Origin of the sequence: Sphaerotilus montanus (assembly GCF_013410775.1) — a bacterium.
Classification (GTDB): Bacteria; Pseudomonadota; Gammaproteobacteria; order Burkholderiales; family Burkholderiaceae_C; genus Sphaerotilus; species Sphaerotilus montanus.
Genome location: NZ_JACCFH010000001.1, coordinates 1,301,759 through 1,357,225, shown reverse-complemented (window position 1 = coordinate 1,357,225; position 55,467 = coordinate 1,301,759). Strand labels below are relative to the sequence as shown.

52 protein-coding genes and 2 pseudogenes (2 of these 54 only partly in view) are annotated in these 55,467 nt (G+C 67.6%); 27 read left to right on the top strand and 27 right to left on the bottom strand.

The features are described 5' to 3' along the window. Window positions 1-173, bottom strand: the beginning of a protein-coding gene (locus BDD16_RS23270) for a sensor histidine kinase (RefSeq protein ID WP_179633103.1). Its footprint begins 1,780 nt before the window's first position; the window shows 173 of its 1,953 coding nt (coding positions 1-173); it begins with the start codon at window positions 171-173; its stop codon lies beyond the left edge, outside the window. 120 nt (window positions 174-293) lie between these two features. Here BDD16_RS23270 and BDD16_RS05975 point away from each other — a divergent pair, with 120 nt between their 5' ends. The 4 genes from BDD16_RS05975 to BDD16_RS05960 are packed head-to-tail and all read left to right on the top strand — an operon-like array spanning window position 294 to window position 5,618. Next, complete coding sequence (locus BDD16_RS05975; protein ID WP_179633102.1) at window positions 294-1,322, top strand: PhoH family protein; 1,029 nt, start codon at window positions 294-296, stop codon at window positions 1,320-1,322. 13 nt (window positions 1,323-1,335) lie between these two features. Next, complete coding sequence (gene ybeY, locus BDD16_RS05970; protein WP_179633101.1) at window positions 1,336-1,806, top strand: rRNA maturation RNase YbeY; 471 nt, start codon at window positions 1,336-1,338, stop codon at window positions 1,804-1,806. Further along, window positions 1,803-3,872: a prolyl oligopeptidase family serine peptidase gene (locus BDD16_RS05965; protein ID WP_179633100.1), complete on the top strand. Its 2,070-nt coding sequence runs from the start codon at window positions 1,803-1,805 to the stop codon at window positions 3,870-3,872. Before ybeY ends, BDD16_RS05965 begins: the two co-directional genes overlap by 4 nt. Before the next feature lie 27 nt (window positions 3,873-3,899). Continuing rightward, window positions 3,900-5,618, top strand: coding sequence for an ABC1 kinase family protein (locus BDD16_RS05960; protein ID WP_179633099.1), 1,719 nt, complete (start codon window positions 3,900-3,902; stop codon window positions 5,616-5,618). Between the two features lie 5 nt (window positions 5,619-5,623). Here the strand turns inward: BDD16_RS05960 and BDD16_RS05955 are convergent, their stop codons facing one another. The 3 genes from BDD16_RS05955 to BDD16_RS05945 form a co-directional block, all read right to left on the bottom strand. Continuing rightward, window positions 5,624-6,748, bottom strand: a complete 1,125-nt coding sequence (locus BDD16_RS05955; protein WP_179633098.1) for a porin — start codon at window positions 6,746-6,748, stop codon at window positions 5,624-5,626. 90 nt (window positions 6,749-6,838) lie between these two features. Continuing rightward, window positions 6,839-7,813, bottom strand: a complete 975-nt coding sequence (locus BDD16_RS05950) for a Bug family tripartite tricarboxylate transporter substrate binding protein (protein WP_179633097.1) — start codon at window positions 7,811-7,813, stop codon at window positions 6,839-6,841. A gap of 73 nt (window positions 7,814-7,886) precedes the next feature. Then, complete coding sequence (locus BDD16_RS05945; protein WP_179633096.1) at window positions 7,887-8,822, bottom strand: dihydrodipicolinate synthase family protein; 936 nt, start codon at window positions 8,820-8,822, stop codon at window positions 7,887-7,889. 143 nt (window positions 8,823-8,965) lie between these two features. Between BDD16_RS05945 and BDD16_RS05940 the strand changes: the two genes are divergently transcribed. Next, entirely contained in the window at window positions 8,966-9,880 is a 915-nt protein-coding gene (locus tag BDD16_RS05940; protein WP_179633095.1) for a LysR family transcriptional regulator, read from the top strand. Between the two features lie 31 nt (window positions 9,881-9,911). Here the strand turns inward: BDD16_RS05940 and BDD16_RS05935 are convergent, their stop codons facing one another. The 3 genes from BDD16_RS05935 to BDD16_RS05925 all read right to left on the bottom strand — a co-directional run bounded on the left by BDD16_RS05935 (window position 9,912) and on the right by BDD16_RS05925 (window position 12,418). After that, on the bottom strand, window positions 9,912-11,672 hold the full coding sequence (locus tag BDD16_RS05935) for a putative bifunctional diguanylate cyclase/phosphodiesterase (protein ID WP_179633094.1): 1,761 nt from the start codon (window positions 11,670-11,672) through the stop codon (window positions 9,912-9,914). 68 nt (window positions 11,673-11,740) lie between these two features. Next, on the bottom strand, window positions 11,741-11,995 hold the full coding sequence (locus tag BDD16_RS05930; protein ID WP_179633093.1) for an ATP-binding protein: 255 nt from the start codon (window positions 11,993-11,995) through the stop codon (window positions 11,741-11,743). Window positions 11,996-12,007: 12 nt separating this feature from the next. Beyond that, a complete protein-coding gene (locus BDD16_RS05925; RefSeq protein WP_179633092.1) occupies window positions 12,008-12,418 on the bottom strand; it encodes a winged helix-turn-helix transcriptional regulator in 411 nt (136 codons plus the stop codon). A 133-nt stretch (window positions 12,419-12,551) separates the two neighbouring features. Here BDD16_RS05925 and BDD16_RS05920 point away from each other — a divergent pair, with 133 nt between their 5' ends. Next, complete coding sequence (locus tag BDD16_RS05920) at window positions 12,552-13,403, top strand: SDR family oxidoreductase (protein ID WP_179633091.1); 852 nt, start codon at window positions 12,552-12,554, stop codon at window positions 13,401-13,403. Between the two features lie 114 nt (window positions 13,404-13,517). Next, entirely contained in the window at window positions 13,518-13,901 is a 384-nt protein-coding gene (locus BDD16_RS05915; RefSeq protein WP_179633090.1) for a VOC family protein, read from the top strand. 243 nt (window positions 13,902-14,144) lie between these two features. On the opposite strand, the gene BDD16_RS05910 is transcribed toward BDD16_RS05915, so the two are convergent. Beyond that, window positions 14,145-16,571, bottom strand: coding sequence for a two-component system response regulator (locus BDD16_RS05910; protein ID WP_179633089.1), 2,427 nt, complete (start codon window positions 16,569-16,571; stop codon window positions 14,145-14,147). Beyond that, complete coding sequence (locus tag BDD16_RS05905) at window positions 16,568-17,995, bottom strand: sensor histidine kinase (RefSeq protein WP_179633088.1); 1,428 nt, start codon at window positions 17,993-17,995, stop codon at window positions 16,568-16,570. The genes BDD16_RS05910 and BDD16_RS05905 overlap by 4 nt, the downstream gene beginning before the upstream one ends. A 27-nt stretch (window positions 17,996-18,022) precedes the next feature. On the opposite strand from BDD16_RS05905, the gene BDD16_RS05900 reads away from it, so the two are divergent. After that, complete coding sequence (locus BDD16_RS05900) at window positions 18,023-18,334, top strand: hypothetical protein (RefSeq protein WP_179633087.1); 312 nt, start codon at window positions 18,023-18,025, stop codon at window positions 18,332-18,334. Here BDD16_RS05900 and BDD16_RS05895 read toward each other — a convergent pair. Then, the gene (locus tag BDD16_RS05895; RefSeq protein WP_179633086.1) at window positions 18,267-18,617 is read right to left on the bottom strand and encodes a nucleotidyltransferase family protein; all 351 of its coding nucleotides are present in this window, start codon (window positions 18,615-18,617) and stop codon (window positions 18,267-18,269) included. The two genes, BDD16_RS05900 and BDD16_RS05895, sit on opposite strands and share 68 nt — an antisense overlap. Next, entirely contained in the window at window positions 18,614-19,042 is a 429-nt protein-coding gene (locus tag BDD16_RS05890; RefSeq protein ID WP_179633085.1) for a nucleotidyltransferase substrate binding protein, read from the bottom strand. Before BDD16_RS05890 ends, BDD16_RS05895 begins: the two co-directional genes overlap by 4 nt. Before the next feature lie 188 nt (window positions 19,043-19,230). On the opposite strand from BDD16_RS05890, the gene BDD16_RS23265 reads away from it, so the two are divergent. Both BDD16_RS23265 and BDD16_RS05880 read left to right on the top strand, forming a co-directional pair. Further along, window positions 19,231-21,156 (top strand): DEAD/DEAH box helicase, encoded by a 1,926-nt coding sequence (locus BDD16_RS23265; protein WP_218897712.1) that lies wholly within the window; start codon window positions 19,231-19,233, stop codon window positions 21,154-21,156. 238 nt (window positions 21,157-21,394) lie between these two features. Further along, window positions 21,395-22,072 (top strand): hypothetical protein, encoded by a 678-nt coding sequence (locus tag BDD16_RS05880; protein WP_179633084.1) that lies wholly within the window; start codon window positions 21,395-21,397, stop codon window positions 22,070-22,072. Window positions 22,073-22,195: 123 nt separating this feature from the next. On the opposite strand, the gene BDD16_RS05875 is transcribed toward BDD16_RS05880, so the two are convergent. Continuing rightward, the gene (locus BDD16_RS05875) at window positions 22,196-23,275 is read right to left on the bottom strand and encodes an IS5 family transposase (RefSeq protein WP_179632624.1); all 1,080 of its coding nucleotides are present in this window, start codon (window positions 23,273-23,275) and stop codon (window positions 22,196-22,198) included. A 138-nt stretch (window positions 23,276-23,413) separates the two neighbouring features. Here BDD16_RS05875 and BDD16_RS05870 point away from each other — a divergent pair, with 138 nt between their 5' ends. After that, window positions 23,414-24,292: a DUF3037 domain-containing protein gene (locus BDD16_RS05870; RefSeq protein ID WP_179633083.1), complete on the top strand. Its 879-nt coding sequence runs from the start codon at window positions 23,414-23,416 to the stop codon at window positions 24,290-24,292. Window positions 24,293-24,425: 133 nt separating this feature from the next. Here the strand turns inward: BDD16_RS05870 and BDD16_RS05865 are convergent. The 7 genes and pseudogenes from BDD16_RS05865 to BDD16_RS23385 all read right to left on the bottom strand — a co-directional run. Continuing rightward, a pseudogene (locus BDD16_RS05865) lies at window positions 24,426-24,643 on the bottom strand (hypothetical protein); the annotation flags it as partial. A 2-nt stretch (window positions 24,644-24,645) separates the two neighbouring features. Continuing rightward, complete coding sequence (locus tag BDD16_RS05860) at window positions 24,646-25,494, bottom strand: DUF3037 domain-containing protein (protein WP_179633082.1); 849 nt, start codon at window positions 25,492-25,494, stop codon at window positions 24,646-24,648. 10 nt (window positions 25,495-25,504) lie between these two features. Then, window positions 25,505-26,236, bottom strand: coding sequence for a HipA family kinase (locus tag BDD16_RS05855; protein WP_179633081.1), 732 nt, complete (start codon window positions 26,234-26,236; stop codon window positions 25,505-25,507). Window positions 26,237-26,250: 14 nt separating this feature from the next. Continuing rightward, window positions 26,251-28,803 (bottom strand): DNA topoisomerase (ATP-hydrolyzing) subunit B, encoded by a 2,553-nt coding sequence (gyrB, locus tag BDD16_RS05850; RefSeq protein ID WP_218897711.1) that lies wholly within the window; start codon window positions 28,801-28,803, stop codon window positions 26,251-26,253. A 148-nt stretch (window positions 28,804-28,951) separates the two neighbouring features. Next, window positions 28,952-30,100 (bottom strand): DNA polymerase III subunit beta, encoded by a 1,149-nt coding sequence (dnaN, locus tag BDD16_RS05845; RefSeq protein WP_179633080.1) that lies wholly within the window; start codon window positions 30,098-30,100, stop codon window positions 28,952-28,954. A gap of 14 nt (window positions 30,101-30,114) precedes the next feature. Further along, window positions 30,115-31,590: a chromosomal replication initiator protein DnaA gene (gene dnaA / locus BDD16_RS05840; protein ID WP_375139094.1), complete on the bottom strand. Its 1,476-nt coding sequence runs from the start codon at window positions 31,588-31,590 to the stop codon at window positions 30,115-30,117. 315 nt (window positions 31,591-31,905) lie between these two features. Further along, window positions 31,906-32,100 (bottom strand): annotated as a pseudogene (locus BDD16_RS23385) (DnaA N-terminal domain-containing protein); the annotation flags it as partial. Window positions 32,101-32,351: 251 nt separating this feature from the next. On the opposite strand from BDD16_RS23385, the gene rpmH reads away from it, so the two are divergent. The 6 genes from rpmH (at window position 32,352) to BDD16_RS05810 (ending at window position 37,366) form a co-directional block, all read left to right on the top strand. After that, the gene (gene rpmH / locus BDD16_RS05835) at window positions 32,352-32,486 is read left to right on the top strand and encodes a 50S ribosomal protein L34 (RefSeq protein ID WP_179633078.1); all 135 of its coding nucleotides are present in this window, start codon (window positions 32,352-32,354) and stop codon (window positions 32,484-32,486) included. Window positions 32,487-32,536: 50 nt separating this feature from the next. Continuing rightward, window positions 32,537-33,022, top strand: coding sequence for a ribonuclease P protein component (locus tag BDD16_RS05830; protein ID WP_179633077.1), 486 nt, complete (start codon window positions 32,537-32,539; stop codon window positions 33,020-33,022). 40 nt (window positions 33,023-33,062) lie between these two features. Further along, complete coding sequence (gene yidD / locus BDD16_RS05825; protein ID WP_179633076.1) at window positions 33,063-33,365, top strand: membrane protein insertion efficiency factor YidD; 303 nt, start codon at window positions 33,063-33,065, stop codon at window positions 33,363-33,365. Window positions 33,366-33,370: 5 nt separating this feature from the next. Next, window positions 33,371-35,041, top strand: a complete 1,671-nt coding sequence (yidC, locus tag BDD16_RS05820) for a membrane protein insertase YidC (protein ID WP_179636020.1) — start codon at window positions 33,371-33,373, stop codon at window positions 35,039-35,041. 332 nt (window positions 35,042-35,373) lie between these two features. After that, complete coding sequence (gene mnmE / locus BDD16_RS05815; RefSeq protein ID WP_179633075.1) at window positions 35,374-36,789, top strand: tRNA uridine-5-carboxymethylaminomethyl(34) synthesis GTPase MnmE; 1,416 nt, start codon at window positions 35,374-35,376, stop codon at window positions 36,787-36,789. Between the two features lie 109 nt (window positions 36,790-36,898). Then, complete coding sequence (locus tag BDD16_RS05810; protein ID WP_179633074.1) at window positions 36,899-37,366, top strand: cyclic nucleotide-binding domain-containing protein; 468 nt, start codon at window positions 36,899-36,901, stop codon at window positions 37,364-37,366. A 9-nt stretch (window positions 37,367-37,375) separates the two neighbouring features. Here BDD16_RS05810 and BDD16_RS05805 read toward each other — a convergent pair whose 3' ends face one another. After that, window positions 37,376-39,376 carry a monovalent cation:proton antiporter family protein gene (locus tag BDD16_RS05805; RefSeq protein WP_179633073.1) on the bottom strand — a complete coding sequence of 667 codons (2,001 nt, stop codon included), beginning with the start codon at window positions 39,374-39,376 and terminating at the stop codon, window positions 37,376-37,378. Window positions 39,377-39,403: 27 nt separating this feature from the next. On the opposite strand from BDD16_RS05805, the gene BDD16_RS05800 reads away from it, so the two are divergent. The 4 genes from BDD16_RS05800 to BDD16_RS05785 are packed head-to-tail and all read left to right on the top strand — an operon-like array spanning window position 39,404 to window position 42,531. Further along, window positions 39,404-40,429, top strand: coding sequence for a KpsF/GutQ family sugar-phosphate isomerase (locus BDD16_RS05800; RefSeq protein ID WP_179633072.1), 1,026 nt, complete (start codon window positions 39,404-39,406; stop codon window positions 40,427-40,429). 2 nt (window positions 40,430-40,431) lie between these two features. Next, window positions 40,432-41,031 carry a KdsC family phosphatase gene (locus BDD16_RS05795; protein WP_179633071.1) on the top strand — a complete coding sequence of 200 codons (600 nt, stop codon included), beginning with the start codon at window positions 40,432-40,434 and terminating at the stop codon, window positions 41,029-41,031. Window positions 41,032-41,041: 10 nt separating this feature from the next. Then, window positions 41,042-41,725, top strand: coding sequence for an LPS export ABC transporter periplasmic protein LptC (lptC, locus tag BDD16_RS05790; protein WP_179633070.1), 684 nt, complete (start codon window positions 41,042-41,044; stop codon window positions 41,723-41,725). After that, window positions 41,722-42,531, top strand: coding sequence for an SDR family oxidoreductase (locus BDD16_RS05785; protein WP_179633069.1), 810 nt, complete (start codon window positions 41,722-41,724; stop codon window positions 42,529-42,531). The genes lptC and BDD16_RS05785 overlap by 4 nt, the downstream gene beginning before the upstream one ends. Before the next feature lie 112 nt (window positions 42,532-42,643). On the opposite strand, the gene BDD16_RS05780 is transcribed toward BDD16_RS05785, so the two are convergent. After that, window positions 42,644-43,144, bottom strand: coding sequence for an RNA recognition motif domain-containing protein (locus tag BDD16_RS05780; RefSeq protein ID WP_179633068.1), 501 nt, complete (start codon window positions 43,142-43,144; stop codon window positions 42,644-42,646). Between the two features lie 260 nt (window positions 43,145-43,404). Between BDD16_RS05780 and BDD16_RS05775 the strand changes: the two genes are divergently transcribed. The 3 genes from BDD16_RS05775 to BDD16_RS05765 all read left to right on the top strand — a co-directional run bounded on the left by BDD16_RS05775 (window position 43,405) and on the right by BDD16_RS05765 (window position 46,903). Beyond that, the gene (locus BDD16_RS05775) at window positions 43,405-44,046 is read left to right on the top strand and encodes a MarC family protein (protein WP_179633067.1); all 642 of its coding nucleotides are present in this window, start codon (window positions 43,405-43,407) and stop codon (window positions 44,044-44,046) included. 90 nt (window positions 44,047-44,136) lie between these two features. Continuing rightward, complete coding sequence (locus tag BDD16_RS05770) at window positions 44,137-45,798, top strand: GMC family oxidoreductase (protein WP_179633066.1); 1,662 nt, start codon at window positions 44,137-44,139, stop codon at window positions 45,796-45,798. A gap of 346 nt (window positions 45,799-46,144) precedes the next feature. Beyond that, entirely contained in the window at window positions 46,145-46,903 is a 759-nt protein-coding gene (locus tag BDD16_RS05765; RefSeq protein ID WP_179633065.1) for a sulfite exporter TauE/SafE family protein, read from the top strand. Between the two features lie 7 nt (window positions 46,904-46,910). Here the strand turns inward: BDD16_RS05765 and BDD16_RS05760 are convergent, their stop codons facing one another. The 5 genes from BDD16_RS05760 to BDD16_RS05740 form a co-directional block, all read right to left on the bottom strand. After that, window positions 46,911-47,693, bottom strand: a complete 783-nt coding sequence (locus tag BDD16_RS05760; protein ID WP_179633064.1) for an MBL fold metallo-hydrolase — start codon at window positions 47,691-47,693, stop codon at window positions 46,911-46,913. Window positions 47,694-47,849: 156 nt separating this feature from the next. Then, entirely contained in the window at window positions 47,850-48,533 is a 684-nt protein-coding gene (locus BDD16_RS05755; protein ID WP_179633063.1) for an FHA domain-containing protein, read from the bottom strand. Between the two features lie 44 nt (window positions 48,534-48,577). Then, entirely contained in the window at window positions 48,578-49,360 is a 783-nt protein-coding gene (locus BDD16_RS05750; protein WP_179633062.1) for a Stp1/IreP family PP2C-type Ser/Thr phosphatase, read from the bottom strand. Window positions 49,361-49,387: 27 nt separating this feature from the next. Further along, a complete protein-coding gene (locus BDD16_RS05745) occupies window positions 49,388-52,030 on the bottom strand; it encodes a CHASE2 domain-containing serine/threonine-protein kinase (protein ID WP_179633061.1) in 2,643 nt (880 codons plus the stop codon). Window positions 52,031-52,105: 75 nt separating this feature from the next. Next, window positions 52,106-52,840, bottom strand: a complete 735-nt coding sequence (locus tag BDD16_RS05740) for a TerC family protein (protein WP_179633060.1) — start codon at window positions 52,838-52,840, stop codon at window positions 52,106-52,108. Between the two features lie 252 nt (window positions 52,841-53,092). Here BDD16_RS05740 and BDD16_RS05735 point away from each other — a divergent pair, with 252 nt between their 5' ends. Then, entirely contained in the window at window positions 53,093-53,452 is a 360-nt protein-coding gene (locus BDD16_RS05735; RefSeq protein WP_179633059.1) for an SWIB/MDM2 domain-containing protein, read from the top strand. A 48-nt stretch (window positions 53,453-53,500) separates the two neighbouring features. Here BDD16_RS05735 and argC read toward each other — a convergent pair whose 3' ends face one another. After that, entirely contained in the window at window positions 53,501-54,442 is a 942-nt protein-coding gene (argC, locus tag BDD16_RS05730; protein ID WP_179633058.1) for an N-acetyl-gamma-glutamyl-phosphate reductase, read from the bottom strand. Window positions 54,443-54,482: 40 nt separating this feature from the next. On the opposite strand from argC, the gene BDD16_RS05725 reads away from it, so the two are divergent. Together BDD16_RS05725 and BDD16_RS05720 are read left to right on the top strand one after the other, a co-directional pair. Continuing rightward, window positions 54,483-55,085 carry an RBBP9/YdeN family alpha/beta hydrolase gene (locus BDD16_RS05725; RefSeq protein WP_246332476.1) on the top strand — a complete coding sequence of 201 codons (603 nt, stop codon included), beginning with the start codon at window positions 54,483-54,485 and terminating at the stop codon, window positions 55,083-55,085. Between the two features lie 30 nt (window positions 55,086-55,115). Next, a protein-coding gene (locus BDD16_RS05720) for a ParB/RepB/Spo0J family partition protein (protein ID WP_179633057.1) crosses the window boundary here: on the top strand, window positions 55,116-55,467 show its 5' portion. 563 nt of this gene lie beyond the right edge of the window; only the first 352 of its 915 coding nucleotides appear in the window; its start codon is at window positions 55,116-55,118; the stop codon falls past the right edge of the window.

Genomic DNA, 55,467 nt, shown 5'->3' with positions numbered 1-55,467 from the left:
CCGATCTCGACCATCCACAGACCGATCAGGATCAGTGCCACCACCATCAGCCCCCAGCGTGCAGGGTGCAGGGCCAGCAGCAGCGGACGACCGCGGTCGGAGCCGATGGACCGGAGCTGTGTCAGCCAGCCGGGCGATGGTGCGGGAGTCGCTGGCGCGGGAGGCGTGGCCACTGAAATGGTGAAATCCGGAAGAATTGAACCCAAGCTTTTGATTCTGCCGGACCACAGGCACCCCGGACGGGCGGCGACAATCACGCTCCCGGCCCTTGCCTCATAGTTCACATTCATCCCGTGATCCTGCGCCACGCTTTCATCCCCCAGGACAACCGCCGGCTCGCGCATGTCTGCGGAGCACTGGACGAGCACCTCCGCACGATCGAGGCCGCCTTCGACGTCAGCATCCGCCGGCGCAACGAATCGTTCCGGGTCGAGGGCGCGCGCCGCGCCGCCGAGCGGGCGGTGGCCTTGCTGCAGCAGCTCTACGACCGCGCTGCCGAGGCGATCGAGCCGGCCGAGCTGCAGCTCGCGCTGGTCCAGGCACTGCGGGACGATGCACCGGCGCTGCGGGTGGTCCACGCCGGCGAGCCGCTGGCGGGCGCCGAGGTGGCTGCCGAACCCGAGATCGTGCTGCGCACCCGCCGCAGCGAACTCGCCGGCCGCACCCGCAACCAGACCACCTACCTGCACAACATCCTCGGCCACGACATCACCTTCGGCCTCGGTCCGGCGGGGACGGGCAAGACCTTCCTCGCGGTGGCCTGCGCGGTCGATGCGCTGGAGCGCGGCACGGTGCAGCGCATCATCCTCACGCGGCCGGCGGTCGAAGCGGGCGAGCGGCTCGGCTTCCTGCCCGGCGACCTGGCGCAGAAGGTGGACCCGTACCTGCGCCCGCTCTACGACGCGCTCTACGACCTGATGGGCATGGACCGCGTCGGCAAGGCCTTCGAGAAAGGCCAGATCGAGGTCGCCCCGCTGGCCTTCATGCGCGGGCGCACGCTCAACCACGCCTTCGTCATCCTCGACGAGGCGCAGAACACCACGCCCGAGCAGATGAAGATGTTCCTCACCCGCATCGGCTTCGGCTCGCGCTGCGTGGTGACGGGCGACACCAGCCAGGTCGATCTGCCGAAGGGGCAGGTCAGCGGGCTGGCCGATGCGGCGCGCATCCTGCGCAAGGTGCGCGGCATCGCGATGACCCGCTTCACCTCCGCCGACGTCGTGCGTCACCCGCTGGTGGCGCGCATCGTCGAGGCCTACGATGCCGCACGGCCCACCGCCGCGGCCGACGACTTCCATCCGGACTTCCACCCCGAACGCTGAGCGCCGACCCACCATGCCCGCTGCCCGCCCCGACCTGAGCCTGTCCCTGCAATTCGCCGACCCACGGCACCGCGCGGTGCTGCCGCGGCACAAGGTGGCGCGCTTTGTCCGCGCGGCGCTGGAGCTGCCCGGCGAGATCACGGTCCGCATCGTCGATGCCGAGGAGGGCCGGCGCCTGAACCTCGATTTCCGCCAGAAGGACTACGCCACCAACGTGCTGACCTTCGACTACAGCGCCGAGCCGGTGGTGTCGGCGGACCTGGTGCTGTGCGCGCCGGTGGTCGAGGCCGAAGCCGCCGCGAACGGCAAGGACCTGCTCGCCCACTACGCCCACCTGCTCGTCCACGGCACGCTGCACGCCCAGGGCTATGACCACGAGGACGACGAGGAAGCCGCCGAGTACATGGAGGAACGTGAACGCGAGATCATGGCGTCCCTCGGATTTGCCGACCCCTACGCCGAAAGCACCGAAAGCACCCCATGACGGAACCGCTGGACCCGAACCTCTGGCTCGAAGACGTGCAGGGCGAGGCTGCGCTCGACTGGGTGCGTGCCCACAACGCCCGCTCGCAGGCCGAACTCTGCGCCCGCCCCGAATACGCCGACTTCAAGCCCCGGCTGCTGGCGCTGCTGAACAGCCGCGAGCGCATTCCCTACGTCAGCCGCGTCGGCCCGCACTTCTACAACTTCTGGCAGGACGCCGAGCACGTGCGCGGCCTGTGGCGCCGCACCACGCTGGAGAGCTACCGGCAAGCCGAACCCGAGTGGGACACCGTGCTCGACCTCGACGCGCTGGGCGCGGTCGAAGGCGAGAACTGGGTCTGGCACGGCAGCGACACGCTCTCGCCCGCCGTGCCCGGCGGCGAGTGGCGGCGCTGTCTGATCTCGCTGTCCCGCGGTGGGGCGGACGCGACCGTGGTGCGCGAGTTCGATCTGGTCGACAAGCGCTTCCTTGACGCGGACGACGGCGGCTTCACGCTGCCCGAGGCCAAGAGCAGCGCGGGCTGGCTGGACGCCGACACGCTCGTCGTCGGCACGGACTTCGGTCCCGGCTCGCTCACCGATTCCGGCTACCCGCGGGTCATCAAGCGCTGGCGCCGCGGCACGCCCTTGCGCGAGGCGGTCACGATCCACGAAGGCGAAGCGAGCGATGTCTCCGCCTGGGTCAGCGTGGACGACACGCCGGGCTTCGAGCGTGTCATCCACGGCCGCTCGGTCGATTTCTACACCACCGAGATGTGGCTGGTCGGCGCAGACGGCGCGCTGCAGCACCTCGACAAGCCGGCCGACGCCAGCCTCGGCTTCCACGAACACTGGGCGGTGATGGAGCTGCGCAGCGATCTGGTGCAGGGCGACACCACGCACCCGGCCGGCGCGCTGCTGGTCGCGCAGGCGGACGACCTGCTCGCCGGCCACCCGCAGTGGACCGCGCTGTTCACCCCGACGCCGACCCGCTCGCTCGGTGGCAGCACGTGGACCCGCGGCCATGTGCTGCTGAACGTGCTCGATCAGGTGGCGAACCGGGTCGAGGAGCTGCGGCTGGTCGATGGCCAGTGGCAGCGCCGCGCCGTGCCGCTGCCCGGCCCGGGCACGCTCGGCATCGCTGCGCTGCACGATCCGCACATCCCGGACGACCCGCTCGCCGAGCATTACTGGGTCACGTATGCCGACTTCCTGACGCCTGACTCGCTGATGCTGGCCCGCGCCGGCACCGATGCCGTCGAGGTACTCAAGCAGCGTCCGCGCTACTTCGACAGCGCCGGCATGACCGCCGAACAGCGCTTCGCCACCAGCGCCGACGGCACGCAGGTGCCGTACTTCATCGTCCGCCCCAAGGGCGGCCGCGACGACGGCGACAACCCGACGCTGCTCTACGGCTACGGCGGCTTCGAGGTGTCGATGCAGCCGTGGTACTCGGGTGGCTTCGGGCTGGCGTGGTACGAGCGGGGCGGCGTGCTGGTGGTCGCGAACATCCGCGGCGGCGGCGAGTTCGGTCCGTCCTGGCACCAGGCCGCGGTGGGCGAACACAAGCAGCGCAGCTACGACGACTTCATCGCGGTGGCCGAAGACCTCGTGCGCACCCAGGTCACGCGCCCCGAGCGGCTCGGCATCATGGGCGGCAGCAACGGCGGCCTGCTGGTCGGTGCGGCGATGACGCAGCGGCCCGACCTGTTCGGCGCCGTCGTCTGCCAGGTGCCGCTGCTGGACATGCAGCGCTACCACCGGCTGCTGGCGGGGGCCTCGTGGATGGCGGAATACGGCGACCCGGACCAGCCCGAACAGTGGGCGTGGATCAAGCAATTCAGCCCGTACCAGAACGTGCGCGCCGACGTGCGTTACCCGCGGGCACTGTTCACCACCTCGACCCGCGACGACCGCGTCCACCCCGGCCACGCCCGCAAGATGGTGGCGAAGCTGGAGGCGCTGGGCCACCCGGTGCTCTATTACGAGAACATCGAAGGCGGCCACGGCGGTGCGGCCGACAACACGCAGCGCGCGCACCTGCAGGCACTGGAGTTCGCCTACCTCTGGGCGCAGCTCGGCGCCTGAGCCGTCCCGGCATTCCGCACCGCACCGATGCCGTTCACCACGTTCACCGCCGCCCGCGACCTGGGCCGCCTGAAGGAGATCGCCGCGGTCTTCATCCGCCACGGCCTGGGCGATCTGGTGCGCCGGCTGGGCTGGGCCGACCGGCTCGCGCGCGCCGGCCACGTGCTGCACCTGGACCACGCCGCCGAGCTGGTGCAGCTGGAGGCGCCGGTGCAGCTGCGGCTCGCGCTGGAAGAGCTGGGGCCGACCTTCGTCAAGCTCGGCCAGATCCTCGCCGGCCGCGCCGACCTGTTCGGCCCTGCCTGGATCGCCGAGTTCGAGAAGCTGCACAGCCAGGCGCCGACCGTCGACTACGCCCTGCTGCGCGACCAGCTCACCGAGGACCTCGGCGCTCCGCCCGAGCAGGTCTTCGCCCGCTTCGACACCGTGCCGCTGGCGGCGGCGTCGATCGCGCAGGTCCACGCCGCCGAACTGCACGACGGCACCCCCGTCATCGTCAAGGTGCGCCGCCCCGGCATCCGGCCGGTGATCGAGGCCGATCTGCGCCTGCTGGAGCGGCTGGCGCTGCTGGCCGAGGACGAGTGGCCCGAGCTGCGCCCCTACCAGCCGGTCGGGCTGGTGCGGCAGCTGGGCCGCTCGCTGCGCCGCGAACTCGATCTCTCCAGCGAGTGCCACAGCGCCGAGCGCATCGCCGCCAACTTCGCCGACCGGCCGCACATCGTCGTGCCGCGCGTCTACTGGGACTGGACCCGCGAGCGCGTCAACGTGCAGGAGCGCATCGTCGGCATTCCCGGCAACGACCTGGCGCAGCTGGACGCCGCCGGCCTCGACCGGATGGTGCTGGCGCAGCGCGGCGCCCACGCCGTGCTGAAGATGATCATCGACGATGGCTTCTTCCACGCCGATCCGCACCCCGGCAACGTCTTCTACCTGCCCGGCAACCGGCTGGCCTTCATCGACTTCGGCATGGTCGGCCGGCTCAGCGACACGCGGCGCGACCAGCTGCTGTCGCTGATGCTGGGCCTCGTGCAGCGCGACCCCGCCGCGGTCACCGACGTGCTGATGGCGTGGACGCAGGACGCCTCGACCGGCACCGCGCCCGACCTGGAAGCGCTGCAGCAGGACGTCGTCACCTTCGTCGACCAGTACCGCGGCACGGCGCTCGCCAAGCTCAGCCTGGGCGGCATGCTGGGCGACGTGACCACCATCCTGCGCGACTACCGGCTGGCGCTGCCGGCGGATCTGGCGCTGCTGATCAAGACCTTCATCACCCTCGAAGGCCTGGGCCGCATGCTGGCGCCCGAGTTCCACATGGCCACCGAGGCCCAGCCGCTGCTGGAGGCGGCGCTGCGGGCGCGCTACGAACCCAAGGCCCTCGCGCAGCGCGGCTGGGCCTCGGCACTGCACGCGGCCCAGCTGCTCACCGGCCTGCCGCGCGAGATCACGCGGCTGCTGCGGCTGACCAAGCGCACCGGGGTGCAGGTGCATGTCGAGGTGCGCCATCTGGAGCAGGTCGCCGACCAGCTTGACCGCGCCGCGAGCCGGCTGACGGTGGCGCTGGTGGTGGCCGCGCTGATCATCGGCTCGTCGATCGTGATGACGGTGCAGGGCGGGCCGTCCCTGCTGGGGCTCCCGGCCTTCGGGCTGCTGGGGTTTCTGGCGGCGGGGGGCGGGGCGCTGTGGCTGGCGTGGTCGGTGCTGCGCAGTGGGCGGGCGTCGCGGCATCTGGGCCGCAGCGACGTGTAGAGCCACTAGAAATTGTGGCGAACGCCAAACTCGAAGGCCGTCGAGGCTTTGCCGCCGAAGTAGTTCGTGGCCGTCGACAGCCCGCTGGTCGCCACTCCGCCAGGGACCGAGAACGCTGCACCGGCCTGGTTGGACAGCCGCGCCACATGCCCATAGAGCGCCGTGCGCTTCGACAGGTTGTGGACGTAGCCGGCACCCCAGAGACTGGCATCGTTGGCGTTCAACGCCGCGGTGGCACCGCTTTGGTCGGCATGGACGTAGCTCAGCTTGATCGTGCCCGCGCCGACCGGAATCTGGACGCCCAGCAGCGTATTGGTCGTCGTGTCCGACACGTAGCTCCACTTGCGCTGCGCGACGCTGACCCGCGCAGGTCCGAAGTTGTATGACGCACCCCAGGCCTGATCGGTGAAGGATCGACCTGCATTGGCATTGCGCGTCTGGTATCGGGCCAGTGCCACGTCGACCGTCTTGTTGGTCCATCCGAGTCGGCCGCCCGCGCCCCGCGTGGCACCGGAGCCAGCGGTGCCACCCTCGCCCGCGCTGACCATCAGCGCGCCGTAGACGCCGCCGAGGGTGTTTGGCAGAAAGTATTCGACCGCATTGTTGACACGCAGCGTCGGGTTGGCCGCTGCGGCCGCGGCGCTGGCACCGAAGGCCTGGCCCAGCGCGCGCGACACGAAGACGTTGCGGAAGGAGTTCGCGCTGGCAATCCCCAGCGTGGTGAACGGATCGAATCCGGACCACACCAGATGCGTCGGTGCCCAGTCACGCCCGAGGCGCATCTCGCCGTAGCGCTGGTGGCCCAGCTCGACTGTCGAGCGCCGATCCCAGAAGGGGGCATTGGCTGTTCCGGTATTGGCTCCGATCGTGGCGTCCAGAAAGAAGCCGGCATGGAGCCCGTTGCCCAGGTCTTCCCGCCCACGCACGACCAGCTTGCTGGTGAGGTTGGAGCCACTGACCTGTGAACGCAGGGTGCCGAGGTCGCCGTTCTTCACCTGGCGCAAGGCGAGATCCATGGTTCCAGCGATCGTGACCTGGGAGGTCTGTGCCTGCGTGGTCGGTGCCGCCAACAGGAGGGCGGCGCTGGCGGCCGTGAGGGCGACGCCTGCATGGTGGGCAAGGTGGTGCATGAACATGTCTCCGGAATGCCGGCGCTGCGGCCGGCTTGTGTTGGTTCGACTGGATCGGCCCCGCCGCGCGCGGGCGGCCGGGCCGCGCCTTCACTCAGGCTTGAAGCCGGCCGACCGCAGCAGTTCGGCGCCTTCGGCGACTTCGGCTGCGATGTGACTCCGGAACTGGCCGGGCGTCTCGGTGACCGGCTCGAAACCCAGGTTGGCGAGCTGACCAGACCTTGCCAGCTCGGCCGTGGCGGCGTTGATCGCCACATTCAGGGCGGCGATCCGGTCGGGCGGTGTGTCCTTCGGCGCCCAGACGCCGTACCACGACTCGAAGACGAAGTCCGACAGGCCGCTCTCTCGAAACGTCGGCAGGTCCGGTGCCAGGGAGCTCCGCTTCGCCGAGGAGACGGCCACGCCCTTCACCTTGCCGGTCCTGGCCATCTGCTGAAGCGCGATCATGGAGTCGAGCAGCAGATCCGTGTGACCGCCGGCCACGTCCATCAGCGCTGGCTGCGTGCCCTTGTACGGCACGACCGTGAAGTTCACCTGTGCCTGCCTGGCCAGCTTCAGCGTCGCCAGGTGGCTTGGCGCGCCGGAGGCTGGAATGCCTGCGGTCCATTTGCCGGGCTCCTTCTTGACCGCCGACACGATCTCGTCGAGTCCTTTCTGCGGTTTGCTGGGGGACATCACCAGCATCAGCGGCGCGGTGCCGGTGCGCGCGACGGGCGCGAAGTCGGTCTGCGGGTCATAGGGCGGCTTGCTCAGCACCTGCTTCGCGAGCACGTGGGTGGCGGCCGAGAAGAGCAGCGTGTAGCCATCGCTGGTCGACGTCTGCACGAACTTGCCGCCGATCGTGCCGCTGGCACCGGCCTTGTTCTCGACGACCACGGTCATGCCCAGTTGCTTGCGCAGCTGCTCGCCCAGCAGGCGGGCGGCTGCGTCGACCCCGCCGCCGGCCGCAAACGGCACGACGATCAAGAGCCGCTTGTCACGCTCTGGAAAGGTGCCCATCGTCTGCGCGAAAGCTGGCAGGCTGGCAGCGAGCACGCCAGCCACCAGAAGATGGATGAGTCGCATGGTGTCTCCTTTGAATCCCGACGGATGGCGGGACGGCGCGTCAAGGCGCCGTCCCCGAGGCAGCCCTGCAGCCTCAGACGACGCGGTCCAGGCCAGCCAGGCCCATGGCGTCGGCGATCTCCCGCTCGGCACCTTCGGCCAGCGGCAGCAGCGGCGAACGCACCGTCGCGTGGTCGAGGATGCCACGCGCCACCAGGGCCCACTTCAGCGCCACCGAGCCTTCCATGTGCGAGCCGCGGTGGTACACGTTGGCCGTCACCGGCAGCAGCCGGTCGTGCAGTTCCCGTGCTTTCTTGTAGTCCTTGGCCTTGCCGGCGGCGATCATCTCGACCAGCAGTTCCGGCGCGATGCAGCCGTAGCCGACCAGTGCGCCGTCCACGTCGAACATCGTGTGCAGCAGGTACTCGTCGTGGCAGGTCAGGATCTGCAGATCCGGGCGTTCCTGGCGAATGACCGGAATCTCGCGGTCCCAGCGCTTCATGTTCCGCACGCCGTTCTTCATCGCGAAGACGCCGGGTTGCGCGGCGATGTCGAGCTGGGTCTGCAGGTCGTAGGTGCACTTCGTGGCGTCGGGGTACTGGAACAGGATCAGCGGCAGGCCGCTGGCCTCGTGGATCGCCTTGTACTTGTCCTGCGGCGCGCCCTTCTGGTAGCCGAAGCGCAGCCAGCCGTGCGAGGGGTAGACCAGACCGGCCTTGGCCCCCGCCTTGACGGCGCGCTTGGCTTCCTCGGCCGCGACCTGCGTGCCTTCCAGCGTGATGCCGGCAATGATGGGAATGCTGTCACCGACCGATTCCCGGAACGCTTCGATGACCTTGAACTGCTCGTCGCGTTCGAGGAAGGTGCCTTCGCCGGCGTGGCCGAGCACGGTCAGGCTCTTGACGCCAGGCACGCTGGCGAGCCAGCGACCCAGGCGCTGGATCGCGGCGTAGTCGACGGCGCCGTCGCGTGTGAAGGGGGTGATGGGCGCAGGGTTCAGGCCGCGCATGTCGAAACCGGGCTTGCTCATGGGTATCTCCTTGAAGAACGTGCGGTGTGGGGCGAGTTGTTGGGCGAGTGAGTGCACTGTAGGCACCGATGTCTTCTGCCGGTAGATAGACTTCACATCATTCAGACTTGCCTATTTTGGCAACTCGATCAGGGGGAACCCGGATGAACATCACAACGGTGAAGCTGTTCCTGGAAGTGGCCGAGGCCGGCAGCCTGAGCAAGGTGGCGGCACGGCGGCAGACCGTGCAGTCGCACGTGAGCCGGCAGATCACGGACTTCGAGCAGCAGTGCGGCGGCCGTCTCTTCCGCCGCACCGGCCGCGGCGTCGAACTCACGGAGCAGGGCGCACGCGCCGCCAGCCGGCTGCGCGCGTGGTTGCAGGCCACCGAGCAGCTGGAGCAGGAACTGCGGGAAGAGGCGGGCCAGCTGATGGGGGAGGTGCGTCTGGGCATCATCCCGTCGGCGGCGCATCCGCTGGTCACCCACCTGTTCACGCACCTGCGGGCTGCGCACCCGGCGATACGGCTGAACGTCGCCGAAGCACAGGGGTCCGAACTCGACGCGATGCTGGACAGCGGGGCAGTGGACCTGGCCGTGCTCTTCCGCTACAGCAAGCCGACCGGCAGCGACGAACGGCAACTGTGCGTGGCCCACACCTTCCTGGTGGCCGCTCCCGGCGATGTGCTGACGCAGGCGCCGACGGTGAACTTCTCCACGCTCAAGGGCTTGGCGCTGGTGCTGCCCCGTCGGCCGAGCCACTGGCGCAATGCGCTGGACGAGACGGCCCGAGGGCTGGGCTTCCGGCTGGAGCCGGTGGCTGAAGCCGATTCGCTCACCGTGCAGAAGGAGCTCGTGGCGCGGACCCCCGGCCTGTACTCCGTGCTCGGGCCCTATTCGATCGCGAGCGACTTGAAGGCTGGACGGGTGCAGGCCAGTCGGCTGGTTCGGCCGGAACTGTGCCGTCACGTGGCGCTGTCGTTTCCCAGGCAAGGCAAGCTGTCACCGGCTTGCCGAGTGGTGGCCCTGACACTGGAGCGCCTGGTGGAGTCGTGGGGGGACCAGTTGACCGAGCCCTGAGCCTGGCTCCCGAGGCCGCTCCTGGTGGGCGTCAACGCTCGGACACGGTGCTGGTGCCAGCGCTGATGCTCGCCGCGGGCACGGCCCGCGCGACCACCCAGGCCTCCAGCGCCTCGGCGTCCATCGGCCGGGCGAACCGGTAGCCCTGCAGGGCGTTGCAGCCGAGTGATTTCAGGTAGGCCTGCTGCTGCGGGGTCTCGATGCCCTCGGCGATCGTGCGGTAGCCCAGCGCGTGGGCCATGCCGATGATGGCGCGGATGATGACCTCGCTCTTCTGGTTCTCGCCGATGGCCATCACCAGCGAGCGGTCGATCTTCAGGTCGTCCATCGGCACCCGCGACAGCTGCGACAGGTTGGAGAAGCCGACGCCGAAGTCGTCGATGGCGATGCGGATGCCGGCCTCGCGCAGCGTGCTCAGGCGTTCCTCGACCTCGGCGGTGGCGGACATCGCGATCGACTCGGTGATCTCGACCGACAGCAGCGTGGCGGGAACCTGCGCCTGCCGGAGCGTGGCGAGCAGCTGGGGCACGAACTGGGGACTGGCGAACTGCGAGGGCGAGACATTCACCGCGACCGGGCGCCGGATGCCCGCCTCAAGCCAGAGGCGGCACTGCGCCACCGCCAGCGCGATCACCTGCTGGCCGAGCGCGCCCATCAGGCCTGCCTGCTCCGCCACGTCGATGAAGGCGGCCGGCGCCAGCAGGCCGCGCTGCGGATGCTGCCAGCGCACCAGTGCCTCGACGCCGGTCAGCGCCAGGGTGCTGGCATCGACCTTGGGCTGGTAGTGCAGCAGCAGCTCGCCGCGCTGCAGCGCCAGCCGCAGCGCCGACTCGGTGTCGGTGCGCGCAAGCAGGGCCTCCCGGATGTCCTGGTCGAAAAACACCAGCCGCTCGCGCTGGTCGCGCCTGGCGCAATGCATCGCCAGGTCGGCGAAGGTGAGCAGATCGGCCGCGCTGCCCGTGTCCTCCGGGGTCAGCGCGATGCCGACGCGCGGATGGGCGATCACGTCCTGCGTCCCGATGCGGAACGGCTCCTGGAAGGTGCTGACCAGACGCTCGCCGAGCGCGCGCAGCGCGGCGCGGTCGGTCATGCCGGGCAGGATGGCGACGAACTCGTCGCCGGTGAATCGGGCGAGCACCAGGTCTTCCGGCAGGCGGTCACAGGGACTGCCGAAGGTGTCGGTGCAGGGGTCGAGCGTCTGCAGCGTCCGGCCGAAGCCTTGTTCCAGGATGCGCTGCGCGGCCTGCCGCAGCAGCTCGTCGCCGCCCTGGTGGCCGAGCCGGTCGTTGATGTGCTTGAAGCCGTCCAGACCGATGAAGAAGATCGCCGCCTCGAAGCGCCCCTGCCGCTGCGGCGCCAGCGCATGGCCGAGCAGGTGGTCGATGACGCTGCGGTTGGGCAGCCCGGTGACCGCGTCGGTGTAGGCCAGGGTGTTGATGCGCAGCAGGTTGGCGTTCATGCGCTGCGTCATCTTGCGGAAGCTGCTGGCCAGTCCGCCGACCTCGCAGGCGCAGTCCACCGTCACCGGGCTGTCGAGCGTGCCCGTGGCGATGGCCTCCGTGCTGTCCCGCAGCGACTCGATCGAGCGGGTGAACTTGCTGGCCATCCAGAAGGTGATCGAGGCGACGGCGCAGGTCAGCAGCAGCAACGAGGACAGGCCGGTCTGCGTCAGGCCGTCCGCGTGGCCGATCAGGTGTTCGCGCAGCAGCACGCCGACGATGGTCAGCACGGCGCTGGCCAGTGCGAACCGCCAGCGGATGCTGTTGAGTCCCTGTCCGTATGGCGTGTCCATGTCTCCCGAACCAGATCGTGTGCAGCACCCGCTGCCCGTGGCGTCCAGCCCGTGCCGGTCGCCGCAATTCAAGGGGAATATCGGTCCAGTTCGCGCGTGCTTGAGCTGGAATCCGGTGGCTGCACCTTGTGCATCCGGATCGCGCCGAAGGGACAGCGCACCGCGCACTGCGCGCAGCCGGTGCAGCCCCCGGTGTCGTCCAGCACCGAGCGTTTTTTCCACTGCACCACCTGCAGCGACAGCACATGCGGCGGACAGACCGCGATGCACCAGCCGCAGCCGGTGCAGCGGGCCGGATCGATCCGGGGCAGGGCGATCGGCACGGGGCGCGCGGTCTAGGCCTCGGCCCGCGCCGCCCGGGTCTGGAGGATGGTGGACAGGTTGTGCTCGATCCAGTCGGCCAGCGTCTGCACCTGGCCCGCGATCTCGGTGCCCATGGGCGTGAGGCTGTACTCGACATGCGGCGGCACGACGGGGAAGGACGTGCGCAGCACAAAGCCGTCGCTCTCCAGCGCCTGCAGCGTCTGCGCCAGCATCTTCTCGCTGACGCCGCCGATCTTGCGGCGCAGTTCGCTGAAGCGGTGCGTGCCGTCGAGCAGCGCCACCAGGATCAGCACGCCCCAGCGGCTCGTCACGTGCTGCAGCACCTCGCGTGACGGGCAGGCCTCGGCAAAGAGGTTGCCGCGCCGCAGCTGCTCCTGCAGGGAGAGGGTCGGCGCGGGGGCAGGAGAGGAGGGCGCGTGCATGCGGGAACTGTACGGCGCCCGCGTGCGCCCCGCCAGCCTGGTTGTGGATTGTTTACTTACTTTTTGGTGTGTACTTACTTTTGGTAAGTGTTCTGGCTAAGCTGGCGGCTCGTTCTATTCAGGAGTTCTCGCCATGATCGTCGTCACCGGAGCCTCGGGCCAACTCGGCCGCCTCGTCATCCAGTCGCTGCTGAAGACCGTGCCCGCCGCGGGCATCGTCGCCGCCGTGCGCCAGCCCGCTGCGGTCGCGGACCTCGCCGCGCTCGGCGTGCAGGTCCGCCAGGCCGACTACGCGCAGCCCGCCACGCTCGACGCCACCTTCCAGGGCGCCACCAAGGTGCTGCTGATCTCGTCCAGCGCGCTGGGCGAGCGTGTCGCGCAGCACGGCAACGTCATCGACGCCGCCCGCCGCGCCGGCGTCGCGCTGCTGGCCTACACCAGCCTGCTGCACGCCGACACCTCGCCGCTCGGCCTCGCCGCCGAGCACACCGCGACCGAAGCGCTGCTGCGCGCGTCGGGCGTGCCGCATGTGCTGCTGCGCAACGGCTGGTACACCGAAAACTACCTCGCCAGCCTGCCCGCCGTGCTGCAACACGGCGCGGTGATCGGCAGCGCGGGCGAGGGCCGCATCGCCTCCGCCGCGCGCGCCGACTATGCCGACGCCGCCGCCGCGGTGCTGACCCGCGACGACCAGGCCGGACAGGTCCATGAACTGGCGGGCGACACGTCGTACACGCTGGCCGAGTTCGCCGCCGAGGTGGGCCGCCAGACGGGGCGCGCGATTCCGTACGTCAACCTGCCGGAAGCGGATTACCGCGGCGCGCTGCTGGGCGCGGGTCTGCCGGAGCCGTTGGCGCACCTGCTGGCGGACTCGGACGTGGGCGCGTCCAAGGGCGGGCTGTTCGACGACGGCCACCGGCTGAGCGCACTGATCGGGCGGCCGACCACGGCGCTGGCGGCGATGGTGGAAGCGGCGTTGCGCTGAGCTGGGGCTGGGCGAGCGGGTGGATCCTCGCTGTCGCGAGGATGACGGGGTGGGGGGTGGGGGCGGTGCTAGGCTGGTCTGGCAACCATTGCAACAGGACCACAGGAGACCCCCATGTTTTCGCACATCATGCTCGGCACCAACGACCTCGACCGGTCCAAGGCGTTCTACGACGCCGTGCTCGGCACGCTCGACGTGCCTCCCGGCGGTGTCGACCGCTACCGCATCTTCTGGCGCACCAAGACGGGCGTGTTCTCGGTGAGCCTGCCCATCGACGGCCAGCCCGCCACGGTCGCCAACGGCAGCACCACCGGCTTTGCCTGCCAGTCGCCGGAGCAGGTCAACGCCTGGCACGCGGCCGGTCTGGCCAACGGCGGCACCACCTGCGAAGACCCGCCCGGCCTGCGCGAAGGCCCGGCCGGCAAGCTCTATCTGGCCTATCTGCGCGATCCGGACGGGAACAAGCTCTGCGGGCTGTACCGCGTGCCGCGCGGCTGATTCTGGTCAGGGGGCATCCGAACAAGGTTCCTCCTCGGTCCTGCTGCTGGTCCGTACCGCAGCAGCCAAGGACATCAAGTCGCTGATCGGCCGCAGCGTCCAGCGGATGGTGCAGGCCGTGGCGGTGTTCAAGCTGTCCCGACAGGATGGGCCCGTGCAAACAGCCCACCAGTGACCGTTTTCGCTAGGCAGAACTTTGCGCGTCGGACTCAGGAAGCCTGCGACCAGCGATGCGGTGCGGGTTCAATGCGAAGCCAGCCAGCCCATGAAGTCCGGTGCGCTCATGGCTTTTGCGAACAGCCAGCCCTGAGCTTCCTTCACGCCGATGCGCAGCAGGTATTCCTGTTGTCCCTGGCTTTCGACACCTTCGGCAATGAGCTCCAGACCCAGCGCATCGGCCATGGCTGCGATGGCGCGCACGATCGCCTGGTCCGACGCATTTCCAACCACATCACGGACGAAGGCGCGATCCACCTTGAGTCGGTGCAAGGGCAATATCTTGAGAATCGACAAGGATGAGTAGCCGGTGCCGAAATCATCCAGTGCAATCTTGACGCCCAGTTCGGCGATCCTGCTGAGGCGATGCTCGATGTGAGTGACCCGTTGCAGGGCAGTTTCCGTCACCTCGATCTCGAGTTCCCTGGGGTCCATGCCCGTCGCCTTGAGTTCACGCGCCAGATCTTCAGCGAATTGATCGTCCTGAAGCTGCAGCGCAGACACGTTTATGGCGAGTCGGCCTTGAACCAGTCCGTCGCGCTGCCACTGCGCCCAGGTGGTCAGCGCCTTGTGCAGAACCCAGCGACCCAGGGCCTGGATAAGCCCGCTTTCCTCCGCTACCGGAATGAAGCGATCGGGGCTGATCACCCCCAAGGTTGCGGACTGCCATCGCAAAAGTGCCTCCGCACCCACCATGGTTTGCCCGTCCAGGGTCACCAGGGGTTGAAAATGGAGGCTGAGTTCGCCGTTGGCGATGGCCTGCAGCAGTCCTTGCTCGACGGCAAGGCGTTCATTCGCCGCCTCGGCCATCTTGGGACTGTAGCGAGCGTAGCGATTCCGACCGGCGCCCTTGGCGGCATACATGGCGATGTCGGCCGCACGGAGCAGCGCGTCGGGTGTGGCTCCGTCGCGCGGGTAAAGCGCGATGCCGATACTGGCAGACACCTGCACCGAAGAACCTGTCGCGAGGGCAAATGGTTCCCACACCACCCGCAGCAGTCGCTGCGCCAGCGCATCGATGTCTGCGTCACGCGCCGACCGGACCAACAGCAGGAACTCGTCGCCTCCCAGTCTGATGGCCTCGTCACCTTGGCGCAGCACGCTGCGGAAGCGATCGGTCATGTTGACGAGCAGCGCATCGCCCGCGTCGTGACCCAGGCTGTCGTTGATGACCTTGAATCCGTCCAGATCCAGGAAGAGAAGCGCGGCATCGTCCTGACCAGTCGTTGGTGGGGGCAACGCCGTCAAGATATTGCGCAGCTGGTTGCGATTGCCAAGCCCGGTCAACGGGTCGTGATAGGCGAGATGCTGAACCTGGGTCTCGGCCGAGCGCAATGCAGAGATGTCTGTGAACGTCAGGACCCGGTTGCAGACGACGCCGGCATCGTCACGCACTGGCGCCACGTGTTCCCATGCGGGAAAGGTGCTGCCATCGTGCCGCTGGCACAGGATCTCGGCATGGCCGAGGAAGTCCAATGGAGTGTCTTCCAGCAATTGGCGGTCGCTGTTGCGCCTGGCGTGCAGAAAGTCGTTGGGATGCTGCCCCCGGATTTCGGCGATTGGCCAGCCCGTCAACCGAATGAAGGCCGGGTTGGCCGTGGTGACGTGTCCCTGCGGGCCGAGTATCAGGATGGCATCGGCGGCCGACTCAAACACGACGATTGCCTGGCGCGCGCTCTCTTCTTGTTCCACTTGCCTCGTGACGTCGCGGCATATGCCGACGATCGCCAGTTCAGTGGCGAAATAGCTGGCGTGTACCTCCAGCCACCGCGTGGGCATGCCTGCATCCGGGGCGCGCCATCGCGTGACCATGTGCAGGTCGCCACCCTGGTCCAGCAGATGCCTCACCTTGGCCTGTGCATCTTCGGTGAGATACAGCAGGAACTCCCTGACTTCCATGTGCAGTGTCCGCACCGATCTGTCGGCGATGGGCGGGAAGTGCCCGTCGATCTCGATCAGGTCGGTCCCTTCATTCAAGGTCACCACACCCATCTTCGCGGCGTCCAAGGCAAGCCGCAAGCGCCGCTCGGCCTGAAGGCGCCCGCGGGTAGCGTGTATGCGGGCGAGTGCCATCTGGACCGTGGCGTTGAGTTCGCGTTGTCGAACCGGTTTGACCAGATAGCCGTAAGGCGCCACTTGCCCCGCTCGGCGCAGGGTCTCGCTGTCAGCGTACGCAGTGAGGAAGACCACCGGCACGTCGGCAAATCGCGCGATTTCCTCGGCAGCGTGGATACCGTCGCCTCCACTGCCCAGGTTGATATCCATCAGAACCAGGTCGGGCCTGTACGACATGGTCAGGCGCACGGCTTCATTCTGGTTCGAGGCCGTGCCAACCACCCGGAAGCCCAGTGATTCGAGCGTCAGGGTCAGGTCCAGCGCCACGATGCGCTCGTCTTCGACGATCAGAAGGCTGGCCGCGGCAGAAGCGCCGTAGACACCTGCGGGTAGTGTCATGACGGCCTGACTCCGGTTGGCAGCAGCAAGGTGAAGACTGAGCCCGGTTGGCCTGCCATCGGCCAGCGCATTTCGGCGCCCAGCTGCTCGGTCAGCAACGTGACCAGGCGCAGCCCCAGACTCGAGAAGGTGCGAAAGTCGAAGCCTGCGGGCAGCCCTTTCCCGGTATCCGCCACGGTGACCGCGATGCGTTGATCGCTCCATTCCGCGCGCACGGCGACTTCGCCTTGCCCGTCGACGCCAAACCCGTGCTTCAGCGCGTTGATCAGCAGTTCGTTCACCACCAGTGCGACCGGTACCGCCTGATTCAGGTCGATGCTCAATCCCGAGTCCGGAGCATCCACCCGAAGGTCCACACGGTGTCGGATCTCCCCGTGTGCGTCGCGCAGGCTGGCCATCAACCGACGTAAATAGGGCCCCAGTTCCAGTGTCGAGAAATCGTTGCGCTCGTAAAGAAGCTGGTGGGTCAGTGCCATGGCCACGACGCGATTCTGGCTGTCCTGCAGGGCCTGACTGGCTTCAGGCGCCACGTTGCGGGCCTGCAGGTTCAGCAGGCTGGCGATGATCTGAAGGTTGTTCTTGACCCGGTGATGAACCTCCTGCAGCAGGACGGTTCGCTCCCGCAACGCGGACTCGGTCCGCTGCTGGGCTGCCAGCCGGTCGGAAATGTCGATGGCAGACGGAATCAGGTGCGTGATGCGGTCGTTGTCGTCCCGCATCGGGACGAGCATGAAGTCCAGCGTCATGCGCGTGTCGTCCACCATGCGCGCCGTCACATCCTTGCGCACCACCTGACCCTGTGCCGCCCGCACACAGGCCTGTCGCATCCAGTCCTGGATCTCGGGCGAATAGCTCCACCAATAGGTTTCCCAGAAAGGACGGCCCAGGACATCCTGCGCGTCAATGCCGGCCGCCTTCAACGGCGCCCGGTTGGCTTCGAGCAGGGTGCCGTCGGGTGACATCACCCCGACGAAGGCGAACAGGCTGTCCAGGACGCGGCGCAACTGCTTTTCGCTGTTGGCCAACGCCTGCTCTGCCAGCAACTTGGCCGTCAGGTTGACGGCTTGGACGTAGACCCCGCCGACAGTTCCGTCTTCCATTGGGATCGGGAGGTAAGTGGCCTCCCATTCGCTGAGCGCACCGGGAGCATGCGGCATTTCCACGCTGACTCTGAACTCGGCGTGGGGTGCGCTGCCTTCCAGCACGCCATGCAGCAATGGGGCCAATATCGGGTAAGCCTCTGGCAGGATCTCTTCAACGGTGTGGCCAAGGTGGTCCTCGATCGAGCAACCATTGAAAGCGGCCAGGGTCTTGTTGATGAACACGTAGCGGAGCCCACGGTCCAGCACGGCTTTGCCGACCGGCGAATCGGCGCTAAACACGGCCTGTACCGTAGCCAACCAGAGGGGGTCAAATCGGTCCATGGCCAGTTTTATCCAATGCTGATTGGCGTGCCCGAATTGATTTTTACACTAAAAATGGCAGGCACTCAATGTCGCGCTGAGCGTCGTGCCATCCACCACATCGAGCGACAGCGCATCACCGGTCCGCACTGGGACGAGTTTTTCCCGCCGACCACCACGCTGACCCGCGAGGATCTGGCCGAGGCGCTGGACCCGGCCGCCTTCCAGGCGCGCCGGCATGACCTGCTCGACCCGGTGGAAAAGGCGCTGAACCTGCGCACCCTGTTGGGTGTCAACGCGCTGACGGTTTTTGCAGCAGCAGGTGTTCAGCGGCGAGGCGCTCGCGGAAGGTTGTGCTGAGCGTCGCGCTGTCCACCACATCGACGCGCCAGGGCAGGTCCGATTCCGAGAAGGCTTCAGCCAGCGTCGCCTGCTCGTCCAGCGACAGCGGCGCCGGCCCGATCACGGCCAGATCCAGATCCGACCAAGGCTTAGGCGGGTGGGCGCCGCCCCCCGCGCGGGAACCGAAGGCCCAGACCTCCCGGTCCGGCACGAGCCGGGAGAGCACGTTCCGGACGATCTGCAGATGCCGCGGCTCGATTGCGAGCCGGGCCGCCAGCCCGTCCGTGTCTCGGGGATTCATGTCCGCCGCTCCAGCGCGTTGAGCAGCGCACGGGCATCGGTCAGGAACGGTCGAACACCTTCGTAGACCTGCCGCGCCTTGGCCAGATCGTAGGTGTGCGACGTGGTGCCGCGCATCTGCCGGTAGCGGAACCACGCTTCTACATCGCCGATGAGCCCCTTCTCGGCCCCGACGCGCAGCAGGTCGCGGAAGCCGAGCTGGTCCGTCTCGCCCGGCGTGGCCGACTCGGCCTCGATCTGCCGGCGCAGCATCTTCATGCCCAGCTCGTAGACGAACTCGAAGTTCTGGATCACGCCCGCGAACAGCGTGTTGCGCACGGCTGCCGACTGGTTCTGCAGCCACGCCTCGTCGGCGACGACTTGCAGGCTGTCTTCCAGCGAAGTCAGGGCCTGGCGCAGCGGGGAGAGGTCGAGGGTGAAGGGCATGGGCGCGAGCGTATCGGACAACCGGGGTGGGCGCCAATCGTGTCGAGCGCTGGCCGCTCGTTGCTTGTTCGTGAAATATCTGTCATTTCCAGCCGTCCAGGCTGGGTACGGCTCCGGCCCGCCGGGTGCCCTATGGTCTGCTGATCTCCTGAACAAGAAAAAGCGATTCACGCTTCGGGAGTGCAGACGTGGCCATCTTTCCGCAGGGATACCAGAACATCGCGGCGCGTTGCCGCAACACGGAGGACGGGGGCGCCGAGCGGCGCGTGCTGCGGCAGCTTCAGCGCTGTCTGGAGGACGACTACCTCGTCTGGCACAACGTGCCCGTGGGCAACAAGGGCCGCTTGCCGGACTTCGTGGTGCTGCATCCGGGCCGCGGCCTGCTGGTGCTGGAGGTCAAGGGCTGGCGGGCTGGCGCGCTGCACCATGTCTCGCGCCACGATGTCGAGCTGAACCTGGCGAACGGGCAGGGGCGGGTGAGCAAGATCCACCCCGGCCTGCAGGCGCGCGGCTACGCGATCGAGCTGGTCAACCAGATGCAGCGCGACCCTGGCCTGTGCCAGACCGAAGGGCGCCACAAAGGCAGTCTGGTCGTGCCCTGGGGCTGCGGCGTGGTGTTCGCCAACATCGAGCGCCAGCGCATCACCGATCCGCGCTGGGACGAGTTCTTTCCGCCGGCCAACACGCTGACCCGCGAGGATCTGGCCGAGGAGCTGGATCCCGCCGCTTTCCAGGCGCGGCTGTGGGGCATGTTCACGGTGGAATTCCGCCTGAAGACGGCGCTGACCCTGCCGCAGCGCGACCGCATCCGCTGGCACCTCTTCCCCGAGATCCGGCTGCAGACGCAGGCCTCGCTGCTGGACGACGACGACGCGAGCGGGCCGGGTGCCACGGTGGCGCCGTCGCCGAGCGAGGCGCTGATGCTGGTGATGGACCTGCAGCAGGAGCAGCTCGCGCGCTCGATGGGCGAGGGGCACCGGGTCATCCACGGCGTGGCCGGGTCGGGCAAGACGATGATCCTCGTCTACCGCGCCCAGCAGCTGGCCGCCGCGGCGCGGCCGGACTGGCCGATCCTGGTGCTTTGCTACAACCGGCCGCTGGCGGCGCGCATCGACGCGCTGATGCGGCAGCGGGGGCTGGACGAGCGGGTGCAGGTGCGGACCTTCCACGGCTGGTGCTACGACATGGCCGACACCTACCAGCTCGGCATCCCGAAGAAGGGCTTCCGGCCGGACTACGACGCGCTGGCCGACCGGGTGGTCGAGGCGGTGGCGCATGGCCGCATCCCGCGGGCGCAGTACGCGGCGCTGATGATCGACGAGGCGCACGATTTCGAGGATGCGTGGCTGCGGCTGGCGCCCCAGTTGGTCGATCCGGCGACGAACTCGCTGCTGGTGCTCTACGACGACGCGCAGTCGATCTACCGCCAGCCGCGCCGCAAGTTCAGCTTCGCCAGCGTCGGCATCGAGGCGCGCGGGCGCACGAGCGTGCTGAAGGTCAACTACCGGAACACGGCCGAGGTGCTGAAGCTCGCCACCGCGACCGCCGGCCAGTTGCTGCGCGGCGGCGAGCCGGACGGGGTGGGCGAGGGCGACAGCGACATCGTCCAGCAGACCCCGCTCGGCGCCGGTCGCAGCGGCCCCGCGCCGGAACTGCTGCGCGGACGCACGCCGCGCGAGGAGGCCGAACTGGTCGCCGACCGCCTCGTCGATGCGCTGACGGACGGCGTGTCACCGGCCGACATCGGCATCCTGGCGCGCCGGCATGACCTGCTCGACCCGGTGGAAAAGGCGCTGCACCTGCGCGGCATCCGCACCCAGCGCCTGCAGCGCGCGGGGACGTGGGAGCCGGACAGCGTCAAGCTCACGACGCTGCACGCCTCCAAGGGGCTGGAGTTCCACACCGTCGCCATCGTCGGGCTGCAGGCGGTGCCGGACGCGCACCACAGCGAGGAGGAGGAATGGCGGTTGCTGTATGTGGCGATGACGCGGGCGACGTATCGGCTGGTGTTGGGGGCTTGTGGGGAGTCGGGGGCGGTGGAGAAGGTTGCGCTCGCGCTGGGCGAGCGGGCTGGCGTCAGGGAGGAGTATTCGCCTGTCGTTGCTCAAGTCTGACTGAAACTTGGGTAGGTGCTTGCTACGCTGCGACAAAAAAATCGTAGGTATGGCCTTGCTTGGTTTTCATATTGGGTACACTTTTGTGCTGGCCGCGATCTACAGATCGAGCGCGACGCGATGCATTTGTTCGAGAGCGGATCTCAGCTCCTAGACACTTCTACAGTAAAATCTAAAAAATTGTTGCCGCGCAAAGACCATAGGGAGCCGTGGCGTCATAAAATCGAGACCTCAATAAATGACGATGTCACTCTTTCCGGTTGACGTGGCTAGCGAGATCACTAGCGGGCTGCCTAGTTCCGCCGACCTAAAGGTGGTCAGCATTGGTCGTGATGGGTTCGAGTACGCAACTAAGCGACAGTCTGATGGTGCTGATTTGCCCGCTTCGGAGTGGTTTTGCTACCACCTCGGCTACAGACTCCAAATTGCATTGCCACCGTGTGCAGTTCTCCGCAATGGCAGCGAAGAACACTTCGGCTCTCGATTTGAAGGAGGAGTATTCCAGTGGTCGGATATTCCCCCGGAACAGCGTGAACCTCTGCTCCAGGGCGGAGTTGCGGCAATTAGTCGCATATTTGCCCTTGATCTGTTTGTGGCGAATGACGATCGACACCTAAATAACTTCCTGTTCCGCTCTCAGAGGCTGGCCGGCGATCATACTGTGATTGCGATGGATTTCTCCCGGGGACTTCTCATGCGCGGTTGGCCCGTTGACCCTGTGCCGATGCCATCCAACACGACCACCATGATGAACATCATGACGCTAAGAAAACACGGCTTGTGGAGTTCGACCGACGCAGCCTTGACGCTCAGCAGCATTGCGACCGTCACTTCGAGAGAGGTTCAGGAATGGCTGACGGCGATGCCAGGTGCTTGGTTGTCTGCTGTGCGCATCAATGCCATTGGGCACTTCTAGAAACCGGCCCTGCAGCCCTGAACCTGGTCTGAGCCTGCACAAATCCAGCTCAGACGAGCAGTGGATGACGGCGGCGAGCCCCTGTCCCCGCCGCCGCGGTGCCCCGCGACGGGGTTTTTCCCCTCACGCGGGCTGTGCGGACGGACCTGCGCTCTTGACCAGCCACACCAGCCTGCGCGCGTTGTAGGCCGCGCACTGCAGCGTGATCGCCAGCGCATTGCGCGCCAGCGTCATCGCCCGCACGCACTTGCCGCCCTGCTGGCTCAGCGCCGCGAACACGTGCTCGACCCGCGCCCGCGTGCGGTTGATCGTCTTGTTGCGCTGCTTGAGTCGAACCTTGGCCGTCTGCCCTGGCTTGGCGCGACGCGCGATGCCGTCGGCCAGTCCGTGCTGCTGCAGCGTCTGACGGTTGGCCGCGCTGTCGTAGCCCCGGTCGGCCAGCAGCCGCTTGCGCGTGTTCGCCACCTGCAGCACGTCGGGCAGTTGCTGTCCGTCGTCGGCGTTGGCCGCCGTGATCTTCATCTGGCGGATCAGCTTGTAGCGTGCGTCCACGTTGCCGTGCAGCTTGTAGCCGTAGTACGACTTGCCGTGCTTTTGCGTCCAGCGCGCGTCCCGGTCGGTGTGCGCCAGGCGCTTCTTGCTCCAGCCCTCGGGCGCCTCCCCCTTGTTCAGCGCATCGCGCTCCCGGGCGTTGGCCTGCGTGATCGGCGCCTGCACGATGCTGGCGTCCACGATCTGCCCGCCCCTCGGGATGAAGCCGTGCCGCTGCAACTGCTGGCTCAACGCCTCGAAAATCGCCCGGCCTCCCAGCCCGCCTTCGGCCAGCCGCTGCCGGAAGTTCCACAGCGTGCGTGCGTCCGGAATGTTCAGCGCGCCGTCCAGCCGGCAGAACCGCTGGAAGCTCATCCTGTCCAGCACCTGGTGCTCGCACTGCTCGTCCGACAGGTTGTACAGCCCTTGCAGGAACACCATGCGCACCAGCGCCTCGGTCGGGTACGGCGGGCGTCCGCCCTTGCTGCGGTCAGCGCGAGGGCAGGCCTTGTCCACCGCCGCGGCCATCGCTGCGAAGTCGATCAGTTCGTCCATCGCCGCCAGCGTCTGTACGTAGCCCTCCAGCTTGGCCTTGCGCTGCTGCACCACGAACAGGTCGTCCGCGGCCTCCTCAGGAAAGAAGCTCGATGGCTTGGTGCGGGGTGTGATCATGGGGCGGTATCTTGCCGCAGCGCGCGGCTCAGGCGGCGGTCAGGGTCGGTTTCTAGAAGTGCCCCATTGTCAAGTGGTGGGAGTCGCCGGCGTTCAACCAGCGGCTGATGGACTGTGGCATGCTTGTGTAGTCAGATCATGAGCGAAAAAATTCCCTTCACACTCCTGCAGATCGTGCCCGACAGGCTGCGAGGGGAGGTCTTGAATGTCGGGATCGTCCTTCACACCGACGCTGGCCCGGATCTGCGTCTTCGCATGCTTCCAAGTAGGCTTAGCGCATTGATGCCTAACTACTCGCGTGTCAACTTGGAAGAGTGGCAGCACTCGTGGCTCGCGGCAATTCAACGGTTCGACAGTGCAGATGAGCGTTGGCTGTGGCTCAAGCAAGCCATGGCGCCGCTACGGCTTTCTGAAACGGGCGGGACGATCACTAGCGAGAATGCCGAAGACCTTGAGGTGCAGGTCGAGCGCTTGCTTGAGCGCCTCGTGATGCCGCCGCGCAACGTTGCCACAATTGTGAAGTCGCGTGCGCGCCGTTCAGGTTTGAACGCGCAACTCACCGCTTGGCTTCGGACTCAGCACTTGTATTCTTCGAAACTGCAGGATTTATCCAAAAATCGGGTTGTATCCGGATATCCGCTGAGCTTAACTGAAGAACTTTTTGCGGAGTTTGCTCTTAAGAACGGTGCCGTCCATGTGATCGAAACGCTCGATCTCAGAGGGCACAATAGTTACACGAAGCCTCTTCGCAACGAAGCTAGCCATAAGGCTCTGGTGCTCGATCTTGCGCAGGATGAACTTCAAAAGAGTAGTCAGCGTATCGCTATCGTAGCTGCTGATGACTATTCGACGATGAAGCCAGCCGTCTCGATGTTGAGTCGCAAGGCGAGCGTTGTCGTCAGCATGGAAAGCGCAAACGACAGACAGTGGCTGGCGGATTTTATCTCGAAGTCGTTGCATCTTTCGACGCTACTTGATCCCATAAGCGAGACACCACTGGTTTCTGCTAGAGCATGAGGCTGCTCTAGCTCGCGAAGCTTAATTTAGAGGTGCAGCTAGTCGATTGAGGATTTTCAAGATCGTATTATCTGATAGGTAAATGGGTCCAATATAACTGAGCCTATTTACTTCTCTTTTAATTAGATATGAATCAAGCGTAGATATTGGCTGCCCGCAAGGCATTGGTCTCGATGAAGTCCCGCCGAGGCTCCACCTCATCCCCCATCAGCATCGTGAACACCTTGCCCGCCTCGACCGCATCCTCGATCTGCACGCGCAGCAGGCGGCGCACGTTCGGGTCCATCGTGGTTTCCGCTCGGGGTTCATTTCGCCCAGGCCCTCGAAGCGCTGGCGGCCGACAGCGTTTTCGATCAGTGAATCTGTCCCCGCGCAAACGCCAGAATCTGTCCCGCCTGCTCCACCCCACTGACCTGCACCGAGAGTTCCCGCAACTCCCCCACGATGTCGCGGTAAGCCAGATGCCGCCGCTCGTCCTCCGGTGGCGGCGCCTCCGTCGTGACCAGCACACCGTGGTCCGGCATGGCGCCCAGCCGCTTCAGGCGACGCAACCGTTCCGCCCAGCGCCCACCGTGTTCGTAGATCTGCTGCGGGTCGGGCTGCGTCAGGTCCAGCGGCTTGATGGCGGCCAGCGTCTGGCCATCCTGGCGGTGGACCAGCGGGAACGGCACCTGATAGTCCGGCGTACCGACCTCGTCCGCGCGGAACAATGCGTTCAAGCGCCGGTCCTGCTGCAGCGCCTCGCGCACGAGCCGCACCATCGCGTCTTCCCGACGGCTCTTGGTCTCCTCGCTGCTGCGCTGCACATAGCGTGCGAAGACCTGATCCAGCAATTGCCGCGGATCCTCCGTCATCGCCACCCGCAGCGGCGCGTAACGGACCATGGTCTCCCGAGGCTGCACGAGATCCTGCACCAGCCGCAACGCCAGCGCCTCTTCCCGGCACCCGCTGGCGAATTGCCGCTGGTGCAGGTGGTCCCGCAGATGCGCCAGTTCAGCCTCCACCTCGCGCCGCACCTGGGTGAACAGCTCGCGGTTGAACTCCTCGAAGAACTGCGTGATGCGCCGGTAGCGGGTGATCAGCCGGAAATCGAAGAAGCCCAGCGCCGGACAGGCCACCACCACGCCCATGTTCGCGAACTCTCCCGAGTCCGACTGCGGCAGCAGGCGCACGAGGGTGTAGTGGGCGATGTGGCGGGCCATGGTGGACAGGTCAGGAGGAAGGGGCGCTGTGCCAGAAGTCGGGCTGATCGGCACGGTGCAGCACGGACTGGATTTCCTGCAAGGTGATCCGGGGCGTACCGTCTTCCGTGAACACCCAATTGTGCGGCAGTTCACGCCAGAACTCTTCTGCGCGGGCGGCCACGGCTGTGAACCGCTGCGCGTACTCGGCTTGCCGCACCAGGTCGCTGGCGATCGTGGGCCACTCGGCGCGGAAGATGTGCCAATCGAGGAAGCTGGCAGCGTCGAACTGGCGATCGAAGGCGTTGTTGTGGTCAATCACCACGGGTCGAGCCGTCGTGCTCTGCCACAGCAAGTTGGGGCGACCCGCGGTGTCTCCCAGTTGCCGATCCTCGTTGCGAACCCACCAGTCGAAGGCCAGCAGATCGCGGCGAAAGTCTGCGTGGCAGTGCCGTATCAGTGAAGGTTCGAATTCGTGAACAGAGGTGGCTACTCGGGAGCCGAATGCCAGTCCTGGCGCCAGATCGTGATCGCCATAGGCCTTCACCAGCCCCTCGTCGAGTTCCACTTGCGCAAACGGCGCGATCGGCAGGCCGAGTGCCTCGGCGAGCCGACCAGCGATCCACTCACACACGACGGAGCGCCAATGGGCACCGACGCTCTTGACGTAGTAGTGATGACCGTCGTCAGCCAGACACCGGAAGGGCCGCGTGATGCCCTGGTCGGTGCGGCCGAGGATTTCGATGATCAGAGGAGGGGCCATGACGGACCCCCTCGTCACGCATCGATATTCGCCGCCCTCAACGCATTTGTCTCGATGAACTCCCGCCGAGGCTCCACCTCATCCCCCATCAGCATCGTGAACACCTTGTCCGCCTCGATCGCATCCTCGATCTGCACGCGCAGCAGGCGGCGCACGTTCGGGTCCATCGTGGTTTCCCACAGCTGCTCGGGGTTCATTTCGCCCAGACCCTTGTAGCGCTGGCGGCCGACGGCGTTTTCGGCCTGCGTCATCAGCCAGGCCATCGCGGCGCGGAAGTCCGCCACCTTGACCTGCTTCTGCCGCTCGCCTTCCCCGCGCTTGGTCACCGCGTCTTCGCTCAGCAGCCCCTTGAAGGTCACGCCCGCCACGCTCAGCGCCTCGTAATCGGCGCCATGCACGAAGTCGGCGGTGATGACGCTGCTCTTGATGTTGCCGTGGTGGCGGCGGCTGATGCGCAGGAAGTGCTTGTCGGTGCGCGGGTCGATCTCGGCGCTGACCTCGGCGTCGTGCAGCGCAGCCTTCAGCGCGTCGGCGCTGGTGGTCGCCGCTTCCGGCGTGTCGAGGTCGAGCGTCAGGCCGTCGCTGATCGCGCGCAGGGCCTCCACGTCCATCCAGTTCGACAGCCGCGCGATCACGTTCGTCGCCAGCAGGTACTGCCGCGCCAACTCCTCCAGCGCCGCGCCGCTGATCGGCTCGCGGCCCGCGCCCGGCTCGACGATGGCGCTGTCCAGCGCGACCTTGAGCAGGTAGACGTCCAGCTCGCTGCCGTCCTTCAGGTACTGCTCGTGCTTGCCGTGCTTGACCTTGTAGAGCGGCGGCTGCGCGATGTAGATGTGGCCGCGCTCGACCAGATCGGGCATCTGCCGGTAGAAGAACGTCAGCAGCAGCGTGCGGATGTGCGCGCCGTCCACGTCCGCGTCGGTCATGATGATGATGCGGTGGTAGCGGAGCTTGTCTGGGTTGAAGTCGTCGCCGCCCATGCCCTGGCCGATGCCGGTGCCCAAGGCGGTGATGAGCGTCAGGATCTCGTTGCTCGACAGCAGCTTCTCGTAGCGGGCACGTTCCACGTTCAGGATCTTGCCGCGCAGCGGGAGGATGGCCTGGAACTTCCGGTCGCGCCCCTGCTTGGCGGAACCACCGGCGGAGTCACCCTCCACGATGTAGATCTCGCACAGCGCCGGATCCTTCTCCTGGCAGTCCGCCAGCTTGCCCGGCAGGCCCATGCCGTCCAGCACGCCCTTGCGCCGCGTCATCTCGCGCGCCTTGCGGGCGGCGTCGCGGGCGCGGGCGGCGTCGACGATCTTGCCGCAGATGGTCTTGGCGTCGGTCGGGTTCTCCAGCAGCCAGTCGGTCAGCAGGCGGCTGACGATGTCCTCCACCGGGCCGCGCACTTCGCTCGACACCAGCTTGTCCTTGGTCTGGCTGGAGAACTTCGGCTCCGGCACCTTGACGCTGACCACGCAGGCCAGGCCTTCGCGCATGTCCTCGCCGCTGATCTCGACCTTGGCCTTCTTGGCGATCTCGTGGTCGTCGATGTACTTGTTCATCACCCGCGTCATCGCCGCGCGCAGGCCGGTCAGGTGCGTGCCGCCGTCGCGCTGGGGGATGTTGTTGGTGAAGCAGAGCACGTTCTCGTTGTAGCTCTCGTTCCACTGCATCGCGACTTCGACACCGACGTTGGTCTGGTTGTCGCTCATCTTGTCGCCACGGGCGTGGAAGATGTTCGGGTGCAGGACCTTCTTGCCCTTGTTGACGAACTCGACGAAGCCCTTCACGCCGCCGGCATAGGCGAAGTTGTCTTCCTTGCCGTTGCGCTCATCGACCAGGCGGATCTTCACGCCGTTGTTCAGGAACGAGAGTTCGCGCAGCCGCTTGCTCAGGATCTCGTAGTGGAAATCGATGTTCGAGAAGATTTCCAGGTCGGGCAGGAAGTGGACCTCGGTGCCGCGCTTGTCGGTCTCGCCGATGACCTTCATCGGACTGATCTCGAAACCGTCGCGCCGCTCCAGCACGCGGTCCTGCGGCACGCCCTGGCGGAATTCCATGAAGTAGGCGTGGCCCTCGCGGCGCACCGTCAGGCGCAGCCACTTCGACAGGCCGTTCACACAGCTCACGCCCACGCCGTGCAGACCGCCCGAGACCTTGTAGCTGTTCTGGTTGAACTTGCCGCCCGCGTGCAGTTCGGTCAGCGCGATCTCGGCGGCCGAGCGCTTCGGCTCGTGCTTGTCGTCCATCTTGACGCCGGTCGGGATGCCGCGGCCGTTGTCGGTGACGCTGATCGAGTTGTCCGAATGGATCGTGACGACGATGTCGTCGCAGTGACCGGCCAGCGCCTCGTCGATCGAGTTGTCCACCACCTCGAAGACGAGGTGGTGCAGGCCGGTGCCGTCGGAGGTGTCGCCGATGTACATGCCCGGCCGCTTGCGCACGGCCTCCAGGCCTTCGAGGATCTGGATGCTGCCTTCGCCGTAGGCGGCGGAGATTTCTGCGGCGGTCTGCGCCGGGGGCTCGGGGACGATCGGTTCCGAGGGGATGGGCTGCTGGGACTGCTGGTTTTGGTCGGTCATGTCACTCACTCACCGGGGTTGGCGGCTGTCGCCGTCGCCCTTGCAAAAATGCCGAAGCGGGCCGGGGCCCGCTTGCGTGTCGCGCGTGTGTCGGGGTGTCGGTCAAAGGTCGATTGTCGCCGACCCGGCTGACACGCCGGGGCTGGCATCAGATCCGCATCGGCATCACGACGTACTTGAAGCCGTCCTGCTCGGGCACCGTGAAGAGTGCCGAGCTGTTGGCGTCCTGCAGCGACAGCGTCACCAGCTCCTGGTCCATGTTCGAGAGCACGTCCATCAGGTAGGTGACGTTGAAGCCGATCTCGATCGACGGGCCGCTGTAGTCGATCTCCAGCTCTTCCTTGGCCTCTTCCTGCTCGGCGTTGTTCGAGGCGATGCGCAGCGCGCCCGGCTCGAAGTTCATCCGCACGCCCTTGAACTTCTCGCTGGTCAGGATGGCCGCGCGCTGCAGGCTGGTCAGCAGCGCGCCGCGGCCCAGCGTGATGTGCTGCTTGTGGTTCTTGGGGATGACGCGGTTGAAGTCCGGGAACTTGCCTTCGACCAGCTTGGTGACGAACTCCATGCCGCTGAAGGTGAAGCGCGCCTGGTTCGCGGCGAAGCACATCGCGATCGGCGCGGCCTCGGCTTCGCTGCCGTCCTTGGCCGGCTTGGCATCCTTGGCGCCGTCCTTGAGCAGGCGCTGCAGCTCCAGCACGGTCTTGCGCGGCAGGATCACCTCCTGCTTCGGCATCTCCACGTCCAGCGTGGCCTGCGCGAGGGCGAGGCGGTGGCCGTCGGTGGCGACCAGCGTCAGCGTGTGGCCTTCGGCGACGAAGAGGATGCCGTTCAGGTAGTAGCGGATGTCGTGCACCGCCATCGCGAAGTGCACCTGGTCGATCAGGCCCTTGAGCGTCTTCTGCGGCACGCTGAAGGTGGGGCCGAAGTCGGCGGCTTCCTGCACCAGCGGGAAGTCGTCGGCTGGGAGCGTCTGCAGCGTGAAGCGGCTCTTGCCCCCTTGCAGCGTCAGCTTGTTCTGCGCGGCGCTGAGCGTGACGGTCTGGTCCGGCGGCAGCGTGCGCAGGATGTCGATGAGCTTGCGCGCGCCGACGGTGGTGCTGAAGTCGCCCTTGTCACCGTCCATCGCCGCGCTGGTGCGGACCTGGATCTCGAGATCGCTGGTCGTGAACTCGCACTGCCCGGCGTGGCGGCGGATCATCACGTTCGCCAGGATGGGCAGGGTGTGTCGGCGCTCGACGATGCCCGAGACGGACTGCAAGGCGGCCAGGAGCTTGTCCTGCGGTGCTTTCAACACGATCATGATGGAGGGGTCTTTCAGCCTTTGAGGGTCTGTTCCAGGACGTGGAGCTGCTGGTTGAGTTCGGTGTTCTTCTGGCGCTCGGCGGCGATCTTGCGGACCGCGTAGAGCACCGTCGTGTGGTCGCGCCCGCCGAACAGGTCACCGATCTCGGGCAGGCTTTTCTGGGTCATTTCCTTGGCCAGGTACATGGCGATCTGGCGCGGCCGGGCGATGCTGGCGGGGCGCTTCTTGCTGTACATGTCGCCGATCTTGATCTTGTAGAAATCGGCGACGGTCTTCTGGATATTCTCGACCGAAATCTGCCGGTTCTGGATCGACAGCAGGTCTTTCAGCGCCTCGCGGGCCAGCGCGATGTTGATGTCCTTGTGGCTGAAGCGCGAGTAGGCCAGCACCTTGCGCAGCGCCCCCTCCAGCTCCCGCACATTGGCGCGCACGTTCTTGGCGATGAAGAAGGCCACGTCCTCGGGCATCTGGCTGCCTTCTGCGACCGACTTCTTCATCAGGATCGCCACCCGCATCTCCAGCTCCGGCGGCTCGATCGCCACCGTCAGTCCGGCATCGAAGCGCGAGGTCAGACGCTCGTCGATGTCCACCAGCCCCTTGGGGTAGGTGTCGCTGGTCATGATGATGTGGGCGCGCTTGGTCAGCAGGGCCTCGAAGGCGTTGAAGAACTCCTCCTGCGTGCGGTCCTTGCCGGCGAAGAACTGCACGTCGTCGATCAGCAGCAGGTCGAGCGAGTGGTACTTGGCCTTGAGTTCGTCGAAGGTCTTGCGCTGGTAGTTGCGCACCACGTCGGAGATGAACTGCTCGGCGTGCAGGTAGAGCACGCGGGCGTCCTTGTGTTCCTTGAGCAGCGCGTTGCCGACGGCGTGGATCAGGTGTGTCTTGCCCAGGCCGACGCCGCCGTAGAGGAACAGCGGGTTGTACATGCCGCCGGGCGAGCTGACGACGTGCATCGCGGCGGTGCGGGCCATCTGGTTGGCGCGGCCGGGCACAAGCGTGTCGAAAGTGAGGGCGGGGTTGATGCGCCCGCGGGTGTTGGACGGCGCCATCGGGGGCGGCACCGTCGGGATGATGATGGTCGGCGCGCCGCCCAGGAAGGCGCTGGAGCCGGCGGCGGCCCCCGCGCCCGGATGGGCGCTGCTGGTGGCGGGGGCGGGCGGTGCGGCCACGGGCTGCGGTGCGGCGGCCGCTTCTGCCGCCTTGGTGCCGGCGACACGCTTGCGCCGCGAGGCCACGGCCGCCGAGGCCTTGGCCAGCGCGGACGCGGCGGAGATCGCGCTGCTCGACGCCGGGACCACCGTGGCCACCGGTGCGGCGGCGGGTTCGGGGGGAGGCTCGGCGGGCACTTCGGCGGGCACTGCGGGCGCGGCGGCGGCCGGGCTGCGGCGCGACGGTGCACGGGCCGCCGGCGTCGGGCCGGGCATGGTGGCAGGCGGAGCCGGGTGGCCGGCGACGGGCAAGGTCAGCAATTCATGCAGCCCCGGCATGCCGGAGGGCGTCCGGCCCGTCCGGAACGCCGGTGTCGTGTCGGGTGTGGGCGGCAGAAGACCGGCGGCGTTGCTGTTCAGACCCACCGCGCGCGAGCGGGGACGGGGCGTGCTCGCTCGCGCGGTGCCCGGTGCGGCCGAGGCCATGTCGGCCGGCAGGGGCAGGAAGTCGATCATCGACATCTGCACCGGTGTCGCGGGCGGCGGGGGAGGGGGCTCGGGGGTGTGCGGTGCAGGTGCAGGCACAGGGTCGCCGCCACTGCCCAGCGACAGCTCCAGCCGCACCGGCTTGCCGGCGATCTCGCTCAGCAGCCGCTCGATCCGCGCCGCGAACTGCGAGCGGATCCAGTCCATCTTGAACCGGTTGGGAACACGCAGACCCACGAGGTAGCCTTCGCCGGCCGCCGACACCTGGGCGGGCGGCAACGGGCGAAACCACGTGTTGAACTGCTGTGCCGGCAGCTCGGCGGCGAGGCGCTCACAGCCTCGTTGCCACAGGTCCAAATGCATGTTCTAAAAATTGTGGACAACCTCAGGAGAAGGGGCGCGATTGTATCGACATCAGGCAACCCCGGGTTGCGGTTATCCACAGTTTTGGGCGAGGGGTCAATCCCCGCGCGCGGCCAGTGCGTGTGTAGCAAGTCGTTGACTTTCAAGGGAGTTTTTGCTGTAATCGTGGGTTTCCCGAATTGGGGTGCCAGAGGGGTGCCCAATCGGAACAGGCTCAAGACCGAGCCCAAGCCAAGGCTAGAGGATTCAAGATGAAACGCACCTACCAACCGTCGAAGGTTCGCCGCGCCCGTACCCATGGCTTCCTCGTGCGCATGAAGTCGCGCGGCGGCCGCGCTGTGCTGAATGCACGCCGCGCCAAGGGCCGCAAGCGCCTGGCTGTCTGAGTTCCGGGGCGTCCAGCGCCCGTTGCGACGCGGTGAGCGCAACCGGATCCATGGTCCTGACGCCGCTGACCGGGGCTGCCCGGTTCGAGTCGGCCATGGCGGTTCGGCCCATCGCGCGCAGTGCCCATTTCATGGTGCACCATCTCGCGACAACAAAGTTGTCAACAGGCCACAAGCCGTCTCTGACCAGCTCGGGGGCTGTGGATGAATCTGTGGACAACTCTGTGGATGACTCTCCGGAAATGAACTTGCTGCGACTGGGTCTGGTGGTGCCGAAGCGACATGCCCGGCGCTCGGTGACCCGCACGCAGGTCAAGGTCCAGATCCGTGCCGGCATCCGGCGTCATCTCGATCAACTGGTGTCCGGTGACTGGGTGGTGCGCCTGCGTGCCCCCCTGGATCGCAAGCTGTTTCCGAGCGCCCGCTCGGAGGCGCTGGCGGCGCTGCTGCATGCGGAAATCGATGCGCTGCTGGGCGATGCCGCCCGGCGGGCGCGCCGCGCATTGGTGCCCGCGGTACCGGTCGGGTCAAGCTGACGCGATCCCTCAACCGTGCACAGTCGGCCCACCCCCAGCCATGTCCCACACTGACCCCCCGACGCTGCAGCACCGTGTCCGGGCCTGGCCTCGACAGGGGCTGATCGGCGTGGTCCATGCCTACCGCCTGGTGCTGAGTCCCTGGCTGGGATCTTCCTGTCGTTTCGAGCCGACGTGCTCCGCCTATGCGCTGGTCGCGCTGGAGCGCCATGGGGCGTTGCGTGGCGGCGCGCTGACGGTCGGCCGCATCGCGCGCTGCCACCCGTGGTGCGCGGGCGGGCATGATCCGGTCCCAGACCAGTCGCACCGACTGTTTTCCTCCTTTCGAAAGACACCTGTATGACCGGTATGACCGATACGCGGCGCGCCGTGCTGTGGGGCGTTTTCTCCGTCTCGCTCGTGATGCTCTGGGATGGCTGGAGCAAGCACAACGGGCAGCCGTCGATGTTTGCCCCGCCGCCGCCGGCCGTGACTGCGCCGGCTCAGGCGGGTGCGGCGGGTGTGCCGGCCGTGGCCGGAGCCGCTTCGGCGGCCGTGGCCGGCGTGGCCGCGCTGCCTGCGGCGACAGCGGGTGTGCCGGTCTCGCAGAAGATCGACATCACGACCGATCTGGTGCAGGCCACGTTCGATACCCGCGGTGGCTCCATCGTGCGCATGGCCCTGCCGCGTTACAAGGATGACCAGGACGCGAAGAACCCCGTCATGCTGTTCGACCAGTCGGCCGGGCGGGTCTACCAGGCCGACTCGGGCCTGATCCCCCGCATGGCGGGCGAGGCGGCACTGCCCAACCACCTGACGGTGATGAACCTGCTGCCCGGCCCGCGCACGCTGGCCGACGGGCAGAACGAGCTGACGCTGACCTTCGAGTCGCCGGACCAGGGCGGCGTGAAGCTGCGCAAGTCCTACACCTTCAAGCGGGGCGACTACGCGGTCAAGGTGCGCCACGAAGTGATCAACGGCACGGCCGCACCGATCGCGCCGCAGCTCTACCTGCAGCTTGCCCGCGACGGCACCGTGCCGTCCTCCTCGATGTTCATGGGCCCGACTGCCTTCACCGGCCCGTCGATCTACACCGACAAGGGCAAGTTCCAGAAAGTCGACTTCTCCGACATCGAGAAGGGCAAGGCCGACCACGAGAAGTCTGCCGACAACGGCTGGATCGCGATGGTGCAGCACCACTTCGTCGGTGCCTGGCTGGTCGGCGACAAGCGGGAACGCAGCTTCCAGACCAAGCGCGAAGGCACCAACCTCTATTCGACGTCGATGACGCTGCCGCTGGCACCCATCGCCGCCGGTGCGACGCAGGCCGTGGACGCCACGCTCTACGCCGGTCCGCAGGAAGAGAAGAAGCTCGAAGCACTGGCCCCTGGGCTGGAACTGGTCAAGGACTACGGCTGGGTGACGATCCTCGCCAAGCCCCTGTTCTGGCTGCTCGACAAGCTGCACGGCATGCTGGGCAACTGGGGCTGGTCGATCGTGGCGCTGGTGGTGCTGCTGAAGATCGCGTTCTACTGGCTCAACGCCAGCGCCTACCGCTCGATGGGCAAGATGAAGGCGGTCAACCCCAAGGTCCAGGAGATGCGCGAGCGTTTCAAGGACGACCCGCAGAAGATGCAGCAGGAAATGATGCGCATCTACCGCGAGGAGAAGGTCAACCCGCTGGGCGGCTGCCTGCCGATCTTCATCCAGATGCCGTTCTTCATCGCGCTGTACTCGGTGCTGCTGGCCTCGGTCGAGATGCGCGGGGCACCGTGGATCGGCTGGATCACCGACCTGAGCGTGCAGGATCCTTACTACATCCTGCCGGCGCTGATGACGATTTCCACGCTGTTCCAGACCTGGCTGAACCCGACGCCGCCGGATCCGATGCAGGCCAAGATGATGTGGATCATGCCGCTCGTGTTCAGCGTGATGTTCCTGTTCTTCCCGGCTGGTCTGGTGCTGTACTGGTTCGTCAACAACCTGCTGGCGATTGCGCAACAGTGGATGATCAACCGGCAGCTGGGCCTCAATCGCTGAGCTTGATGGGGGTTTTCCCGCCAGATCCGGTCGGGTTCCATGCACCGTGGAATCCGGCCGCGACAAGCCCCACACCTCGAAACGGTTGATGCAAACCGGGCCTTGAGACTGTCACATTCCCCGTGCATCATTCGTTTTGCGGGGTTTGACCCGGGAGTGTTGCAGCAGGCTTTGAGAGCCGCATTCGGGGCCGGGAGGCTCGCTGCAACAGTCTTGGCTCTGGGGGTTGAATGCTTTTGTAGCTGGCTCCCCTCCGCGCGAATCCGCAACGCCCTGTCCGGCTGGTCCGACAGGGCGTTTTTTCTGGGCGCTGCTCGGCGAGAATGCGCGCCATGCTCGCTCGACACCAGGACCCCATCATTGCCATCGCCACCGCACCCGGACGGGGGGCCGTGGGCATCGTGCGGGTGTCCGGCCGCGCGTTGCAGCCGCTGATCCAGGCGCTCACCGGGCGCACGCTGGTGCCGCGACACGCCACCTATGGCCCGTTTCTCGGTGTTGACGGCGTTCCGATCGACCAGGGGCTCGCACTCTATTTCCCGGCACCCCACAGCTACACCGGCGAGGACGTGCTGGAGTTGCAGGCCCACGGCGGTCCGGTGGTGCTCCAGCTGCTGCTCGCCCGCTGCCTGCAGGCCGCAGCGGCGGACGGCTCCTTGCCGGCTCTGCGCCTGGCCGAGCCGGGCGAGTTCACCGAGCGGGCCTTCCTGAACGACAAGCTCGATCTGGCCCAGGCCGAGGCCGTGGCCGACCTGATCGACGCCAGCACCGAGGCGGCGGCCCGCAGCGCGGCGCGCTCGCTCTCGGGCGCCTTCTCGGAGCGGATCACGGCCTTGCGCGACCGGCTGATCGAGTTGCGCATGCTGGTCGAGGCGACGCTGGATTTCCCCGAAGAAGAGATCGATTTCCTGGAAAAGGCCGACGCCCGCGGCCGGCTCGACCGGCTGGCCGGCCAACTGGCAGCCGTGCTCGACACCGCGCAGCAGGGCGCGCTGCTGCGCGAGGGGCTGAAGGTCGTGATCGCCGGCCAGCCCAACGCGGGCAAGAGTTCGCTGCTCAACGCGCTGGCCGGGGCCGAGCTGGCCATCGTCACGCCGATTCCCGGCACCACGCGCGACAAGGTCAGCGAGACGCTGCAGATCGAGGGCGTGCCAGTTCACATCATCGACACCGCTGGTCTGCGCTCGGACGAGGAAGCCAGTGACGAGGTCGAGCGCATCGGCATCGCGCGCAGCTGGGGCGCGATCGCCGAGGCAGACGCCGTGCTGCTGCTGCACGACCTGACCCGCTGCGACGACCCCGTCTACGCCGAGGCGGACCGCGCGATCGAGGCCCGCCTGCCGGACCGCCAGCGGCTGGTCCACGTCTACAACAAGGCCGACGCGGCGCCCGCGGACCGGGCTGCATCGGCCTTGGCGGCGCTGCCTGAAGGAAGCAGGGCGCTCGCGCTGTCGGCCCGGACCCACGACGGCCTGCAGACCCTGCGCGAGACGCTGCTGGCGCTGGCCGGCTGGCATGCCTCGCCGGAAGGGGTGTTCATCGCCCGTACCCGCCACCTGAAGGCGCTGCGGCAGGCGCAGGACCATCTCGGCCAGGCGCGTGGCTGGGCGGCGCAGGCCGATTCGGCGCTGGATCTGCTGGCCGAGGAGCTGCGTCTGGCCCACGACGCCCTGGGCGAGATCACGGGCGCCTACACGCCGGACGACCTGCTGGGTGACATATTCACGCGCTTCTGCATCGGCAAGTAGACGATGCCCTTCTGCTGGTGGACTTGTTACGATCTGAATCAGCGTCAATCCGGGCACTCTGGCATGTTCAGCGCTCGGATGGGAATGCCACCATCAGCAGGAGTGCGCCATGGGAATTGATGAACTGATCGAGGCTGTCCAGTCCTACCGGGCGGACGATGCCTTTCGCGCACGCCTGGACCTGGGACAGTGGCGCCAATTTGCCGCCTACCTGACGGCTTACCAGTTGCGCGCTGGCGACCTGCTCATCAAGCAGAACGACTGCGACCGGGCCGCCTACTTCGTCGGCCAGGGCACCTTGCAGGTCTACGTGAGCGGTGCCGCCCCCGGCACCAGCCGCATCGCCCTGATGCGCCCTGGCGCGCTGGTCGGCGAAACGGGCCTCTTCAGCGACCAGCCGCACTCCGCCAATGTCGAGGCGATGACCCCCTCCATCGTGTGGGCGCTGCACCTGCCGCGTTTCGAGGAACTCACCGCCCGTGCCCCGCTGATCGCCAACGAGGTGTTGCGGGCCGCCGGTGCGGTGATGGTGGCGCGGCTGCGCGCCAGTCTGACCCTGCGGATCGCTGTGGCGTGAGGCCGCGCGTCAGCGCTTGAGCAGGCGGCTTTCGGCCAGCGCCAGGGTTTCCGGCAGACCACTGAGCACCAGCACATCCCCGCCGGCCAGTACCAGATCCTCGTCGCCTGTGGCCACGACCTGGCCGGTCGCGCGGCGCACCGACACCACCGACACCCCCATCACGTGCAGCGTCAGGTCGCCCAGGCGCTGACCGACGCTCGGCGCGCCCGGCGGCAGGCTCACCGACTGCAGCCGCGCCTGCTGCAGCTCGCTGACGGTGTCGTCGTCGGCGCCGTGGAAGTAGCCACGCAGCAGGCCGTAGCGGGCGTCGCGCGCGTCCTGCGTGATGCGGATCACCCGCCGCATCGGCACGCCCACCAGCGCCAGCGCGTGGCTGGCCAGCATCAGCGAGCCTTCGAGCGCCTCCGGCACCACCTCGGTGGCGCCCGCCGCGCGCAGGCGCTCCAGATCGGTGTCGTCCGGCGTGCGCACGACCACCGGCACGTGGGCCGCGTGTTCGCGCACATGCTGCAGCACCTTCAGCGCCGAGGGGGTGTCGTGGTAGGTGATGACCACTGCCGTGGCGCGCGACAGGCCGGCGGCGATCAGGCTCGGCAGCTTGGCCGCGTCGCCGAAGACGACGCTCTGGCCAGCCGCAGCCGCCTGGCGCACGCGGTCGGGGTCGAGGTCGAGCGCCATGTAGGGAATGTGTTCCTGGTCGAGCAACCGGGCCAGGTTCTGGCCGCTGCGGCCGTAGCCGCAGATGATCAGGTGCGCCTCGGTGCGGATCGACTTCTTGGCGATCGTCGTGAGCTGCACCGACTGCATCAGCCAGTCGGTCGCCGACAGCCGCATCACGATGCGGTTGCTGCCCATGATGATGAAGGGCGTGGCCAGCATCGACAGCACCATCGAGGCCAGCACCGGGCTCATCCACTGTGCGCCGACCAGATGCACCTCGGCGCCTAGCGTGAGCAGCACGAAGCCGAATTCGCCCGCCTGCGCGAGGTACAGGCCGGTCCGGATGGCCACGCCCGGCGCCGAGCCGAACAGCCGGGCCAGCACGGCCACCATGCCGGCCTTGGCGAGCACGGGCACCACGCTCAGCGCGAGCACCAGCGGCCATTGCTCCAGCACCGGCCGCCAGTCGAGCTTCATGCCGATGGTGATGAAGAACAGACCCAGCAGCACGTCGTGGAAGGGCCGGATGTCGGTCTCCACCTGGTGCTTGAACTCGGTTTCGGCGATCAGCATGCCCGCCACGAAGGCGCCCAGCGCCATCGACAGCCCGGCATGCTCGGTCAGCCAGGACAGTCCGAGCGTGATGAGCAGGATGTTCAGGATGAACAGGTCCTCGCTCTTGCGCCGCACGACCAGCGTGAGCCACCAGCGCATCAGCCGCTGCCCGCCCCAGAGCAGCAGGGTCAGCAGTGCGGCGGCCTTGACCAGCGCGCTGCCCAGGGTGCGCCAGAGGTCATCGCCGCCCTCGGCCAGCGCGGGAATCAGCACCAGCAACGGCACGACGGCCAGATCCTGGAACAGCAGCACGCCCATGACGTTGCGGCCGTGTTCGCTTTCCAGTTCGAGGCGTTCGGCCATCATCTTGACGACGATGGCCGTGCTCGACATGGCCATGGCGGCACCGAGTGCCGCAGCGCCCTGCCAGCTCAGCTCCCAGGGCTGACCGAGCAGCTTGAACAGCACTGCCAGCAGCCCGTTGCCCAGCGCCGCGCCCAGCACGGTCAGCACCACCTGCCCGGCGCCCAGCCCGAACACCAGGCGCTGCATGCTGCGCAGCTTGGGCAGGTTGAACTCCAGGCCGATCACGAACATCAGAAAGACGACACCGAACTCCGCCAGGTAGCGGATGCCCGCCGAGTCCCGCGCCAGCGCCAGTGCGTTGGGGCCGATGAGCACGCCGACGATCAGGTAGCCCAGCATGGCGGGCAGTTTCAGCAGCCGGCAGCCAACGACGCCGATCACGGCAGCGAGCAGGTAGAGAAGCGCGAGATCGAGATTGCTGGCCATGCACCGTCCTAGAATCGCCCTATCCTAATGCAGCCCCCGGCCCGAGATTCAGTGACTCCTTCCCCTGCCGCCCCTCCCTTCGATGCCGAGCGGGCCATCCGCATGGCCTGTCAGACGCTGCGCATCGAGGCCGAGGCGCTGCTGCAACTGCAGGACCAGCAGGGCGCGGGCTTCGCGGCGGTGGTCGAGACCATCCTGCGCAGCAGCGGTCGCGTGGTCGTGATGGGCATGGGCAAGAGTGGCCATGTCGGACGCAAGATCGCCGCCACCCTGGCCTCCACCGGCACGCCGGCGCTGTTCGTCCACCCGGCCGAGGCCAGCCATGGCGACCTCGGCATGGTCACCCGCGGTGACGTGGTGCTGGCGATTTCCAACTCCGGCGAGAGCGACGAGCTGGCGGCCATCCTGCCGGCCCTGAAGCGCCTGGGCGTGACGCTGGTGGGCATGACCGGCCGGGCCGAGTCGACGCTGGCGGCGCACTCCGATCTGGTGCTCTCGAACCGCGTGACACAGGAAGCCTGCCCGCTGAACCTCGCCCCCACGGCCAGCACCACGGCGCAGCTCGCGCTGGGCGATGCGCTGGCGGTGGCGCTGCTCGATGCCCGCGGCTTCCGCGCCGAGGACTTCGCGCGCTCGCACCCGGGCGGGGCGCTCGGGCGCAAGCTGCTCACGCACGTCCACGACATCATGCGGCAGGGCGATGCGGTGCCGCGGGTCACGCCCGCGGCGGGCTGCGTCGAGATGATGCGCGAGATGAGCGCCAAGGGCCTGGGCGCCACGGCCATCGTCGACGGGGAGGGCCGGGCGATCGGCGTCTTCACCGACGGCGACCTGCGCCGCGCGGTCGAGCAGGGCACCGATCTGCGCACGCTGACCGCCGCCGATCTGCTGCGCCCGAGCCGGCCGCGCAGTGTCCGCGCCGACGCGCTGGCCGTCGAGGCGGCCACGCTGATGGAAGAGGCCTGCATCACCACGCTGCTGGTCCACGACGCCGAGGGCCGCCTGATCGGCGCCCTCAACACCAACGACCTGATGCGCGCGAAGGTGATCTGACCATGCCGATTCCGACCCCTGTCTGGCCCCGTCCGGTCACGCCGACGCTGCAGTTTCCGCCTGCTCTCCTGCTGCGCGCACAGCCCGTGCGGGCCGCGGTCTTCGATGTCGATGGCTGCCTGACGGACGGCCGCATCTACATCGGCGAGTCCGGCGAGACGGTCAAGGCCTTCAGCACGCTGGACGGCCACGGCATCAAGCTGCTGGCGCGCGCCGGCATCACGCCGGTGGTGATCACGGGGCGCGACACGCCGGCGGTGCGGCGGCGCTGCGCCGATCTGGGCATCGTCCATGCGCTCTACGGCATCCACGACAAGCTGGCCGCCGCCGAGCAGGTGCTGCAGACCCTGGGACTGGACTGGCACGCGCTGGCCGTCATCGGCGACGACTGGCCGGACCTGCCGCTGATGGTGCGCTGTGCGCTGGCCTGTGCGCCCGCCCAGGCGCACGCCGAGGTCCAGGCTGCGGCCCACCACGTCACGGCCATGCCCGGCGGGCAGGGCGCAGCCCGCGAGTTCTGCGATGTGCTGCTGATGGCCGCAGGGCGCTACGGCGAGTTGCTGGCCGGTCACCTGACCACGCTCGACGGCGCGGCGCGCTGAGCCCGGGACCGTGGCGCCCCTCGACGACGACGACGTCACCCCGCTGCCGCTGCCGCCGCTGCTGAGCCGGCTGCCGGAGGCTGCGGGCCATCCCGCGCTGCCGCGTGGTGTGCGCATGCGCCATGCGCTGCTGGGCAATCTGCCGCTGTTCCTGATGGCGCTGCTCGCCGCGGCGACCTGGTGGCTGGTCCAGAGCACGCCCGCACCGGAGCAGGAGCGCATGCCGGCCGAGGTCCGGCACGAGCCGGATTACGAGATGCGGGGGTTCTCGGTGCAGCACTACGTGTCCGCCGGACCGGCGCGGGGCGTGGTCGAAGGGGACGTCGTGCGCCATTACCCCGACACGGACACGCTGGAGATCGACGGTGTCCGCCTGCGCTGGCGCGACGACCAGGGGCATACGCTGCGTGCCACGGCGGCCCGTGCCACCGCCACCGGCGACGGCAACGAGGTGCGGCTCACCGGTGGCGCGACCGTGGTCCGCGATCTGCTGCCCGGAGAAGAGGCACCGATGACCTTCAGCAGCGAAGAGATGGTGTTCGACCGGCGCGCCGACCAGGTCCGCAGCGCCCGCCCGGTGACCTTGCGACAAGGCGCCAGCGTCATCGAGGCCCGCACGCTGGTCTATGACCACGCCGACGGCCGGCTCGATCTGCAGGGCGCCGTGCGGGGGCATCTGCCTGCCCGGCGATGAACCACGACCAGATCGCGCGCGAGCGTTCCCCGCTGGTCTTCATCACCGGCGCATCCAGCGGCATCGGGCAGGCGCTGGCGGCCGCCTATGCGCAGGAGGGCTGGCGGCTGGCGCTGGTGGCGCGGCGTGCGGACGTGGTGCAGCAGTGGCTGGCCGGGCAGGGCCTGGGGCCGGAGCGGGCCGCCGTCTACCAGGCCGATGTGCGGGACACCGACGCCATCGTGGCGGCGGCGATGCGCTGTCTGGTCGAGCAGGGCTTGCCGCTGGTCGTCATCGCCAATGCGGGCCTCAGCGTGGGCATCGACACGGCGGAGCGGGCGGATCTGGACGTGCTGCGCGAGCTGTACGAGACCAACGTGATCGGCATGGCGGCCACCTTCCATGCGTTCATTCGTCCGATGCGGCTGGCGCGCAGCGGGACGCTGGTCGGTGTCGCGAGCGTGGCGGCCATCCGCGGGCTGCCGGGGCATGGGGGCTACTGCGGCAGCAAGGCCGCGGTCGTGGCCTATTGCGAAAGTCTGCGCGTGGAGTTGCGCGCCGATGGCGTGCGGGTGGTCACGCTGGTGCCTGGGTTTGTGGACACGCCGCTCACCCGTGGCAACCGGTACCCCATGCCCTTCCTGATCGCACCTGGCGATTTCGCCGACAGGGCCTTGCCGCTCATCGCCCGTGGAGCGCGTTTCGCGGTCGTGCCGTGGCCGATGGCGTGGGTGGTGGTGGGGCTCCGGTTGTTGCCGAGGGCGCTCTACGACCGGCTGATCGCGGGTCGCGGACGCAAGCAGCGCCGCGAGGACACACCGAACTAGCGAACGGGAGGCGCCAATGCAACAAGGCGCCAGATCTTGCGATCTGGCGCCTTGTCTTGATTCAGGGGCTGTATTTCAGTCAGAGCATCAGCGAACCAATGCTCTGTCGAAATCAGTAGCCGCCGCCGCCGTAGCCGCCGCCGCCGCCACCGTAGCCGCCGCCACCGCTGCGGCCACCGCCGCCACCGGTGCCGCCGCCGCCTTCACGACGGCCACCGCCGCCGTAGGGGCTGCGGAAACCGCCGCCACCGCCGCCGCCAGGGCCGCCGGCACCACCGCCGCCGCCACCGTAGCCGCCGCCACCGCTGCGGCCACCGCCAGCACCGCCGCCACCGTAGGGGCTGCGGAAGCCACCCGGACGCTCTTCACGCGGGCGGGCTTCATTGACGACGATGGCACGACCACCGATTGCTTGGCCGTTCAGGCCATTGATTGCGGCTTGCGCTTCGGGATCTGAGCCCATTTCGACAAAACCGAAGCCCTTGGAGCGACCGGTTTCGCGGTCCATCATGACCTTGGCGGAGCTGACCGCACCGAACTGGGAGAACGCGTCGTTCAGATCTTCGTCGCGGACGCTGTAGGCGAGATTGCCCACATAGAGTTTGTTGCCCATGGAAGAGCGCCTTTCAAGAAACAGGGTACCTGAGGTACCAGAGGACCATGTGGCGGAGCTACAGCCAGCACTCATTCCAGGGAACAGAGAAAAGGCGCCGCGTCCAATCACGAGGGATCATTATGTATGACGGTCAAGCACTGTGAGCATCCCTACCGCAAGAAGTGTTGTAAGGCTGCGCAGATTTTTTGCACTGATTGGTCCGTTGAAGGGCGTTTCAGGGGTAAACCCCGAAACGGTGCGGGCGCAGAATCCCCCCCATGGATCTTTTCAAACCGCTGGTGGCGCTGCTGGCCATCGTCAATCCGATCGGTGTCGTGCCGTTCTTCATCCACTTCACCCAGCACCTGACGCCTGAACAGCGTCGGCGCACGATCCGGGTGTCGAGCTTCTCGGCCTTCCTCGTCATCGCCATCAGTGCGCTGGCCGGGCTGAAGGTGATCGAGTTCTTCGGCATCTCGCTGGCATCGTTCCAGGTCGGTGGCGGGACGCTGCTGCTGATCAGCGCGCTGCAGATGCTCAACGCGCAGCCGGCCGAGTCCCGCTCGGACGATGTCAGTGACGGCCAGCAGCGCGCGGATGCGGGCGACAGCATTGCCGTGGTGCCGCTGACCATTCCGTTGCTGACCGGACCTGCCACGATCTCGACCATGGTGATCTATGCCGATCAGGCCCGCCACTGGTGGCACCTGGCGGCGCTGGTGGGGTATGGCGTGGTCGTGGGGGCCGCCACCTTTCTCGCCTTCTCCGCCTCCGGCGCGATCGCACGGCTGCTGGGCAAGACCGGCATCAACGTGATGACGCGGCTGATGGGGCTGATCCTCGCGGCGCTGGCGGTGGAGATCATGGCCGAGGGGCTGGTCAAGCTGTTTCCGGTCCTGGCTTCGCATGTGAGCGGGTAGACCGCTGGCGGAACTGCTGCACTGGCGTTTCGACCGAGTGCCGCCGCCCGTGCCAGCGCTTAGAGTGCGGTGCCACGGAGATCCCAGAACATGCCCAGTTTCGACTACATCGTCATCGGCGCCGGCACGGCGGGCGCCCTGATGGCCAACCGCCTCAGCGACGCCAAGGGCCTCAGCCGCGTCCTGCTGCTCGAAGCGGGCGGCCACGACGACTACCACTGGATCCACATCCCGGTCGGTTACCTCTACTGCATCGGCAACCCGCGCACCGACTGGCTCTACCAGACCCAGGCCGATCCTGGGCTCAACGGCCGCACGCTGCGCTACCCGCGTGGCAAGGTGCTGGGCGGCTGCTCCAGCATCAACGGCATGATCTACATGCGTGGTCAGTCGCGTGACTACGACCAGTGGGCTGCGCTGACCGGCGATGACTCCTGGCGCTGGGACCAGTGCCTGCCGTACTTCCGCCAGCACGAGAACCACTGGCGGCTCGACCCCGACCAGGCGGCACAGACATCCGAAGCCTTCAAGGCGCTGCACGGCCATGGCGGCGAATGGCGCGTCGAGAAGCAGCGCCTGCGCTGGGACGTGCTGGATGCCTTTGCCCAGGCCGCGCAGCAGGCCGGCATCCCCGCCACCGACGACTTCAACCGCGGCACCAACGAGGGCGTGGGTTACTTCGAGGTCAACCAGAAATCGGGTTTCCGCTGGAACACCGCCAAGGCCTTCCTGCGCCCGACCTGCTTCGGCCGGCCCAACTTCGAGATGTGGACCGGCGCCCACGTCCGCCGCCTGCTGACCGAGCGCGGGGCCGACGGCCTGTTGCGCTGCACCGGCGCCGAGGTGGTCACGCCGCATGGTGTCGAGACCGTCACCGCCACCCGCGAGGTCATCCTGTGCGCCGGCAGCATCGGCAGCGCGCAGATCCTGCAGCTCTCGGGCATCGGGCCGGGTGCCTTGCTGCAGCAGCACGGCATCCCGGTGCAGCACGACCTGCCCGGCGTCGGCGAGAACCTGCAGGACCACCTGCAGATCCGCTCGGTCTACAAGGTGCAGGGGGTGAAGACGCTCAACACGCTGGCTGCCACGTCCTGGGGCAAGGCGAAGATCGGGCTGGAATACCTGCTGCGCCGCACCGGGCCGATGAGCATGGCGCCCTCGCAGCTGGGCGCCTTCACGCGGACCTCGGATGCGTTCGTGTGGCCCAACATCGAGTACCACGTGCAGCCCCTCTCGCTCGATGCCTTCGGCCAGCCGCTGCACGCGTTCAACGCCTTCACGGCGAGCGTCTGCAACCTCAACCCGACCTCGCGCGGCCACGTGCGCATCACCTCGCCGCGCCACGAGGACGCGCCGGCCATCTTCGCCAACTACCTCTCCACGCCCGAGGACCGGCAGGTGGCGGCCGACTCGCTGCGCGTGACGCGGCGCATCGTGGCGCAACCCGCGATGCAGCCCTACCGGCCCGAGGAGTTCAAGCCCGGCGTGCAGTACCAGAGCGACGAGGACCTGGCGCGCCTGGCCGGGGACATCGCGACGACCATCTTCCACCCCGTGGGCACCTGCAGGATGGGGCGTGCGGACGACCCGACCGCCGTGGTCGATTCGCGCCTGCGGGTGCGTGGCGTAGCCGGACTGCGGGTGGTGGACGCCAGCGTGATGCCCACGATCACCAGTGGCAACACCAACTCGCCGACGCTGATGCTGGCGGAGCGGGCGGCGCAATGGGTGCTGGCGGACCGTCTGGCTTGACCAATGCCCATTTCGGGGCATTCCTGGAGCGTTACATGGCGACAACACGCCATGTTGGTGCGGGAAACCCCGAATATGTGGGCCGTTCGCCAGCCCCTACATTTCCGCCACTCGCAAACGCAGACCCTCCGTGGCTGCGTGCAGGAGCGAGGGACTGAGGAGACTGGTTCACCAAGCGCCAACAACAGGCGCCAACAACAGGCGCCAACAACAACACCATCACCCTGCCACCAATAAAACATCCAGGCAGGTCTGACGCTCCGAGAATGCAGCGCAAGAGCGCAGTGAGAGACAATTCAGAGGCACCGGCAACCCCGGTGCCTTTTGTTTTTCAGGGGCGGGCGGGATGGAACTGGTGTGGGTGACGCTGGCGTCGGGGCTGGCAGGGTTTGTCGATGCGATCGTGGGCGGGGGCGGGCTGGTCCTGGTGCCTGCGCTGTTCGCGGTCTACCCGGCTGCAGCGCCGGCCACGCTGTTCGGCACCAACAAGGGTGCCGCCGTCTGGGGCACCGCCTGGGCAACGGCGCAGTACGCCCGCCGCGTGACGATGAACTGGGCCACGCTGGTGCCGGCTGCCGCGGCAGCGCTGACCTGCAGCTTTGCCGGGGCGTGGCTGGTGACCCAGGTGCCCGCCACGGGCCTGCGGCGGGCCTTGCCCTTCATCCTGCTGGCGGTGCTGGTCTACACGCTGGTGCGCAAGGATCTGGGCCGCACCCACACACCCGGTTCCTCCGCTCGCCGGGAGGCCGTGCAAGCCACAGGGATCGGCGCGCTGGTCGGTTTCTACGATGGCTTCTTCGGCCCCGGAACTGGCAGCTTCTTCGTCTTCCTGTTCGTGCGCGTGCTGGGCTACGACTTCCTGCACGCCTCGGCGGCGGCCAAGCTGCTCAACTCGGCCACCAACGTGGCCGCGCTGGCACTGTTCGCCTCGACCGGACATGTCTGGTGGCCGGTGGCCGCCACGATGGCGGTGGCCAATGTGCTCGGCAGCCTGCTGGGCGCGCGGCTGGCGTTGCGCCATGGTGCCGGCTTCGTGCGCGGCGTGTTCATCGCCGTGGTGGGCGCGCTGATCGTGCGCACCGGGTGGGACGCGCTGCGGCTCTGAGCCGCGATCAGAACCGGTAGCGTTCGCCCCGGGTCAGCGCGAAGACGGGCAGCGGCAGGTCGAGCGCAGCCAGTTGGCCGGTGACTGCGGCCATCTCGCCGGGCTTGACGTGGGTGATGGCGATCGAGGTGTCGCTGTCCACATCCAGGTGCAGCAGTTCGGCTGCGAGCATGGATGGCGAGAGGTGGCGGCTGATCTCGGCCAGCGCGCGTTCGTCGTCGTTGAACGCCGTCTCGATCACCAGCTGCGCGATCGGGCGCCCGCGCAGCCGTTCCCAGAGCGCCGGATTGGGTCCCGTGTCGCCAGTGAACACCCACAGACCCGACGGCGTGTCCACGGCAAAACCGCAGGCCGGCACCGTGTGCCAGGCGGGCAGCACCTCGATCTGCAATCCGGCGAGCGCCAGGTGATCACCGGTCCGGAAGGGCACCAGCTCCAGGATGGGGCGCCCCTCGTGTGGCAGCCGGGTGAAGTCCGGCCAGATCACGTTGTTGAAGACGTGCTGGCGCAATGCGTCGAGCGTCTCGGCCAGGCCGTGCACCTGGATCGGCCGGAACGGGGTCATCGCCAGGCGGCGCTGCATGACGCTGTCCGCGATCAGCGGGATGCCCAGCACGTGGTCCAGATGCGAGTGGGTCAGCACGATGTGGTCGATCGCGGCCAACTCGTCCAGGGTCAGGTCACCCACACCGGTTCCTGCATCGACGAGCACATGCTCGTCCAGCAGGAAGGACGTGGTCCGGTTGTCGAGGGCGATCGAGCCCGAGCAGCCAAGGACACGCAGATTCATCAGGATTCCAGGTGAGGACTTGCAACAAAGGCGGCCATGCTGCCCCCAGCCTCACCCCGGCGCAAGCGAGTGCCTGCGCACTTCCGCACTGCTTGCGCCCTGCCGTGGGCGCAAGAGTCTGTCGACGTGAACAAGCACACGGGCCGACTTGCCCGCTCAGGGCTGCATGAACTGCATCTGCGTGCCGGCGAGTTCGATCACGTCCCCATCCTTCAGATGCACCGGATCGGACTGCACCGGGGTGCCGTTGACGGTCGGACGGGCATTGCCTTCCACATGGGCGAAGACGTAGCCGCCCGGACGCTTGGTGATCGAGGCCACCTGCACGCCTGGCTTGCCGACGGTGGTCACGACCTTGGTGAGCACCACCTCGCGCCCGGCGGCCGCACCCGACAGCACCCGGATGGACGCCTGCGGCACGGTACCAGCCGCCAGTCCGCCGAAGCCGGAGGGCGGGAATGCGCTGGGCATGGTCGGTGCGGTCGGTCGACCATGCAGTCCGGGCTGGTGCTGGCCCGGCTTGAGGATCATGGTCTTCTCGTAATCGGAGCTGTCCTCGACCAGATACTTGATCTTGTACTTTCCGATTTCAATCGTGTCGTTGTGTTGCAGCAGCTGCTTCTTGATGGCCCGACCGTTGATGTACGTGCCGTTGGTGCTGTTCTGGTCCTCGATGTAGACATCCTGACCGACCATCTGCAGCACGGCGTGCTCCCCGCTCACGGCGAGGTTGTCGATCACGATGTCGTTGTAAGGACGCCGGCCCAAGGTGGTCTTGTCCTTGGTGAGCTGAACTTCCTTGATGACAACACCGTCCAGCGAAACAACAAGTTTGGGCATGAGCAACCTCTGAAGCTTGGCGTCTGGGACCTGGTCCCTTGATCTCAGCGCCGGAATGGCCACCACGCCTGGCCTGCACCGGGCAGGGCGTGAACGGCTACCAGTATCACAGCGATATTATCCCGCCCGCCCGCCTGATTGGCAGCATCGATCAGTGCCTGTGCCGCTTTGTCGATCTCGGCATGTTCCCGGAGGACGGCGGAGATCTGCGCATCGTCCAGCATGTCCGACAGGCCGTCCGAACACATCAGGAACCAGTCGTCGGGATGGACGGCGTGGACATGGGCTTCGAGCAGCACCACATCCTCCACGCCGACGGCCCGGGTCACCAGATTCTTCTGGTGGCTGTTGGCCGCCTGCTCGGGCGAGATCAGTCCGGCGTCGATCTGCTCCTGCAGCAGCGAGTGGTCGCGGGTGAGCTGCATCAGGCGGTCGTCGCGCCAGCGGTAGGCCCGCGAATCGCCGATGTGGCCCAGCAGCAGCCGGCTGCCCCGGAACACGCCCACCACCAGCGTGGTGCCCATGCCGGCGTACTGCGGCTCGGCGTGGGCGGCGTTGAAGATGGCGCGGTTGGCGTTGTCCACGCAGACGTCCATGGCCCGGCGCACCTCGCGGTCCGACGCTTCCGGCCCCGCTTCTGTGAGCCACTGGCCCAGTTCGCGCTGGATGAAGGCCGTGGCCATGCCGCTGGCGACCTCGCCGGCGTTGTAGCCGCCCATGCCGTCGGCCAGCACCATCAGGCCTGCCGGCTCGTCCAGGGCGACCGAGTCTTCGTTGTTGTTGCGGATGCGACCTCGGTCGGTCGCGGAAAAGAACTCGAAAGTCATGGGAAAGACACGCGGGCGGTCCATGGATCAGCGGCGTGATTGTGACGCGGTGGCTTTCGGCACGGGCATCTGCGCCGTGTGCGGGAATGGTCCCGCCGCGTATTCCTCCACCGATCCGAGCACGGGGAAGTCGTGGCGCTCCGATCTGCTGCGCTGCAGCATGGAGGAAATCAGGTGCAGGTCGGTGGCCAGTTCGAGTCCGTCCGGATAGCGCAGCTCGGCCCGCTTGTCGAGCAGGATGCCCAGCACGTCCGCCAGCGCTTCGGGCACCGAGGGCCGCAGGCTGCGCACGTCGGGTGCCGGCGTGTTGGCAATCGCGCCCATCAGCTCGGTCATCGTGTGGCCCGACAGCGGCAGCTCTCCGGTGAGCATGTGGAACATCAGCACGCCCAGCGAGTACAGGTCGCTGCGGCCGTCGGCCTGGCGCCCGGCGATCTGCTCGGGCGACATGTACGACGGCGAGCCCAGGATCAGCCCGGTGCGGGTGCGGCTGGCACCGGAAACGCGGGCGATGCCGAAATCCGTGACCTTCACCTGCCCGCGCGCCAGATCGATCATGACGTTGGCCGGCTTGATGTCGCGGTGGATCACCCCCAGCGCATGGGCGTGCGCCAGTGCGGTGGCGATCCGCGTGCCGATGGCCACGACGGTCGCCATCGGCAGCAGGCTGCCGGCACGCAGGTGCTGGGTCAGGTCGTGTCCGGTCAGGCGCTCCATGGCGATGTAGGCGATGCCGTGCGCTTCGCCGGCACTGAACACCCGCACGATGTCGGGGTGGTGCAGTCGACTTGCCGCTTCGGCTTCGCGGTGGAAGCGCTGGCGGGCTTCCTGGAGCGCATGGCCATCGAATTCGCGCGCCAGGGCCAGCGTCTTGACCGCGACCTCCTGTCCGGTGTCCGTGTCATGCGCCAGATAGACCCGCCCCATCGCGCCACGGCCCAGTTCCCGGTCGAGCTGGTAGGGGCCGAGACGTGGCAGTTCCCGCGGGGCCTCGACTGCGGTCAGCGCCGTGCTGGCGAGCACTTCGTCGCGCGAGAGCGGCTGGGTCTTTTCGAGTGCGCGCATCGAGGCCTCGTCCGCGAACTCGTCCGGGTTGCGCGGAATCGGACGGGTCTTCTCGTAGTCGGTCAGCTCCATGGAGGCCGTCTCGACTCCGGAGTCGGCAGGAAGCTCCGTGTCCGGGTCGTCCTCGATCTCGTGCCTTGCCATGGGCTGTGCCGGGGCCGGGGGCAGCGGCATCTGCATGGGGGCGCTGGCCTGCACAGGCAGTGGCATCACGTCGAAGGTGGTGATGATGGTGTCGGCCACCGGGGCTTCGATCAGTGCGGGGGGGGCGGCAGTGTGCTGTGGCGTCAGCCGCTGCCAGTGCGCGTGCAGACGCAGCCCTGCCCAGCCGGCCAGCAGGCCGGCCAGCGGCAGCGTCAGCGGCATCCAGATTCGTGCCAGCCCCAGCAGCAGGTGCGGCACGAGCAGCAGCACGACTGCGGTCACGCCCGACAGGGCCAGCGCCGTGCCGCGTGTCGCGCGTGGCACGACACGCACCACGCATCCCGCCACTGCCACCAGCAGCAGCCAGGGCATCCAGTGCGTCCAGCCTGGCTGCTGCACCCAGCGGCCGTTGACCAGTGACGATGTGATGCGCGCGAGGGCTTCGGCCGGGTGGATCGCGCGCCCGTCGGGCAGCCGCACGTGGCGGGCAGTCATGCCGGTGTTGTCGTGGCTGATGAGGACGATACGCCCTTGCAGGCGGGCGGCCGTGGCCGGGTTGTCGAGCACGTCCTGCGCGCTGACGACGAGCAGGCCGGCCTGTGCTGCCGAGCCTGTTGCCCACAGCGGAGTCAGCCAGCCCTGGGCGTCCACGGACAGCGTGCGTCCGCCCAGGCGCGGCGGGGACGATTGCAGCGCGGTGTCGATCTGGGCCGGCGTGAGACCGCGGTGCATGCCGGCAGCCAGCACGGCCAGCGAACTGACACGCCAGGCCCCGACCTGTCGCTGCAGTTCATGGCGGCGCAGCACGTCATCCGGGTCGGTCTGGATCTCGGCATGACCGACGCCGGCGGCCGCATCGCGCAACCGCGGCAGCGGCCAGGGCGCGGCCAGCGGAGCGCCTGCAGGCGTGCGGGCTCCGGCAGGCTGGCCCTTGGAGAGAAGGGGGGCTGCGGACAGTGCCGATTCCGGCAGGGCGGCCAGACTCAGCAGCGTGCGCTGGTGGCGCTCCAGGCTGGCGGCGAGCCGGGCGTCGCCGTCGAGGTTGAGTTCGCTGCGTTCGAGCATCGCCGGCAGCTCGGGATACCGGGCCAGCACCGGGTCGGCGGCGATGGTGGCGTGCAAGTGCTGCAGTTCGGCCAGTGCACGTTCGCTCTCGTGGCCGATGAACGGTTCCGTGTCGACGACGACGCTGGCCTGTGCGAGCCGGTCGATCAACCGCGCATGCAGGTCGCGTGGCCAGGGGGCGCGGCCGTGGCGTGCCTGGCTGGCCTCGTCGATCATCACCAGAGCGACTTCCGACGCTGGCACCGAGGCCGTGGTGCTGGTGATGGCCCGGTCGTGGAGCCATTGCTGCGGCAGCCGGGCCAGATCGGTGCTGGCGTGCAGCCAGCTGACCACACCGATGGCGAGCACGGCCCACGCCCAGTCCTGTTTCCAGAAGATCGGACGTGGGCTGGTCATGGTGGTCGGTCTGGAATGTGAGATCTCGGTCTCACAGTATCGCAGCGCCGATGGCCCGCGCGAAGGTCTGCCGGCTCAGGCGGCTGGTTTTCGGGTGGCCATCAGCTTGCCGGCGGCCAGCACCAGCAGCGCGCCGAAGACGCCGGCGCCGTAGCGGATCGTGGCGCTGACCTGCGGCTCGGCACCGGTGGCAGCACCGCCGCCGGTTGCATCGGACAGCCATCCTGCGACCGCGGGGTCGGTGACGGCCATCGTGCCGGCGATCCAGCCCAGCAGCATGCCGCCGATGGTGATGACGGCGGGGAAGCGGTCCATCAGCTTGATGACCATCTGGCTGCCCCAGACAATGATGGGGATGCTCACCAGCAGGCCGAAGATGACCAGCGGCATCTGGTGGCCTGCAGAGGCGGTCTCCGCGGCGCCTGCGATGGCGATCACGTTGTCCAGGCTCATCACGAAGTCGGCGACGATGACGGTCTTCACTGCCGCCCAGAGCTTGTCGCTGGCCTGGATCTCGTGGTCACCGTCGTCCTCGGGCACCAGCAGCTTGATGCCGATCCACAGCAGCAGCAGCGCACCGACGATCTTCAGGAAGGGCAGCTTCAGCAGCGTCAGCGCGAAGAAGATCAGCACGACACGCAACAGGATCGCCCCGGCCGTTCCCCAGAGAATGCCCGCACGGCGTTGAGCGGGCGGCAGCTTGCGGCAGGCCAGCGCGATGACGACCGCGTTGTCCCCGCCGAGCAGGATGTCGATCATGATGATCTGGCCGACAGCGAGCCAGAATTCGGGAGTCAGGAACTGTTCCATGGCGTTTTCTCGGACCTTGTCGGACCGGTATTGAAGAGAAGTTGTCCGACCCTGACACAAGGCTGTCTTCGGGTCACGCGGCAGTGTAGAGGGCACGCTGCGCGATTTTCATGCGTAGCTCCACGAACATCGGCGGAGATCGCCGGGGCTTTCCGACCGAACACGCCTTCTCAATGCCCGAGGCTCGCAGTACCATAGACGAGCAGTGCCAGTCCCACGGGCACATCACCATCCAAGACGGAGAAAACACACATGGCAACTGCCAAGAAGGCCGCCGCGAAGAAGGCCCCCGCACAAGTAGTCGAAGTCGCTGTTGCCGCACCCGTTGCCGCACCGGTGGTTGAAGCCCCGGCGGCCGCGGTCAAGAAGCCCAGTGCAGCCTTCATGAAGCCCATGACCCCCTCGAAGCTGCTCGCTGCAGTGGTCGGCAAGAATCCGCTGCCCCGCACCGAAGTGACCAAGAAGGTCTGGGAATACATCAAGCAGCACGACCTGCAGGATCCCGCCAACAAGCGCATGATCAACGCCGACAAGAAGCTCAAGGCGATCTTCGGCAAGGACCAGGTCTCGATGTTCGAGATGACCAAGCTGATCAGCAACCAGCTGTCCTGAGTCGCGCTTCCTGCCTGACCAAGCCCGGCACCGCCGGGCTTTTTTGCGTCAGAGACCGAGGTTTTCCTCGACCCCGAGGTGCACGTTCATCGACTGCACCGCCGCGCCGCTCGCCCCCTTGCCGAGGTTGTCCAGGCGCGCCATCAGCAGCACCTGCTCGCCATTGGCGAACACGAACAGATCGACCCGGTTGGTGTCGTTGCAGCCCTGCACGTCGAAGAAGCCGCCTTCCATCGTCGCCGGGTCATTGAGCGGCATCACGCGCACGAAGGGCTCGCCCGCGTAGTGCTCGGCGAAGGCCGCGTGCAGCCGCTCGGCCGTGGCGCCGGGGGCCAGTTGCGCGCGGTGCAGCGGGATCGTGACCGACAGCCCCTTGTAGAAGTTGCCGACCACCGGCACGAAGACCGGCTTGGTCGTCAGCCCCGTGTGGGTCATCATTTCCGGGATGTGCTTGTGCGCCAGCCCCAGCGCGTAGGGGCGCGGCGACTCCAGCTTCACGTCGCCACCGGCCTGGTACTGCTCGATCATCTTCTTGCCGCCGCCCGAGTAGCCGGTCAGCGAGGTGGCGCTCACCGGCAGCGCGGCCGGCACCAGCCCGGCGTCCACCAACGGACGCATCAGCAGGATGAAGGCGCTGGCGTGGCAGCCCGGATTGGCGATCCGCTTGGAGGCGCGCAGCTGTTCGCGCTGGCCCGCAGCGAGTTCCGGCAGGCCGAAGGCCCAGCCCGGCACGGTCCGGTGTGCGGTGCTGGCGTCGATCAGGCAGGTGTTCGGGTTCGTGATCAGCGCGGCGGCTTCGACCGCGGCGGCATCCGGCAGGCACAGGAAGGCCACGTCGGCCGCGTTGAGCAACCGTGCGCGCTCGGCGGCGTCCTTGCGCTTGTCGGGGTCGATGCGCAGGACCTCGATGTCGGCGCGGCTGGCCAGATACTCGTGGATGCGCAAGCCCGTCGTGCCCTCCTGGCCGTCGACAAACACTGCATGCTTCATGGGGGAACCTCGTGATCGGTGGAACGCGAAAGAATACGGCATGGACATGACGATGAACACCTCGATCGACACGGCTGCGGCCTGGCAGGCCTGCCGCGTGCTGCTGCTGCCCGGCTGGCTCGGCTCCGGCGAAGGCCACTGGCAGACCCGCTGGGCGGCGCTGCACGGCTTCACGCAGGTCGAGCAGGACGACTGGACCTGGCCGCGCCGTGGCGACTGGATGGCGCGGCTCGACGATGTGCTGCTGTCCGGGCCGGACCGGCGTCCGGCCGTGCTCGTCGCGCACAGTCTCGGCTGCCAGCTCGTCGCCGCGTGGGCCGAACACAGCCGCCACACGGGCCTCGTGCAGGGTGCGCTGCTGGTGGCACCGCCCGACACCGAGCGCGCCGACATGCCGCCGCAGCTGCACAACTGGCGGCCGATCCGCCGCGGCCGCCTGCCGTTTGCGGCGACGGCGGTGGTGTCGTCGGACGATCCCTACTGCGCGCCGGACCGGGCCGCCACCCTGTGCGCCGACTGGGGTGCACGGGTGGTGGACGCGGGTCCGCGCGGGCACCTCAATGCCGAGTCCGGTCTCGGGGACTGGCCGGCCGGCCTGGCGCTGGTGGCGGTACTGGTGAATGCCCCCGGCGTTCAGCCCTGAAACCACGCCAATATCGCGGACAATCGCCGGATGGTCACCAAGAAGCCCAAAGGTCTCGGTCGCGGTCTGGAAGCCCTGCTCGGGCCGCAGGTCAGCGACGCCACGCCACAGTCCGGCGGCAAGGAGCGCCATCCCGGTGCCGTCCAGCTCGACCAGCTCCTGCCCGGCAAGTACCAGCCGCGCACCCGCATGGACGAAGGCTCGCTGTTCGAGCTGGCCGAGAGCATCAAGACCCAGGGCGTGATGCAGCCGGTGCTGGTGCGCCCCGTGGCCTCGCGCGACGGGCTGCCGATGTACGAGATCATCGCCGGCGAGCGCCGCACCCGGGCCGCGCGGCTGGCGGGTTTGGGCGAAGTGCCGGTGCTGGTGCGCGACGTGCCGG

Coding starts and splice junctions, on each gene's coding strand:
- ybeY (WP_179633101.1), top strand. CDS start 1,336: ATGCCCGCTGCCCGCCCCGACCTGAGCCTGTCCCTGCAATTCGCCGAC.
- BDD16_RS05965 (WP_179633100.1), top strand. CDS start 1,803: ATGACGGAACCGCTGGACCCGAACCTCTGGCTCGAAGACGTGCAGGGC.
- BDD16_RS05960 (WP_179633099.1), top strand. CDS start 3,900: ATGCCGTTCACCACGTTCACCGCCGCCCGCGACCTGGGCCGCCTGAAG.
- BDD16_RS05955 (WP_179633098.1), bottom strand. CDS start 6,748: ATGCACCACCTTGCCCACCATGCAGGCGTCGCCCTCACGGCCGCCAGC.
- BDD16_RS05950 (WP_179633097.1), bottom strand. CDS start 7,813: ATGCGACTCATCCATCTTCTGGTGGCTGGCGTGCTCGCTGCCAGCCTG.
- BDD16_RS05945 (WP_179633096.1), bottom strand. CDS start 8,822: ATGAGCAAGCCCGGTTTCGACATGCGCGGCCTGAACCCTGCGCCCATC.
- BDD16_RS05940 (WP_179633095.1), top strand. CDS start 8,966: ATGAACATCACAACGGTGAAGCTGTTCCTGGAAGTGGCCGAGGCCGGC.
- BDD16_RS05935 (WP_179633094.1), bottom strand. CDS start 11,672: ATGGACACGCCATACGGACAGGGACTCAACAGCATCCGCTGGCGGTTC.
- BDD16_RS05925 (WP_179633092.1), bottom strand. CDS start 12,418: ATGCACGCGCCCTCCTCTCCTGCCCCCGCGCCGACCCTCTCCCTGCAG.
- BDD16_RS05920 (WP_179633091.1), top strand. CDS start 12,552: ATGATCGTCGTCACCGGAGCCTCGGGCCAACTCGGCCGCCTCGTCATC.
- BDD16_RS05915 (WP_179633090.1), top strand. CDS start 13,518: ATGTTTTCGCACATCATGCTCGGCACCAACGACCTCGACCGGTCCAAG.
- BDD16_RS05910 (WP_179633089.1), bottom strand. CDS start 16,571: ATGACACTACCCGCAGGTGTCTACGGCGCTTCTGCCGCGGCCAGCCTT.
- BDD16_RS05905 (WP_179633088.1), bottom strand. CDS start 17,995: ATGGACCGATTTGACCCCCTCTGGTTGGCTACGGTACAGGCCGTGTTT.
- BDD16_RS05895 (WP_179633086.1), bottom strand. CDS start 18,617: ATGAATCCCCGAGACACGGACGGGCTGGCGGCCCGGCTCGCAATCGAG.
- BDD16_RS05890 (WP_179633085.1), bottom strand. CDS start 19,042: ATGCCCTTCACCCTCGACCTCTCCCCGCTGCGCCAGGCCCTGACTTCG.
- BDD16_RS05880 (WP_179633084.1), top strand. CDS start 21,395: ATGACGATGTCACTCTTTCCGGTTGACGTGGCTAGCGAGATCACTAGC.
- BDD16_RS05875 (WP_179632624.1), bottom strand. CDS start 23,275: ATGATCACACCCCGCACCAAGCCATCGAGCTTCTTTCCTGAGGAGGCC.
- BDD16_RS05870 (WP_179633083.1), top strand. CDS start 23,414: ATGAGCGAAAAAATTCCCTTCACACTCCTGCAGATCGTGCCCGACAGG.
- BDD16_RS05860 (WP_179633082.1), bottom strand. CDS start 25,494: ATGGCCCGCCACATCGCCCACTACACCCTCGTGCGCCTGCTGCCGCAG.
- BDD16_RS05855 (WP_179633081.1), bottom strand. CDS start 26,236: ATGGCCCCTCCTCTGATCATCGAAATCCTCGGCCGCACCGACCAGGGC.
- gyrB (WP_218897711.1), bottom strand. CDS start 28,803: ATGACCGACCAAAACCAGCAGTCCCAGCAGCCCATCCCCTCGGAACCG.
- dnaN (WP_179633080.1), bottom strand. CDS start 30,100: ATGATCGTGTTGAAAGCACCGCAGGACAAGCTCCTGGCCGCCTTGCAG.
- dnaA (WP_375139094.1), bottom strand. CDS start 31,590: ATGCCGGGGCTGCATGAATTGCTGACCTTGCCCGTCGCCGGCCACCCG.
- rpmH (WP_179633078.1), top strand. CDS start 32,352: ATGAAACGCACCTACCAACCGTCGAAGGTTCGCCGCGCCCGTACCCAT.
- BDD16_RS05830 (WP_179633077.1), top strand. CDS start 32,537: ATGGTCCTGACGCCGCTGACCGGGGCTGCCCGGTTCGAGTCGGCCATG.
- yidD (WP_179633076.1), top strand. CDS start 33,063: ATGTCCCACACTGACCCCCCGACGCTGCAGCACCGTGTCCGGGCCTGG.
- yidC (WP_179636020.1), top strand. CDS start 33,371: ATGACCGATACGCGGCGCGCCGTGCTGTGGGGCGTTTTCTCCGTCTCG.
- mnmE (WP_179633075.1), top strand. CDS start 35,374: ATGCTCGCTCGACACCAGGACCCCATCATTGCCATCGCCACCGCACCC.
- BDD16_RS05810 (WP_179633074.1), top strand. CDS start 36,899: ATGGGAATTGATGAACTGATCGAGGCTGTCCAGTCCTACCGGGCGGAC.
- BDD16_RS05805 (WP_179633073.1), bottom strand. CDS start 39,376: ATGGCCAGCAATCTCGATCTCGCGCTTCTCTACCTGCTCGCTGCCGTG.
- BDD16_RS05800 (WP_179633072.1), top strand. CDS start 39,404: ATGCAGCCCCCGGCCCGAGATTCAGTGACTCCTTCCCCTGCCGCCCCT.
- BDD16_RS05795 (WP_179633071.1), top strand. CDS start 40,432: ATGCCGATTCCGACCCCTGTCTGGCCCCGTCCGGTCACGCCGACGCTG.
- BDD16_RS05785 (WP_179633069.1), top strand. CDS start 41,722: ATGAACCACGACCAGATCGCGCGCGAGCGTTCCCCGCTGGTCTTCATC.
- BDD16_RS05780 (WP_179633068.1), bottom strand. CDS start 43,144: ATGGGCAACAAACTCTATGTGGGCAATCTCGCCTACAGCGTCCGCGAC.
- BDD16_RS05775 (WP_179633067.1), top strand. CDS start 43,405: ATGGATCTTTTCAAACCGCTGGTGGCGCTGCTGGCCATCGTCAATCCG.
- BDD16_RS05770 (WP_179633066.1), top strand. CDS start 44,137: ATGCCCAGTTTCGACTACATCGTCATCGGCGCCGGCACGGCGGGCGCC.
- BDD16_RS05765 (WP_179633065.1), top strand. CDS start 46,145: ATGGAACTGGTGTGGGTGACGCTGGCGTCGGGGCTGGCAGGGTTTGTC.
- BDD16_RS05760 (WP_179633064.1), bottom strand. CDS start 47,693: ATGAATCTGCGTGTCCTTGGCTGCTCGGGCTCGATCGCCCTCGACAAC.
- BDD16_RS05755 (WP_179633063.1), bottom strand. CDS start 48,533: ATGCCCAAACTTGTTGTTTCGCTGGACGGTGTTGTCATCAAGGAAGTT.
- BDD16_RS05750 (WP_179633062.1), bottom strand. CDS start 49,360: ATGACTTTCGAGTTCTTTTCCGCGACCGACCGAGGTCGCATCCGCAAC.
- BDD16_RS05745 (WP_179633061.1), bottom strand. CDS start 52,030: ATGACCAGCCCACGTCCGATCTTCTGGAAACAGGACTGGGCGTGGGCC.
- BDD16_RS05740 (WP_179633060.1), bottom strand. CDS start 52,840: ATGGAACAGTTCCTGACTCCCGAATTCTGGCTCGCTGTCGGCCAGATC.
- BDD16_RS05735 (WP_179633059.1), top strand. CDS start 53,093: ATGGCAACTGCCAAGAAGGCCGCCGCGAAGAAGGCCCCCGCACAAGTA.
- argC (WP_179633058.1), bottom strand. CDS start 54,442: ATGAAGCATGCAGTGTTTGTCGACGGCCAGGAGGGCACGACGGGCTTG.
- BDD16_RS05725 (WP_246332476.1), top strand. CDS start 54,483: ATGGACATGACGATGAACACCTCGATCGACACGGCTGCGGCCTGGCAG.